The following is a 57671-nucleotide window of genomic DNA, read 5'->3' on the forward strand; positions in this document are numbered from 1 at the left end:
TCCAACGTCAGTGATAACGGCTACTGGAAGGGTACATAGGCATGCAGAAAGAAAAACTTTCCGCTTTAATGGATGGTGAGACCTTAGATAACGAGCTGTTTTCCGCCTTGTCTAAGGACGCAGAATTACAGAAAAGCTGGGCAAGCTATCATCTCATTCGCGACACCATGCGCGGTGATGTGGGCGATGTCCTGCATTTTGATATTTCTGCGCGCGTCGCTGCTGCCATCGAAAAAGAACCGTTGCGTACGGTTACAACGCTGATCCCTGAAGCTCAGCCAGAACCTTCCCGCTGGGAAAAAATGCCGTTCTGGAAAAAAGCGCGCCCGTGGGCTGCGCAACTGACCCAGGTCGGTGTCGCTGCCTGTGTTTCACTGGCCGTGATCGTAGGCGTTCAGCACTATAACCAGCCAGAGGGCAGCGCCACGCAGACCTCTGACTCTCCGGTGTTCAATACGATGCCGATGATGGGCAAAGCGTCTCCGGTGAGCCTGGGCGTGCCGTCTGATGCATTTGACACCAACAGTTCTAACCAGCAGGTTCAGGACCAGCGTCGTCGCGTAAATGCCATGCTGCAGGATTACGAACTGCAACGTCGCCTGCACGCTGACCAGCTGCAGTTTGAAACCACTGCGCCAAAACAGGCGCAGGTTGATGTTCCCGGAAATCAATCATTAGGACAGCAACAGCAGTAATGAAGCCGCTTTGGTATGCTGTTAGCCTGCTGACAGGCAGCCTGTTGTGGTCATCTGCCGCCCCGGCGCAACCTTCTGCGTCCGGGGCGCTATTGCAGCAGATGGAGCAGGCAAGTCAGAACCTCAACTACGAATTCGCCTATATCAACGTCTCCCGCATCGGCATCGAATCGCTGCGTTATCGTCATGCTGTAATCGATAACCGGATATTCGCGCAGCTGTTGCAGATGGACGGGCCACGTCGGGAAGTGATCCAGCGCGGCAACGATATCAGTTACTTCGAACCCGGCCTCGATCCCTTTTCGCTCCCCGGTAATCACATTATCGATGCTTTGCCGTCGGTGATTTTTGCTGACTTCACCAAGCTCGCTACAGCCTATGATTTTATTACCGTAGGCCGCTCGCGCATTGCCGATCAGATGTGTGATGTGTTGCGCATCGTTTCACGCGATGGCACTCGTTACAGCTATGTGGTCTGGCTGGATGTGGACACCAAGCTGCCGCTGCGCATCGACCTGCTCGATCGTGATGGCGAAACGCTGGAGCAGTTCCGCGTCATCAGCTTTGCGGTGGACGAAGGGGTGCGTAATCTGATGCAGGGGCTGGAGAAAGCCAATCTGCCTCCGTCGCTTTCGGTGCCGAAAGGGGATGCGGTTACGCTCACCTGGCAGCCAGGCTGGATACCTGCCGGTATGTCGCTGGTGTCGCAGAATCGCCGCACGCTACCCGGTTTGAATAAAAATATGGAATCGAAGCTCTACAGCGATGGCCTGTTTAGTTTCGCGATCAACGTGACGCCGGCCGATAAAACCAGCACAACGCAGACATTGCGCACTGGGCGTCGTACGGTCCAGACCGTTGTGCGCAATAATAACGAAATAGCGGTGATCGGCGAATTACCGCCCTCGACCGCAAAACGTATTGCGGACAGCATTGACCTGGGGTCACAAAAATGATGAGAGAATGGGCCACCGTGGTGGCATGGCAGGATGGCATCGCCACGCTGCACACCGAAGCAAAAACCTCCTGCAACAGCTGCCAGGCGCGTAAAGGCTGCGGCAGCCATATGCTGAATAAGCTCGGTCCGAAGAATGCCCACGTGATGCAAATCGCCAGCAGCAAGCCGCTGCAGCCGGGGCAGCGGATTGAACTTGGTATCAAAGAGAGCAGCCTGCTGGGTTCAGCGTTGCTGGTCTACATGACGCCGCTGTTTGGCCTGTTCCTGGTTTCCGGGCTGTTTCAGGCGCTGTTCAGCAGCGATCTGGCCGCCGCCTGCGGTGCGCTGCTGGGCGGCATCGGGGGTTTTATTGTCGCCAAAGGCGTTTCAATGAAATTCGGCGATCGAGAAGCCTTTCAGCCGGTCATTCTGAACATCGCCTTGCCTCCCGATGCGCTGCGTGTTGAAAGCGAAGCGTAACGCACGTCCAGGCCGCGCATCCCGCGGCCTTTGTCTGTTCTGCCTCGCGCAGATATCTGTTTCGCTTCCACCACGTTCCATTCTTTTATGCGCGGCGTTAACAGTGTAATATGCGTCGTCATTAATGAGGCTGACAGGATTGTGGGTAAAGAGCGATCTTCCTGAATGTGTCTGTGCTCAGGTTTTCAACTGAATTTTAAGCGAAGATATCCCAATAAATGAAGCACATAAGAAATTTCTCCATCATCGCTCATATCGACCATGGCAAATCTACGCTCTCTGACCGCCTGATTCAGATTTGCGGCGGCCTCACCGCTCGTGAAATGGCTGCGCAGGTTCTTGACTCTATGGATCTGGAGCGCGAGCGTGGCATCACCATCAAAGCACAGAGCGTCACACTCGATTACCACGCGAAAGACGGCCAAACTTACCAGCTCAATTTCATCGATACCCCAGGCCACGTAGACTTCTCCTATGAAGTTTCCCGCTCACTGGCCGCCTGCGAAGGCGCGCTGCTGGTGGTGGATGCCGGTCAGGGTGTTGAAGCGCAGACACTGGCGAACTGCTACACCGCGATGGAGATGGATCTGGAAGTGGTGCCGGTTCTGAACAAAATTGACCTGCCCGCTGCCGATCCCGATCGCGCCGCGCAGGAAATTGAAGATATCGTCGGCATTGATGCGACTGACGCGGTGCGCTGCTCAGCCAAAACCGGCGTCGGCGTTCCGGAAGTGCTGGAGCGCTTAGTGCGCGACATTCCGCCGCCAGAAGGCGATCCGGAAGCGCCGCTGCAGGCACTGATTATCGACTCCTGGTTCGATAACTACCTGGGTGTTGTTTCCCTGGTGCGCGTGAAAAACGGCACCATGCGCAAAGGCGACAAGATCAAAGTCCTGAGCACCGGCCAGGTTTATAACGCTGACCGCCTGGGTATCTTCACCCCAAAACGGGTTGATCGTAATGAGCTGAACTGCGGTGAAGTAGGCTGGCTGGTCTGCGCCATTAAAGATATCCTCGGCGCACCCGTGGGCGATACGCTGACTACCGCACGTAACCCGGCAGACAAAGCGCTGCCAGGCTTTAAAAAAGTGAAGCCACAGGTTTACGCCGGTCTGTTCCCAATCAGCTCTGACGACTATGAAGCGTTCCGTGATGCGCTCGGTAAGCTGAGCCTGAACGACGCCTCGCTGTTCTATGAGCCAGAAAGCTCAACGGCGCTGGGCTTTGGTTTCCGCTGCGGCTTCCTCGGTCTGCTGCACATGGAGATCATCCAGGAGCGTCTGGAGCGCGAATACGATCTCGATCTGATCACTACCGCACCGACGGTGGTGTATGAAGTCGTGACCACCAGCGGCGAAATCGTTCATGTCGACAGCCCATCCAAGCTGCCGGCACTGAACAATATCGAAGAGCTGCGTGAACCGATTGCCGAATGTCACATGCTGCTGCCGCAGGAGTATCTGGGCAACGTCATCACGCTCTGTATTGAGAAGCGTGGCGTGCAGACCAACATGGTTTACCACGGCAACCAGGTGGCACTGACTTACGAAATTCCGATGGCTGAAGTGGTACTCGACTTCTTTGACCGTCTGAAATCAACCTCGCGCGGTTATGCCTCGCTGGATTACAACTTTAAACGTTTCCAGCCTTCAGACATGGTACGCGTCGACGTACTGATTAACTCTGAGCGTGTGGATGCGCTGGCGCTGATTACCCACCGTGACAACGCGCCTTATCGCGGACGCGATCTGGTTGAGAAAATGAAAGAGCTCATCCCGCGTCAGCAGTTTGATATTGCGATTCAGGCTGCCATCGGCAACCACATTATCGCGCGTTCAACGGTGAAACAGCTGCGTAAAAACGTTCTCGCCAAGTGTTATGGCGGTGACGTCAGCCGTAAGAAGAAACTGTTGCAGAAGCAGAAAGATGGTAAGAAGCGAATGAAGCAGGTTGGTAACGTTGAGCTGCCACAGGAAGCGTTCCTCGCCATTCTGCATGTCGGTAAGGACAGCAAATAAGGATTTCCAATGGCTAATATGTTCGCCCTGATTCTGGCGATAGCGACGCTGATTACTGGCATCGTATGGGTAATTGATCGTTTTAAATGGGCACCCGCGCGTCGCGCGAAACAGGCTGAGGCTCAGGCCCAGACCGGTAACGCGCTCGACAGCAAAACGCTGGCGAAGGTCGCTGCAAAGCCAGGCTGGGTTGAAACCACCGCGTCTGTGTTCCCGGTGCTGGCTGTGGTTTTCATCGTGCGTTCGTTTATCTACGAACCGTTCCAGATTCCCTCTGGCTCGATGATGCCGACACTGCTGATTGGTGACTTTATCCTGGTGGAGAAGTTTGCTTACGGCATCAAGGATCCGATCACCCAGACGACGCTGATCCCAACCGGTCAGCCGAAGCGCGGCGATATCGCGGTATTTAAATACCCGAAAGATCCGAGCCTGGATTACATTAAGCGCGTTATCGGCCTGCCGGGCGACAAAGTCATTTATGATCCTTACAGCAAAACGCTGACGGTGAAACCGACCTGCTCCGATGATAAAGCCTGTGACACAGCGTTAGCGGTAACTTACACCGACGTTGAGCCAAGCAACTTTGTTCAGACCTTTAGCGGCTTTGATGGCAACGAAACCGGCAACGGTTTTTATCAGGTGCCGCAGGGCGATACCCTGCGCGGTGGTTTGCGCCTGGGAACCCGCAAAGAGACAATCGGTAACGTGACGCATGACATTCTGCTGGTAAACGAAGCGCAGAGTCAGGCAGGCATGTATTATCAGCAGCCGGGTCAGCCGCAGGCGAGCTGGGTCGTGCCGAAAGGGCAATACTTCATGATGGGCGACAACCGTGATAACAGCGCCGACAGCCGCTACTGGGGCTTTGTCCCGGAGCGTAATCTGGTCGGTAAAGCGGTCGCTATCTGGATGAGCTTTGAGAAACAAGAAGGCCAGTGGCCAACCGGCGTGCGATTCAGTCGCATCGGTGGTATCCACTAACATTATTGTCTGATTAACAGGCAAATCGGGTGGCCTCCTCAGGGAGGCCACTGCACACCAAACGGAACGTGTTGGATTACCAGCCCCGTTTGGTATGCAGAGTCACAGACGCAACAAAGAACTGGAATCGCATGAACCCCATCCTGATTAACAAGCTTCAGCGCAAACTGGGCTACACTTTTACTCATTCGGAACTGTTACAGCAGGCCCTGACTCACCGCAGCGCCAGCAGTAAGCACAACGAACGCCTGGAATTTCTTGGCGATTCTATTCTTAGCTATGTGATTGCTAATGCCCTTTATCACCGCTTCCCGCGGGTTGATGAAGGTGACATGAGCCGCATGCGCGCCACGCTGGTACGGGGCAACACGCTGGCTGAAATGGCTCGCGAATTTGATCTTGGCGAGTGCCTGCGCCTGGGACCCGGTGAGCTGAAAAGCGGCGGTTTCCGTCGTGAATCGATCCTGGCGGATACGGTGGAAGCGCTGATTGGCGGTATCTTCCTCGACAGCAGTATTGAGCGGGTAGAGCAGCTGATCCTCGACTGGTATCAGACCCGCCTCGACGAAATCAGTCCTGGCGACAAACAAAAAGATCCGAAAACGCGCCTGCAGGAGTATCTGCAGGGACGTCATCTGCCGCTGCCAAGTTATCTGGTGGTACAGGTACGTGGCGAAGCCCACGATCAGGAATTCACCATTCACTGTCAGGTGAGTGGCATGGCCGAGCCGGTTGTTGGCGTCGGCTCCAGCCGTCGTAAAGCCGAGCAGGCAGCGGCTGAACAGGCACTGATAAAATTAGGTCTTGAATAGATCTGTCGGGATGACAGTGCCGGAACCGGCACTGACCATTAACCTGACACTCTATCCCGGCGTCAGAAGACGCTGAATGACACATGACTCAAATAGCACTCTTTCGGCGCCGCATCAGGCGCTGAACAATTCAGGACTCGAATGAGCGAAAACGTTACTTATTGCGGCTTTGTCGCGATTGTTGGCCGACCAAACGTCGGTAAATCCACCTTACTGAACCAGTTGCTGGGGCAGAAGGTGTCGATCACCTCGCGTAAGCCGCAAACCACGCGCCACCGCATCATGGGCATTCATACCGAAGGCGAATATCAGGCGATCTACGTCGATACTCCCGGTCTGCACATGGAAGAGAAGCGCGCCATTAACCGTCTGATGAACCGCGCAGCCAGCAGTTCCATTGGCGACGTTGAACTGGTGATCTTCGTGGTTGAAGGCACCCGCTGGACGCCCGATGATGAGATGGTGTTGGGCAAACTGCGCGACAATAAAGTGCCGGTGGTACTGGCGATCAATAAGGTCGATAACATCCAGGATAAAAGCATTCTGCTGCCGCATCTGCAGTTCCTGAGCCAGCAGATGAACTTCCTCGATATCGTACCTATTTCTGCTGAGAGCGGCAAAAACGTCGATACCATTGCGGCGATTACCCGCAAGCATCTGCCGCAGGCCGATCATCACTTCCCGGAAGATTACATCACCGACCGCTCACAGCGTTTCATGGCGTCAGAGATGATCCGTGAAAAACTGATGCGCTTCCTGGGGGCTGAACTGCCTTACTCCGTTACGGTTGAGATTGAGCGCTTCGTGACTAACGAACGTGGCGGTTATGACATTCACGGTCTGATTCTGGTTGAGCGCGAAGGGCAGAAGAAGATGGTGATTGGCAACAAAGGCGCCAAAATCAAAGTCATCGGAACAGAGGCGCGCAGAGACATGGAAGAGATGTTCGAAGCGAAAGTGCATCTCGAACTGTGGGTGAAAGTGAAATCCGGCTGGGCAGATGACGAACGTGCGCTGCGCAGCCTGGGTTATACAGACGATCTCTGATTCAATGGAAGGCTGGCAACGCGCCTTTGTGCTGCATAGTCGCCCCTTCAGCGAAACCAGTCTGCTGCTCGACCTGTTCAGCGAAAGTGAAGGGCGGGTGCGGGTTCTGGCCAAGGGCGCACGTTCGCGGCGCTCGCAGCTGAAGGGGGCGTTACAGCCTTTTACCCCGCTGCTGGTTCGCTGGAGCGGGCGCGGGGAAGTCAAAACCCTGCGCAATGCCGAGGCGGTGTCGCTGGCTTTACCGCTCAGCGGCATCACGCTCTACTGCGGTCTCTACGTCAATGAGCTGGTCTCTCGCGTATTGCAGCAGGAATTCCCCTTCTCAGAACTCTTCTTCGACTATCTCAACTGCCTTCAGGCATTAGCCTCAACGCACGGCAAGCCCGAACCGGCACTGCGGCGTTTTGAACTGGCGCTGCTAGGTCACCTGGGTTATGGCGTCGACTTCCTGCACTGCGCCGGCAGCGGCGAGCCGGTCAGCGACAACATGACGTACAGCTACCGCGAAGAGCGCGGCTTTATTGCCAGCCTGGTGGTCAATCAGCGCAGCTTTACCGGCCGCGAATTGCGCGCCCTGTGCGAGCGAGAGTTTCCCGATGCCGACACTCTGCGCGCCGCGAAGCGGTTTACCCGCATCGCCCTGAAGCCCTATCTTGGTGGCAAGCCGCTGAAGAGTCAGGAGCTGTTCCGCCAGTTTATCCCGAAGAAAAAGCCTGAACAGGCAGAAGAATAGCGCTGGTCGTACCGCCTGTTTCACTTTGCGCGGTACACTCAACATCACGATGAAAAACAAGTGAGGACGGTCATGGCTGAGTTGCTGTTAGGCGTCAATATCGATCACGTTGCCACGGTGCGTAACGCCCGTGGGACAAACTATCCCGATCCGGTGCAGGCGGCGTTTATCGCCGAGCAGGCGGGCGCAGACGGCATTACCGTGCACCTGCGCGAAGATCGCCGTCACATCACTGACCGCGACGTGCGTATCCTGCGTGACACCATCCAGACGCGGATGAATCTGGAGATGGCGGTCACCGATGAGATGATCGGCATCGCCTGTGATATCCAGCCCCATTTCTGCTGCCTGGTGCCGGAAAAGCGTCAGGAAGTGACCACTGAAGGCGGGCTGGATGTGGCGGGGCAGCAGGAGAAGATGAACGCGGCCGTACGACTGCTGAGTGACGCGGGCATTCTGGTTTCGCTGTTTATCGATGCCGATCACCGTCAGATTGAAGCGGCCGTGGCCAGCGGCGCACCTTACATCGAAATTCATACCGGCGCTTACGCCGAAGCACCAGAGGGACTGGCGCGTGACGCTGAGCTGGCGCGTATCCGCCACGCCGCAACCTTTGCCGCCAGCCTGGGACTGAAGGTCAATGCCGGTCACGGTCTGACCTATCACAACGTGCTGCCGATTGCGGCGCTGCCGGAAATGCATGAGCTGAATATCGGCCATGCGATTATTGGCCGCGCGGTGATGAGTGGCCTGCCGGATGCGGTGAAAGAGATGAAGCTGCTGCTGCGTGAAGCCCGTCGCTGATGGCTATTCTGGGACTGGGTACGGACATCGTTGAGATTGAACGCATCGCCGGGGTAATAGAGCGCTCCGGCGACCGGCTGGCGCGGCGGGTGCTGAGCGAAGCCGAATGGCAGCAATATCAGGCGCACAAGCAGCCGGTGCGCTTTCTCTCTAAACGCTTTGCGGTAAAAGAGGCGGCAGCAAAAGCCTTTGGCACCGGTATTCGCGGTGGTCTGGCGTTTAATCAGTTTGAAGTTTACAACGATGCGCTGGGAAAACCGGGATTACGCTTCTTTCAGCATGCCGCTGAAGTGGCGGAGAGGCTGGGCGTCAAACACGTTCACGTGACGCTGGCCGATGAGCGTCACTACGCCTGCGCCACGGTGATCATTGAAAGCTAGCCGTGCAGCAGCACGAACTTCTCCCACAGCGCATCACGTGATTCGGTGTGCTGTGGGTCAATGATGATGGTGTTGTCGATGGGGCATACCTGCTGACAGGTTGGCGTCTCATAATGCCCGACACATTCCGTGCAGCGGCTGACATCAATCTCATAGATCGCATCGCCCAGTGAAATGGCCTGGTTCGGGCACTCCGGTTCACACATATCGCAGTTAATGCATCTGGACGTAATCAACAGCGCCATTTTACCCACCTGATAACAACATAAAAAGCGCGGGTATTATACGCGCTGCAGCTGATCAGACCAGCTTTTTCACCAGCGCTTCGCTGTGGCGAATATGACTGGACGCGCGTTCCGGATCGTTTTGCACCAGCGCCATAAACAGCAGATCGGTCAGGGCCAGCTGCGCCGTGGTCGAGGAGATGGCCGCGCTGCGGGTACTCTGCTCTTCCGCCACCGTATAGAGACAGTAACTGGCGCTCTGCTGCAGCGTATTCGGCGTAAAGCCGGTAAACGCCACCACATCGGCGCCTACCTGAACCGCCTCCTGCGCGGCCAGATTGATCTCCCGTCGTTCACCGGTGTAAGAGATGGCGAGCAGCACATCGCCGGGCCCCATCGCCTGCACGCTGGCCAGCAGGGCGTGCATATCCTGCTCCGCCACCGCATTAATGCCGATCTTCATCAGTTTCCAGGAGAAGTCCTTCGCCACCAGACCCGAAGCGCCGATGCCCACCAGTAAAATACGCCGGGCATTTTTCAGCAGCTGCAACACATCGTTGAGCTTCTCTTCACTGTTGATATCCAGCGTGGCGCGGATCGCCGAGAGTTTCTCCGTCAGCAGCTTCTCGCCCACCATTTTAAGGGGATCGTCGCTGAGGATATGGTTATGCACGGTAATGGCATCTTTGTCCGCCAGTGATTCACTCAGGGCCAGCTTAAGCGCCGGAAAACCTTTGTATCCCAGTTTCTGAGCAAACTTCACCACGCTCGACTGGCTGACGCCAGACTCTTCCGCCAGCTTTTGCGAACTCAGGTGGCGCGCCCGATCGGGTTGCGACAGTAGAAAATCAGCCAGCCGACGCTCGTTCAATGCCAGACGTGGATAAAGCTGGCGAATGCGCAGCAATGAACTCATGCCCAATCCTCGTAATTCAGGGATAATCTGTGAAGAATAAACTATTCATCAGGCATTGTAGTCATCGGAATTAAAAATGACAGTCATCGCCGTAGCGCCTGATGATGGCTACACTACTCTTTATCATTCCAGAATCAGCCTGAAGGAGAGTTGTTTGACCAGGGGAACACAACGTCGCGTCGTATTTTTTGACCTGGATGGCACTTTGCACCAGCAGGACATGTTCGGCACTTTTATGCGCTATCTGCTGCGTCGCCGCCCGCTTAATCTGCTGCTGGTGGTGCCGTTGTTGCCGGTAGTGGGTATCGGCTTGTTGTTTAAAGGCCGGGCGGCACGCTGGCCCATGAGCCTGCTGCTCTGGTCTATTACTTTTGGTCGTTCTGAGCGGACGCTGCTGCAACTCGAAGCCGAATTTGCGCAGTGGTTCCGCCTGCGCGTTAAAGCCTTTCCGGTGGTTCAGCAGCGCCTGACCGATTATCTCGGCAGTGATGATGCTGACGTCTGGCTCATCACCGGATCGCCACAGTCTCTGGTGGAGCAGGTCTATTACGACTCCGCGTTTCTGCCACGCGTGAAGCTGATTGCCAGTCAGATGCAGCGCGGCTGGGGCGGCCGGGTACTGGCAATGCGCTGCCTCGGCCATGAGAAAGTGGCACAGCTGGAAGAGAAAATCGGCACGCCGCTACAGCTCTACAGCGGCTATAGCGACAGCAAACAGGACAACCCGCTGCTGTTTTTCTGTCAGCATCGCTGGCGCGTAACACCCGCAGGTGAGCTGCAACAGCTGGAATAAGTTTCTAAAGGATCGGTGAGACCGCTATAATGCGCCGCTTTTCTGTCGCCCGGAGTGGTCAGCATGAAACAACAAGATGAATACTGGATGCGCCATGCGCTTGACCTGGCGCGCCGGGCGTGGGAGCAGGGCGAAGTGCCGGTGGGCGCGGTGCTGGTTCAGAATGACCGGGTGATCGGTGAAGGCTGGAACCGGCCCATCGGCCAGCACGATCCGACGGCGCATGCGGAGATTATGGCGTTGCGGCAGGGCGGTAAAGTACTGGAAAATTATCGTCTGCTGGACACCACGCTCTATGTGACGCTGGAGCCGTGCGTGATGTGCGCCGGCGCCATGGTACACAGCCGCATCAGCCGGCTGGTCTACGGTGCGCACGATATCAAAAGTGGAGCGGCGGGATCGCTGCTCGATGTGCTGGGGCACCCCGGCATGAATCATCAGGTTGAATTACAGAGCGGCGTGCTGGCTGAAGAGTGTGCCGCTATGCTGAGCGACTTCTTCCGTATGCGTCGCGAGCAGAAAAAAGCGCTGCGGCAGGCGCAACGCCAGGATTAATTCATGGCGATCTTCGGTTCGACCGCCGGATAGCCTTTGGCCAGTTCGGCCTGTGCTTGTTGTGCTTCAGCCTGCTGCGCCAGGCGTTTTTCCTGCTCCTGCAGATAACCCACCAGGCTTAACTGATATTTGCGGATGTTCTCCACATAGTTATAGGCTTCATGCCCACGGGCATAGCCATAAGCCGTCTGGGTGTAGTAACGCTTCTGACTCAGCATGGGCAGACGCAGCTTCACATCCGCCCAGCTATCCGGATTACCCCCCTGGCGGGCAGTGAGTTTACGGACATCCAGCATATGGGCATAGCCCATGTTATAGGCCGCCAGCGCAAACCAGATGCGCTCATCTTCCGGGATGGTCTGCGGCACCTTCGCCATCATATCCTGCAGATACTGACTGCCGCCGCGAATGCTCTGTTCGGGATCGGTCCGGTCGCCCACATCCAGGCTCTCAGCGGTGTTACGGGTCAGCATCATCATGCCGCGCACGCCGGTAGGGGAGGTGGCCTGCGGGTTCCAGTGCGACTCCTGATAGGAGATTGCCGCCAGCAGTCGCCAGTCAATGCTGGTGGCGTACTTCTCAAACAGCGGTTTGATGTCAGGCAGCGTGTTGTCGATGGCGCGCAGGAAAGTGCGGGTATCGACATAATCAAAGGTGCCGACGTGGCCGAGATATTTCTCCTCCAGTCGCGCCATCGCCCCTTCTTCACCCATACCGTTAAAGAAGTCGAGCATCGCGGCATTCAGGCTGTCGTCATCGCTGTGCCGCACATACCATGTGACCGGCTCTTCATCAGTGACGTCAAACGCCACCGCCAGCTGCGGATAGATGCGCTGCAGCAGAGCGATGGTCACGGAGTCGCCAATCGTATAGTCGAGCTTGCCGTCTGCCACCGCTTCCAGCAGGGCTTTAGGACTTTGATCGGTGGAGATCGCCCAGTCCAGATCGGGGTACTGATTTGACCGCGCGCTCTTCAGCGTTGACAGATACGCCGATCCTGACGCAACAGTCAGCCGCCCCTTTAAGTCACCGAGGTTTTTAGGGCGCGGCTTATCCACGCGATAGACCAGCTGCTGCGAAACGTTGTAGTAGCCTGGCCCGGTCTGATAGCGGGTCAGGCGTTCGCTGTTGTAGTTCAGACCCGCGGCCAGCAAATCGGCTTTGCCATCATCTAAATCGTCAAACAGATCGCTCAGGTTGGGACGTACTGTCACCTTGAGTTTGACGCCCAGATAATCGGCGAAGCGTTTTGCCAGCTCATAATCCATACCGGCCGGAGATTGGTTCACTGTGTAGTAAGTCAACGGGGAATTGATGGTACTGACACGCAGTACTCCCCGTGATTTAATCTGTGAAATCTGGTCCTGCCCACCCCCATACCAGGGAATGGATGGCCATAGCGCTAACGCTAACAGCACGGCAACCAGACCGATAAACAGATAATTAAATTTTAGGCGTTTCAAATAGTTATCTCTCGCTGGCTCTAAGGCCTCTGTCTTTTAAAGGCAGTATTTGTCTTCTTTGAACTCCCAGAGCGAGGGGCATTTTGCGCAACAAAATCACGCTGAGCAACTTTTATAGCAGCTTTTGCGCAAAATTCAGGCAAATCCGGGTCGCCAAAAATTGTGCGCAAACGGTTTCGTCGCGAGGTCGCTTTCTCTATAATACGCCCCGTTTTCCCTGTTGCGCCCAATGAAGCGTCGCCCGGCGCCCTGACGAGAGATTTATTAATGGAAATTCTGCGTGGTTCGCCCGCCCTGTCGGCATTTCGTGTAAACAAACTGCTGACCCGCTTTCAGGACGCTCATCTGCCGGTGAGTGATATTTACGCTGAGTACATCCATTTTGCTGATGTCAGCACGCCCTTAAGCGCTGACGAACAGAGCCGTCTGCAGCGCCTGCTGAAATATGGTCCCTCTCTCGCTGAACATGCCCCACAGGGGCGTCTGCTGCTGGTGACGCCTCGTCCCGGCACCATTTCGCCCTGGTCATCCAAAGCCACTGACATTGCCCACAACTGCGGCCTGCCGCAGGTACGTCGCCTGGAGCGCGGCCTGGCCTTTTATGTACAGGCCCCACAACTGACGGAAGCGCAGTGGCAAACGCTGGGCACACTGCTGCACGATCGGATGATGGAAACGGTCTTCGGCGATCTGGCGCAGGCTGAACAGCTGTTCGCGCATCACACGCCACAGCCGGTGAAAAGTGTCGATCTGCTGGGTGAGGGCCGTCAGGCGCTGGTTCAGGCGAATATCTCACTGGGTCTGGCGCTGGCCGACGATGAAATCGACTATCTGGTGGCGGCGTTTACCGCATTGGGCCGCAATCCCAACGACATTGAACTTTACATGTTTGCGCAGGCGAACTCTGAGCACTGTCGTCACAAGATCTTCAACGCCGACTGGATTATCGACGGCGAGAAACAGCCAAAGTCGCTGTTTAAGATGATCAAAAACACCATGGAGCAGACGCCGGACTACGTGCTCTCTGCTTACAAAGATAACGCCGCTGTGATGGAAGGCTCAGAGGTTGGCCGCTTCTTTGCTGACGCCGGAGAGAGCGAATACCGCTGGCATCAGGAAGCCGCACACATCCTGATGAAGGTGGAAACCCATAACCACCCAACGGCCATCTCGCCGTGGCCCGGTGCTGCGACCGGTTCCGGTGGTGAAATCCGTGATGAAGGCGCAACCGGAAGGGGTTCGAAGCCAAAAGCGGGCCTCGTCGGTTTCTCCGTATCGAACCTGCGTATCCCTGGCTTTGAACAGCCGTGGGAAGAGGACTTCGGCAAACCGGCCCGCATCGTCAGCGCGCTGGAAATCATGACCGATGGCCCGCTGGGCGGTGCTGCATTTAACAATGAATTTGGTCGTCCGGCTCTGAATGGTTACTTCCGTACCTATGAAGAGCAGGTCACCAGCCACAACGGCACTGAGCTGCGTGGCTACCATAAGCCGATTATGCTGGCGGGCGGCATCGGGAATATCCGTGCCGATCACGTGCAGAAAGGTGAAATCACCGTAGGCGCGAAGCTGGTGGTGCTGGGCGGTCCGGCAATGAACATCGGCCTGGGCGGCGGCGCGGCATCATCAATGGCCTCGGGTCAGTCTGATGCCGATCTCGACTTTGCCTCGGTACAGCGTGATAACCCGGAGATGGAGCGTCGTTGTCAGGAAGTGATCGACCGCTGCTGGCAGCTGGGCGATGAGAACCCGATTCTGTTTATCCACGACGTGGGCGCTGGCGGCCTCTCCAATGCGATGCCGGAGCTGGTCAGCGATGGCGGTCGTGGCGGCCGGTTTAACCTGCGTGACATCCTGAGTGATGAGCCAGGCATGAGTCCGCTGGAGGTCTGGTGTAACGAATCACAGGAACGTTATGTGATGGCAGTGGCACCCGATCAGCTGGCGCAGTTTGAGGCAATTTGCCAGCGTGAACGCGCACCGTTCGCGGTCATTGGTGAAGCCACCGAAGAGCTGCACCTGAGCCTGGAAGATAGTCATTTCGGTAATAAGCCGATCGATATGCCACTTGATGTCCTGCTGGGCAAAACGCCGAAGATGACGCGGGATGTGGTGACGCAGCAGACCCAGGGTACTGCCCTGCAGCGTGACGGCATTACGCTGGTCGATGCGGTGAACCGCGTGCTGCATCTGCCTGCCGTGGCGGAAAAAACCTTCCTGATCACCATCGGTGACCGCAGCGTGACCGGCATGGTTGCGCGCGACCAGATGGTGGGACCTTGGCAGATCCCGGTTGCCAACTGTGCGGTGACTACCGCCAGCCTCGACAGCTATCACGGCGAAGCGTTTGCCCTGGGCGAACGTTCACCGGTTGCACTGCTGGACTTCGCGGCGTCGGGTCGTCTGGCCGTCGGTGAAGCACTGACCAACCTGGCGGCTACCCATATTGGTTCGCTGAAGCGTGTGAAGCTTTCCGCAAACTGGATGTCCGCAGCCGGTCATCCGGGTGAAGATGCCGGTTTATATGCGGCGGTGAAAGCGGTCGGCGAAGAGCTTTGCCCGGCGCTGGGGATCACCATCCCGGTCGGTAAAGATTCGATGTCGATGAAAACACGCTGGCAGGAAGGCAGCGAACAGCGCGAAATGACCTCACCGCTGTCGCTGGTGATTACCGCTTTTGCCCGCGTCGAAGATGTCCGTCGCACCGTCACGCCACAACTGCAGGCCGATCAGGATAACCTGCTGCTGCTGATCGATCTGGGCAACGGCGCGAATACGCTGGGCGCAACGGCGCTGTCACAGGTTTATCGTCAGCTTGGCGACAAACCTGCCGACGTGCGCGATGCCTTACAGCTGGCGGGCTTCTTCAATGCCATCCAGGCGCTGGTGGCTGAGCAGAAACTGCTGGCTTATCACGATCGCTCCGACGGTGGTCTGCTGGTGACGCTGGCCGAGATGGCGTTTGCTGGTCACTGCGGCATCGACGTTGACATCGCCTCGCTGGGTAACGATGCGCTGGCTGCCCTGTTTACCGAAGAGCTGGGCGCGGTGATTCAGATCAACGCTGCCGATCGCGCCGTGGTTGAGCAGATCCTGGCGGATCACGGCCTTGCCGACTCGACGCATCTGCTGGGCAGCGCGCAGCCGGGCGATCGCTTTGTGATCCGTTCTGGTGACAGCGCGGTCTACAGTGAAAGCCGCAACACGTTGCGTACCTGGTGGGCGGAAACCACCTGGCAGATGCAGCGTCTGCGCGACAACCCGGCGTGTGCCGATCAGGAGCATGAAGCGAAGAAAAACGGCAGCGATCCTGGCCTGAACGTTAATCTGACCTTTAATCCGCAGGAAGATGTTGCTGCCCCGATGATCGCCACTGGCGCACGTCCAAGGGTCGCGGTGCTGCGTGAGCAGGGCGTGAACTCCCATGTAGAGATGGCCGCCGCCTTTGATCGGGCAGGTTTCACCGCCATTGACGTTCATATGAGCGATCTGCTGGCCGGACGTCGCGGTCTGGAAGAGTTCCAGGCGCTGGTCGCCTGTGGCGGCTTCTCCTACGGCGATGTGCTGGGTGCCGGTGAGGGCTGGGCGAAATCGATTCTGTTTAATCCGCGCGTGCGTGACGAGTTCGAAACCTTCTTCCATCGTCCGCAAACTCTGGCGCTGGGCGTCTGCAACGGCTGCCAGATGATGTCTAATCTGCGTGAACTGATCCCAGGCAGCGATCTCTGGCCGCGCTTTGTGCGTAACCAGTCTGAGCGCTTTGAAGCGCGCTTCAGTCTGGTAGAAGTGGCCGCCAGTCCATCGCTGTTGCTGGACGGCATGGCCGGTTCGCATATGCCTATCGCCGTTTCGCACGGTGAAGGCTTTGTTGAAGTGCGTGATGCTTCGCATCTGGCGGCGCTGGAGTCGAAAGGGCTGGTGGCACTGCGCTTTGTCGATAACTTCGGCAAGGTAACAGAAACCTATCCGGCTAACCCGAATGGCTCACCAAACGGCATCACTGCCGTGACCAACGAAAGTGGTCGCGTCACTATCATGATGCCGCATCCGGAGCGGGTGTTCCGCACCGTCAGCAACTCCTGGCATCCGGCAGAGTGGGGCGAAGACAGCCCGTGGATGCGTATTTTCCGCAATGCGCGCAGACAGCTGGGTTAATTTAATCTGCTGAAAAGAGCAGGAGGCCAGTGTGCCTCCTGCTCTTTTTTGTGGTTCTGTTGGCAAATGGCGACAATGAGTATGTCGTACTGTCTCTTTTTGGCGACATCTATCTCGTTGATTTTTAATGAACGCCCATCCGGCGCGATTTCATGTCGCTCAGCGGAGACAGTTTTCCCTTGCTGTAATCAGATTTTGCTCAGCAGTTGTCCGGTAAGCTTATTCAATCTGCTGAAAAATATAATGATTTATTTTCTGGCATGGAACTTGCTATACTCATGCAGCTGCTCATTCACCTGTTTATGATTGCCCCGCTTAGCGGAGAAGAGCTCATAAAGTCCGAATGACGCACCAAACGGAGCCTGCCGTCCAACTGACCGATAATCGCTTGCGTTATCAAACACCGGACGTAACGTTGAGTAAGGCTCCACCCATTTTTACGCGATGCATCACGCGTCGTGCCAGCGGCAGGCCATTGAGCCTGCCGTTTTCTTTTGTTCCCCTTTCTTCCGCCGACACCTTTCTTCCGCTGACAGAGTCCGTTAGCATCCAGACAGCAAATCTTAAGGAAGCGGCTGCGTGAAAAAATGGCGTTTATTTCCCCGTTCTCTGCGTCAGCTGGTGCTGATGGCATTTGTTCTGGTGCTGCTGCCGTTGCTGGTGCTGGCCTGGCAGGCGTGGGAAAGTCTCTCTGCGTTAAGCGAACAGGCAGCGGATACCAACCGCAATACCTTCACCGACGTACGCAGAAGTGAGGCGATGGCGCGAACGGCGGTTGAGCTGGAGCGCAGCTATCGCCAGTACTGCGTGCTGGATGATGCCTCGCTGGCGCGCCTTTATCAGACCCAGCACACCCGCTACAGCCAGATGCTGAGTTCGCACAGCGCCAGCCTGCCCGAGCTGCCCGCATTCCAGACTTTACAGGCGACGTTGCCGCTGCTGACACCGTTAAAGTGCGATAACGGTAATCCGGTTACGCCTGCCGCAGAGGCGCTGGATCGTTTTTCTGCCACCAATGCGCAGATGGTGCAGGACACGCGCGAAGTGGTGTTTTCGCGCGGCCTTCAGCTGCAGCGCGAAATTGCCGATCGCGGCCAGTTTTTTGGCTGGCAGGCGCTGATTCTGTTTATCATCAGTCTGGCGTTGATGACGCTGTTTACCGGCATGATTATCGGGCCGGTCAAGCGTATTGAGCGGATGATCAACCGGCTTGGCGAAGGCCGGGAACTGGGTAACAGCGTGACATTTCGCGGCCCGCGCGAGTTACGCTCGCTAGGACAGCGCATCGTCTGGCTCAGCGAACGGCTTCAGTGGCTGGAATCGCAGCGCCATGAATTCCTGCGCCATCTTTCTCACGAACTGAAAACGCCGCTGGCCAGCCTGCGTGAAGGCACCGAACTGCTGGCGGACGAGGTAGCCGGGTCGCTGAACGCCGATCAAAAAGAGGTGGTCACTATCCTCGACGGCAGCAGCCGTCATCTGCAGCGGCTGATTGAACAGCTGCTTGATTACAACCGTAAACTGGCAGATGGCCCGATCCAGCTGGAACCGGTCAGCGTGGCGGAAATTGTGGAGGGGGTGGTGAATGCACATGCACTCTCGGCGCGCGCCAAACTCATGCAGACGGTTGTCGATCTGGCGGTCAGTCACTGCCTTGCCGAACCGATGTTACTGATGCGGGTCATCGATAATCTCTATTCGAACGCCGTGAACTACGGCAGCGAATCCGGTACCATCTGGCTGCGCAGTCAGCAGCAGGGCGATCGGGTCTGGATTGATGTCGCGAACAGCGGTACGCCGATCCCGCCGGAAGAGCAGGCAATGATTTTCGAACCTTTTTTCCAGGGTAGCCAGCAGCGCAAAGGGCCGGTAAAAGGCAGCGGGCTGGGATTGAGTATTGCCAAAGATTGCCTGCGCCGGATGCATGGCGACCTGACGCTGGTCTCCTGCGAGCAGGCTGACGTCTGTTTTCGAATTGAACTGAACACCACAGCCGGGAATGTCTGACTGATGAAATATTTACCCGCTTTGCTGTTGAGCACACTGACCACGCTGCTGCTCAGCGGATGTACGACCTCCCCGGCCACCTCATCCCTGCCGTCAGGCCATCAGGTAGCGGAACCCGAGGTCAGCGTGGCTGATTACCTGGCGACCCGCTGCAGTGACCTGTGGACGATAGAGAATAGCGCGGCACTGAGTAATCCCCTCTACTGGATGCGGGCGATCGATTGTGCTGAACGCCTTTCCCCCGCCGAGGCCCGAGCCGAAGCTCACCGCTGGCCGGTTGAGAGCTGGTCGCGCGCCTTCAAGCAGGGCGTGCTGATGTCGAACGGCAACGTGACGCCAGTGGAGCGTCGTCGCTATGTTGAAACCCTGGATCGCTACAGCAGCGATTTCCCGCAGTCTGTGCGTCCGCTGTTCCAGTTGTGGCGCAGTAATCAGGCCGCGCAGCTCGACCTGAGTGAAGCGCGCACCCGTTATGTTCATCTGCAACAGAGCAGCGATACCCAGCTGGAGGCGATACGCCAGCAGATGGTTAAACAACAGCAGCAGCTCAGCGACACGCAGCATAAGCTGGAGCGGCTTACTGACATTGAGCGCCAGCTTTCATCGCGGAAAGCCCCGGATGTGTCTGACAGCGGCCACGGCACTGCGCTGCCGCAGGATGAGGAGCAATAATGGTCAGACAAGCGGCAAAACTGCTGCTGGTGGATGACGATCCCAGCCTGCTGAAGCTGCTGGGCATGCGTCTTCGCAGCGAAGGTTATCAGGTCACCACCGCGGCCAGCGGACCCGAAGCGTTGCGTCTGCTGCAGAAAGAAAAAATCGAGCTGGTGATCAGCGATCTGCGGATGGATGAGATGGATGGTCTGGCGCTGTTTGGCGAGATCCAGAAACGCCACACCGGTCTGCCAGTGATTATCCTGACGGCACACGGCTCAATCCCGGACGCGGTTTCCGCCACGCAGCAGGGCGTCTTCAGCTTCCTGACTAAACCGGTGGATAAAGATGCGCTTTACAAAGCGATCGATGAAGCACTGGCTCAGCAGGCGCCGGTCAGTGATGACCGCTGGCGGGAAGCGATCGTCACCCGCAGCCCGCTGATGTTACGGCTGCTGGAGCAGGCGCATATGGTGGCGCAGTCGGACGTCAGCGTGCTGATTAACGGGCAGAGCGGTACCGGTAAAGAGATGCTGGCACAGGCGATTCACGCCGCCAGCCCGCGAAACGGCAAGCCCTTTGTCGCCATTAACTGTGGCGCACTGCCGGAGCAGTTGCTGGAGTCAGAGCTGTTCGGGCATGCCAAAGGGGCCTTTACCGGCGCAGTCAGTGCCCGTGATGGTCTGTTTAAAACTGCAGGTGGTGGCACGCTGTTCCTGGATGAGATTGGCGATATGCCGCAACCGCTACAGGTTAAGTTGCTGCGGGTATTGCAGGAGCGTAAGGTCAGGCCGCTGGGCAGCGATCATGATATTGAGATCGACGTGCGCATTATTTCAGCCACGCATCGCGATCTGCCGAAGGCGATGGAGAAAAAGGAGTTTCGTGAGGATCTCTTCTATCGTCTTAATGTGGTGAACCTGAAGATTCCGGCGCTGCATCAGCGCACTGAAGATATTCCGCTGCTGGCTAATCATCTGCTGCGTCAGGCGGCGGAACGGCATAAACCGCAGATCCGCAGTTTTTCCGTTGATGCGATGAAGCGGTTGATGGCGGCCAGTTGGCCGGGCAACGTGCGTCAGCTGGTTAACGTGATTGAGCAGTGTGTGGCGCTGAGTTCATCGCCGGTGATCAGCGATGCGCTGGTGGAGCAGGCGTTGAGCGGTGAGAACAGCGCTTTGCCGACCTTTGCTGAGGCGCGCAATCAGTTTGAGCTGAACTATCTGCGTAAGCTGTTGCAGATGACTAAAGGCAATGTGACCAATGCCGCACGTCTGGCTGGACGCAACCGCACGGAGTTCTATAAGCTGCTGTCTCGTCATGAGCTGGATGCCAGTGATTTCAAAGAGTAGCGGAGGCTGCGGAGTGATACCGGCAGGTTGCCTGCTCAGGCCCGAATCAGAATGGGTGCGGTCAGCATAATCTGGCAGCGCTTGCGGCAACCTGAAGAATCCCGGATATTACCGCCCGACAGCGCCAGCAACATTTATACTTGATAAACCCTCTGACCATGGAGGGAGTGAAAAAGGGTCTGACATGAAAAAGATTGATGCGATTATCAAACCATTCAAACTCGATGATGTCCGTGAAGCCTTAGCGGAAGTCGGCATCACCGGGATGACCGTGAGTGAAGTAAAAGGTTTTGGCCGCCAGAAAGGGCACACCGAGCTTTACCGCGGCGCAGAGTATATGGTCGACTTTTTACCTAAAGTGAAAATCGAGATGGTGGTGGGCGACGATATCGTTGATACCTGCGTCGAGACCATTATGCGTACTGCGCAGACCGGCAAAATCGGTGACGGTAAAATCTTTGTCTTCGACGTGGCGCGCGTGGTGCGCATCCGTACTGGCGAAGAGGATGAAGAGGCGATCTGATTATATCTTTATCAGCTCTTTATCAGCATAAAGAAGCCCGCGCTGCGGGCTTTTTTTATTGCTCAATTACATCCCTTTGTGCGGTCCAAAAAGTTCGTAATGAATGCGTGTATCTGCCACGCTGGCATCGCGCAGTTGCGCCACCACATGCTGCATAAAGGGCAGCGGACCGCAGAGGTAGAAGTGGGTGTCGGGTGAGGCGAGACGTGCGGAGATCGCGGTGATATCCATCAGACCCTGCGCGTCATAGCGACCGGCATCTTCAGCTGCGGGATCGCGATACCAGACCTGACTGACGAAATCGGTGAGCTGCGCGCCCGTAGCTATCACTTCCGGGCCAAATGCATGCTGTTTGCCGTTCTCTGCTGCGTGCAGCCAGCTGACCGGCGCGCGGTGCTGGCGGGCCGCCAGTGCATGCAGCATGGCCAGCATCGGCGTCTGACCCACGCCCGCGGATATCAGCGCCACCGGGGTTGCAGCATCGACCTCAAGGAAGAAGTCGCCATGCGGTGCGGCCAGCATCAGCTCATCACCCACTTTGCCATTCTGATGCAGCCAGCCGGAGACGGTGCCCTGCGCTTCACGTTTCACCGCAATCCGATAATCTTTGCCATTACTGAGGTGAGTAAGCGAGTACTGGCGAATCTGGTGATGTTCGAAACTGGCGGGCTGCAGATGCACCGTCAGATACTGACCCGGTTTAAAGGCCGCTACCGGGCCGCCATCTGCCGGACTGAAGGTAAAGCTTTTAATCACCTCGCTCTGCTGCTCAACAGCACTGATGCGAAACGCACGAGTGCCGCGCCAGCCACCGGTTTGCTGCTCCGTCGCCTGATAAATCTCCTCTTCGCGATTAATGAACACATCTGCCAGTACGCCATAGGCCCGGCCCCAGGCTGCCAGCGCCTCTTCACCCGGATTCAGCAGCTCTTTAATGGTTGCCAGCAGATTTTCACCGACGATGGCGTATTGCGCAGGCTGAATATTCAGGCTGGTATGTTTCTGTGCAATCTTTTCCACCGCAGGCAGCAGCACGGCCAGGTTCTCCAGATTCGCGCCATAGGCGCAAATGGCGTTGAACAGCGCTTCACGCTGATCGCCATTGCGCTGGTTGTTCATATTGAAAACATTTTTGAGTTCAGGATGGTGCGACAGCATGCGGTCATAGAAGTGTGCGGTAAGCGCAGGACCACAGGCGGCGATGGCAGGCAGGGTCGATTTAACCGTGGCGATAGTGTGTGCATCAAGCATAAAAACGGCCTCTCATTTAAAGATGTATTTTAAATGCATCTTATAGCTGTCTCGCCTGTGGTGTAAATAACCCGATAAATTTCCCGGTTGTCAAAGTGGCAACTTTCTGGTGCATCCTGAGAAACCGCCGTCACATCCTGAAGAAAAATCGTGGCGTCTGAACAGGGTGAAAAGGTGTAAAAAAGCCCTGCCAGTAGCCAGCCAATCGTTTGCGTAAAAAGAGGAGGTTCACCCTACCTTCACCTGTTAAAACGGTTTACACTGTGGGCCTTCGCCCCTGAAGGGGGGTAAATACCGTCAGAAAGTTAGCTGAGTCAGGAGATCCGGATGTTAAAGCGTGATATGAACATTGCCGATTACGATGCCGAGTTGTGGCAGGCGATGGAGCAGGAGACAGTGCGTCAGGAAGAGCACATTGAACTGATTGCTTCTGAAAACTACACCAGCCCGCGTGTTATGCAGGCACAAGGTTCTCAGCTCACCAATAAATACGCTGAAGGCTATCCGGGCAAACGCTACTACGGCGGCTGTGAGTATGTTGATATCGTTGAGCAACTGGCGATCGATCGCGCAAAAGAACTGTTTGGTGCCGATTACGCTAACGTACAGCCACACTCAGGTTCACAGGCTAACTTTGCGGTTTACACCGCGCTGCTGCAGCCGGGCGATACTATTCTGGGGATGAACCTGGCGCACGGTGGGCACCTGACTCACGGCTCACCGGTTAACCTGTCGGGCAAACTCTATAACGTTGTGGCTTACGGTATCGATGAGACCGGTAAAATTGACTACGACGAACTGGCTGAACTGGCGAAAACCCACAAGCCAAAAATGATCGTTGGCGGATTCTCAGCTTACTCCGGCGTTTGCGACTGGGCGAAAATGCGCGAAATCGCGGATAGCGTAGGTGCATGGCTGTTTGTGGACATGGCACACGTTGCCGGCCTGATTGCTGCAGACGTTTACCCGAGTCCGATCCCGCATGCGCACATCGTGACCTCTACCACTCACAAAACGCTGGCGGGTCCGCGCGGTGGTATCATTCTGGCGAAAAACGGCGACGAAGATTTCTATAAGAAACTGAACTCTGCTGTCTTCCCCGGCGGTCAGGGCGGTCCTCTGATGCACGTTATCGCTGGTAAAGCGGTTGCGTTCAAAGAGGCGATGGAGCCGGAATTCAAAACCTACCAGCAGCAGGTGGCAAAAAATGCCAAAGCGATGGTTGAGGTGCTGATTGAGCGTGGCTATGACATCGTTTCTGGCGGCACGTATAACCATCTGTTCCTGATCGATCTGGTGAGCAAAAACCTGACTGGTAAAGAAGCGGATGCGGCATTGGGCCGTGCCAACATCACGGTTAACAAAAACAGCGTGCCTAACGATCCGAAAAGCCCGTTTGTGACTTCCGGTATCCGTATCGGCACACCAGCTGTTACCCGTCGTGGCTTCAATGAAGCGGACGTGCGTGAGCTGGCTGGCTGGATCGCGGATGTGCTGGATAACGTCAATGACGAAGCGACCATTGAGCGCACCAAAAAGAAAGTGCTGGAAATCTGCAGCCGTCTGCCGGTCTACGCTTAATCGTTAACCTGTTGTGAGACAGCATACAAAGGATGGCATCTGCCATCCTTTTTTATTGCCTGTCCTGCGGCGCTCTGCCAGAGTAGCGCCCACTCATGCTGCCAGGCAGCACTCTTGCTGGAGGGAATATGGCAATCGGCTCCGCCAGATGGCTCGGATTGGGCTACTTCACTTACTTCTTCTGTTACGGCATCTATCTGCCATTCTGGGGCGTGTGGCTGAAAGGCACCGGTCTCGATGCTGAAAAGATTGGCCTGCTGCTCGGCTGTGGCATGGTGGCACGCTTTGTCGGCAGTCTGCTTATCGCCTCTCAGGTCAAAAATCCCGCCCGACTGATTACAGCGCTGCGTCTGCTGGCGCTGATGACCTGCCTGTTCGCTGCCGGTTTCTGGGTGGGTGAGCAGTGGATGTGGCTGCTGACGGTCATGATCGGCTTTAACCTCTTTTTCTCGCCGCTGGTCCCGCTCAGCGATGCGCTGGCCGCCACCTGGACACAGCAGATAGGACTGGCGTATGGGCCGGTCAGGCTGTGGGGTTCGCTGGCCTTTGTGATCAGCTCGGCATTAACCGGCGTGCTGGTTAGTGCTTACTCTTCAAACGCCATTCTGCTGCTGCTTTCCGTCGGCGTCATCTCTATGCTGGCAGGCATGATGCTGTCACCCGCCACCCAGCCTCAGGGTAATGAACGGCAGGGCGCGGCGGGCGGCGGCTGGCAGGTGTGGCGTGAATTGCTGCGTGAGAATGCGGTATGGCGATTTATGCTCTGCGTAACGCTGCTGCAGGGTGCGCACGCCGCCTATTACGGCTTCAGTGCTATCTGGTGGCAGGAGAGTGGCTACTCCGCCTCCACGGTGGGTTATCTCTGGTCGCTGGGCGTGGTGGCCGAGATCGTCGTGTTTGCTTTGAGCAACCGGTTGTTCCGCCGCTGGAGCGCGCGCGATCTCCTGCTGCTTTCGGGCATTTGTGCGTTGATCCGCTGGAGTCTGATGGGTGCCACTACCGCGCTGCCGCTGCTGATTGTGGCGCAAATTCTTCACTGTGGCAGCTTCACCGTCTGTCATCTGGCGGCGATGCGTTTTATTGCGGCGCGTCAGGGAGCGGAAGTGATCCGTCTGCAGTCGCTCTATTCCGCGCTGGCGATGGGGGGTGGCATTGCGATAATGACCATGATCTGCGGCGTGCTGTTCGCTCATCTGCAGGGGCATCTGTTCTGGGTGATGGCACTGGTGGCGCTGCCCGCGCTGTTTCTGCGTCCCGGCTACGACTCTAGTAAATAACGAATCCGCTGCTGATGGTGTAGCGTCAGCGGCAGTTCCGCATGCACCAGCGGCGGAGAGAAGAGTGGCAGCGAGGTGGGGTAGGGCGAAATGATGATGTCCACATCCCGCGGTGCGCCATCCCGCTGAAACTGTTTCACGTCCTGATAGGTAATATTGATCGGCAGCAGCGTGATCTCCCGGATCTGCTGCTCCACATCCTGCTCCAGATCGGTATCGTCATCCGTCAGAATCAGCACCTGCTTCTCCTGCAACGCATTCTCCTGCATCAGCCAGGCACCAAAAATAACGGTAATTAAGCTCACCTCTTCCGGGCTGAACGCAATCCCGTATTGCTGCTCAAACGCCTGCAGCGCCTGCTGAGTGGTACGCAACAGGCGGGGATAGAGGCGGCTGACATCCAGCGCCACGCTGTTGTCGATGCCGATAGTGAAGTGGGTGCGATCCAGCGCCTGTGCCAGATGAGGATAGAGCTGGTTAAGCAGCTCGTCGCGATCAGCAAAAGTGATGTCGGCACACCGTTCAAAGTCATTAATTAACTGCTGGGTCGCAGCCATTAACTGCTGCTCAGCAGGATGTGCAATCGCATCCACGACAGGCGTATGTATCTGGCTGAACAGCAATGTCCAGAAGTCGGTTTCACTGACGGGCGGCGCAAGGTGGCAACGTTTGCGCCAGTGGTGAATCACATCCTCGGCGGCCTGCCGCTCAGCCTTCTGCTGCAGCCAGTGACACTGCGCTTCACTGAACAGCACCGGCTGGCGCTGGCACAATCCATACTTCATGAAAATCTGCAGAAAAAGCCGGTCGCGTTCGCTGAAATCGCGCTTCAGACGCAGGCTACAGTGCTGGACCAGCGCCTGTAAATTGGTCTCATCCCACAGCGCCTTCTCAATCTTCATCACCTTCAGGCGCTGACGCAGGGGGGCTGCAAAATGATCGCAGACGAAATCCTGCGATAAACGCAAACTGCGTCGCAGGTTGTGCAGCAGACAGAGGCGCCGATCCAACTCTGTGCCATGAAGACGAAAGCTGCCATCCACCATCTGATGCAATTCCAGCTGGTGATATCGCTGTATCTCAAGGCCCACATCCGCGATATCCTGTCGGGCAACGGCAGGATCGACGCCATTCAGCTGGCAGACTTTTTCAAGCGTAAGCACGGGTGTCGGCAGAAACAGCAGCAATAAAAGATGGCACTGACGCTGTGAGCGGGTGAAGAGTGGTGCCAAAGGGGTAGCAGAACTCATCAATCAGGTTTCCAGCAGGCTATTTTGAGCTAAGAATAGTCAACCCCGTCAGCGCCTGCGCGGTTTACGCGGTTTATTTGCCGGAGGTTTAAGGCGGGTCACAAAATTTTGTTACTTATAGATTCTTTTCATCGGGAACGTTACTTTATAACATTATGAAACGCACACTCTTTGCCCTCTTGATGGTATTAAGTCCGGCTGTAATGGCACATCCTCACAGCTTCATCGATATGAAAACCGAACTGGTGGCGCAGGATGACACCTTTACCGGATTAAAGATGACCTGGACCATGGATGAGATTACCTCCGCCGATCTGCTTTATGACGCGGGCGAGGCGAAACCAGGCAGCGTGGTGTGGAAGAAGCTGGCGGCAGGCGTGATGGCGAACGTGCTGGGCCAGCACTACTTTTCTGAAATCTGGCACAACCAACAGCGGGTAAAGTTTTTGAATCTGCCAACCGAATACAACCTGTCACGTAACGGCCATAAAGCGGTGCTGGAATTTATTCTGCCGCTGGCGGAACCCCCGAAGCTGACCGGGCAGCGCTTTGAGATCCTGACTTTTGATCCCACCTATTTCGTCGATATGTTCTATGACAATCCCGGTGCGTTAACGCTGCCGACGGCGCTGCAGGCGCGCTGCAAGTTCGCGCTGAACACGCCAAAGCCCAATGATTCACTGAAGCAGTATGCGCTGTCGCTGGATAAAGCCGACGCGCCTGCAGAGGAGATGGATTTAGGCCGCCAGTTTGCCCAGACGGTGATACTGACATGTCAGTAATCTCCACACCATTACGGGCTTCCCGCCTCTGGCCGCTGTGGCTGATGGCGGGCGTGCTGCTGAGCAGCGCATTGCTGGTCTGGCTCTGCTGGCCGCAGATTCTGATGCAGAGCGTATTGTGGCAGAAAGATCTGCATCGGCAGATGACTCAGCTGCTACAGCAGGTTGCGGAGCAGCCCCACCAGGCAGGCATTTCGCTGGTGATATTCAGCCTGCTGTATGGCGTACTGCACGCGCTGGGGCCGGGCCATGGCAAAGTGGTGATCGCGACCTTTCTGGCAACCCATCCCACCAGAGTGAAAACCAGTATCAGGCTGACGCTGCTCGCCTCACTGCTGCAGGGTTCGGTGGCGATTGCCCTGGTGACGGTGATGCTGGTGCTGCTGAAAACGTCATCGCGACAGCTGCATCTCAGCAGTTTCTGGCTGGAGAAGGGCAGTTATCTGCTGGTGATCGGGCTGGGTGTGATGATCGGTTATCGGGCGCTGCGTTCGCTGTGGCGGACATTGCGTCCGCGTCCGGCCCCGGTATTTCGCGCCTTCAAACCTCACCATCAGCATGACGATCAGTGCGGATGCGGACACGCGCATCTTCCGACACCGCAGCAGATGAGCGGCAATCTCAGCGTGAAAACCCAGCTGCTGGTGGTGGTGTCGATGGGATTACGTCCCTGTTCCGGCGCGATTATGATGCTGCTGTTTGCCAAAGTGATTGGTGTCTATGGCTGGGGGGTTATCTCTGCTGCGGTGATGGCGCTGGGCACGGCACTGACCATTTCGGCGATTGGCCTGCTGGTTCAGCAGGCGCGCACGGTGGCGCAACGGCTGGCACAGCCTGGCGTTACCGCAGGCATGACGCGACTGCTGATCCCCGCGCTGGCCTTAACCGGCAGTCTGATTTTAATCGTAGCGGGTATCGCGCTATGGCAGTCAGCGCAGATGACGCTGGGTGGCGGAATTCGACCTTTCTGAATAAAAGCGCAGCGGAAATAAAATTGCCGCTGCGCTCTTCTCTTCGTTAATTATCTCTGAATTCATCTCTTTATTTTTTTCTCTGGCTGGTTTAGTGGTGAAATGACTATTCCCTGTCTACGCTGATAATACCAAAACGGCATTCCGCCGTCGGGATGATAAAAGATCAAGACCGCTTTCTGTTTATTGCGAGGAGTATATTTCATGGCTGATACCCGTATTAATAATGGCTACACCGAAACGCTGGCGACCGGGCCGGCTGGATTGCCGTTAAAACGTATTTCCTGGAGCGCCGTCTTTGCCGGTGTCATTTGTGCGTTGATCGTTCACATTATTCTGACGCTGCTGGGAACCGCCATTGGTGCAACAACCATTGATCCGATGAAAGAACAGAATCCACTCGACGGCCTGGGCACAGGTGCGCTGGTCTGGACTGCCATTGAAATGCTGGTCGCGATGGCTGCAGGTAGTTATGTTGCAGGCCGACTGGCTCAGCGCGAAGGCGCACTGCACGGTTTACTGATGTTTGGCCTTAGCACAATTTTCACTATTTACCTGGCTATTGCGCTGGCGACCAGTGTATTAGGCGGCGCGATGAATATTGTGGGCTCAGGCTTCCAGGCGCTGGGTAGTGGTATTTCCGCCGCTGCGCCATCCGTTACCCAAATGGCAAAAGACAAACTGCAGGAGAGTAATATTAATTTAGATAACCTGCAGAACGAACTGGAAACGACTTTACGCCAGACCGGGAAACCGGAATTACAGCCAGAGAACTTAAAGCAGGATGCAAATAAAGAAGCGCAGAATGCTGAAAACCAGGCTAACAACACCGCAAACCATCCACAGACAGCGGATACTGACCTGGCTAACTGGTTAAAAGGGGTGATGGATCGTCATTCCGATACCCTGCAGGCAGCCGATCGTGATGCGCTGAAAAATATTATCAAAGCGCGCACCGGCAAAAGCGATCAGGAAGTGGATCAGATCGTGGCCAAAACCGAGCAGAGCTATCAGCAGGCGGTTCAGAAGTATCAGGAACTGAAACAGCAGGCTGAACAGAAAGCGCGTGAAGCCGGTGAAAAAGCCGCTGCCGCGACTGCGAAAGCGAGCTGGTATGCCCTGATTCTGCTGATCATCGAAGCGGTGCTGGCAGGCGTGATGGGTATGGTAGGTCGTCGTACTCAGCCTCGTCAGGTGCTGTCACACGAACGTCGTTAATCATCACTGAGTAACAGGCAATAAAAAAGGCGGCTGAGAAGCCGCCTTTTTCTGTACTGAAACTTAGCGTTTTAAGGCTTCGCTCAGCTCATCGCGCATGTTCGACAGCATCGATTTCACCACACGTGGGTTACCCGCGACCAGGTTACCTGACAGCAGATAGCCGTGGTTGCCAGTGAAATCAGTCACCAGACCGCCCGCTTCACGGACCAGCAGTTCACCCGCCGCAAAATCCCACGGCTTCAGGCCAATCTCAAAATAGCCATCTACGCGACCGGCAGCCACATAGGCCAGATCCAGCGCAGCAGAACCGGTGCGGCGGAAGTCAGCACACTGGGTAAAGAGTTTGGTCATGATATTCATGTAAGCCGGCGCGTGCTGCTTCATTTTGAACGGGAAGCCGGTCGCCAGAACGGTGCCATCCAGATCGCGGGCCGTGCTGCCACGCAGACGATAGCCATTCAGCTGAGCGCCCTGACCGCGTGAAGAGGTGAAGAGTTCATTGCGCATTGGATCGTAAACGACGGCGACTTCGGTGCGGCCTTTAATGCGCACAGCGATAGAAACAGCAAAGTGGGGTAAACGTTTGATGAAGTTTGAGGTGCCATCCAGCGGATCGATAACCCATTGAACATCCTGATCTTCGCCCGCCAGTTCACCGCTTTCTTCGCTGATGATGGTATGTTTCGGGTAAGATTTACGAATAATTTCGATAATCAGGCGTTCTGCTTCGCGGTCAACATTAGTTACGAAATCGTTGCTGCCTTTCTGGCTGGCTTCGACGGCGTCCGGGGTTTCATAATATTTGGCAATTAAATTTCCGGCCTTGCGCGCTGCGCGCACGGCAATGTTGAGCATTGGATGCATCGGTATCTCTCGCTGGATGTTAAAGAACGGGGAAAACGGCGCGGAGTATAGCAGCGTGTTCGGTAAATGTCCTGCTTTATGTTAATATTCTCTCTACTGATTTTACTGACCCGTTTCTGAGTATCCCTAATCATGTTGCAAAATATTCGTATCGTGCTGGTCGAGACTTCTCACACCGGTAACATGGGCTCCGTTGCGCGCGCCATGAAAACCATGGGCTTAACCAACCTCTATCTGGTTAATCCGCTGGTCAAGCCTGACTCACAGGCTATCTCACTCGCGGCCGGTGCCAGCGACGTTATCGGCGACGCCAAAATTGTCGACTCGCTGGATGAGGCGATTGCCGGATGCAGTCTGGTGGTCGGCACCAGTGCACGCTCCCGCTCGCTGCCCTGGCCGATGCTGGATGCGCGCGAATGCGGCGTGAAAAGCGTGGAAGAGGGCCAGCAGGCACCGGTTGCGCTGGTATTTGGTCGTGAACGTGTCGGCCTGACCAATGACGAGTTGCAGAAGTGCCACTATCACGTCGCGATTCAGGCAAACCCGGAATACAGCTCGCTGAACCTGGCGATGGCCGTACAGATTATCGCCTATGAAGTGCGCATGGCATGGTTACAGGCGCAGGAGCAGGCCAGCCCGCCGCCGCAGTATGAAGAGTCACCTTATCCGCTGGTGGATGACCTGGAGCGCTTCTATCAGCATATGGAACAGATGATGCTGAACAGCGGCTTTATCCGTGAAGCCAGTCCTGGCCAGGTGATGAGCAAACTGCGTCGACTTTACACCCGTGCCCGCCCGGAACGCGATGAACTGAACATCCTGCGCGGCATGCTTTCGTCGTTTGAAAAGCGAAAAAACGATAAAAAAGAAGCAGATAATAGTTGAGTGAATTACCAGGTTAAATACCTGACTAATTTACCAGGTTAAATAGTTGACCAATTTACTCGGGAATGGCAGACTTCAGAGCATCTGTTGCTAATCCTCCGATAACCGGACGCTATTGAGGTCGTACGCTATGAGACTGACATCCAAAGGACGTTATGCCGTTACTGCAATGCTGGACGTTGCCCTTCACTCCCATGAAGGTCCGGTCCCGCTGGCTGATATTTCAGAGCGTCAGGGCATTTCGCTCTCCTATCTGGAGCAGTTATTCTCCCGATTGCGTAAAAATGAGCTGGTGTCCAGCGTACGTGGTCCGGGCGGCGGTTATCTGTTGGGTAAAGCGTCTAATACCATCTCTGTCGGTGAAGTGATCACCGCCGTTGATGAGTCTGTTGATGCCACCAAATGTCAGGGTAAAGAAGGCTGCCAGGGCGGCGAGCGTTGCCTGACTCACGTGCTGTGGCGCGATCTGAGCGTGCGTATCAGTGACTTCCTGAACAATATTACACTGGCTGAGCTGGTGAATAATCAGGAGATCCTGGATGTAGCCGATCGTCAGAATGCGATTGATAATCGTCGCTTCCAGAGCCCGCGCACGCAGGAAATTAACGTCAACCAACGCGCCTCGTAATCCCCGCTGTTGCGGCCCTTACTGCTAACGCGGTCAGGGCCGAATCTGCTATAAAGACGTATGATTTTTTATACGGAGCTGTAGCGCAATGAAATTACCGATTTACCTGGATTACGCCGCCACCACGCCGGCCGATCCGCGTGTGGCCAGCAAAATGATGCAGTTTCTGACGCTGGATGGCACGTTCGGTAATCCGGCCTCGCGATCGCACCGTTTTGGCTGGCAGTCTGAAGAAGCGGTTGATGTTGCGCGTAATCAGATCGCCGAACTGGTCAATGCCGATCCGCGTGAAATCATCTTTACCTCTGGCGCCACTGAATCCGATAACCTCGCGATTAAAGGTGCAGCTCACGCCCATCAGGCGCGCGGCAAACATATCATCACCAGCCAGACAGAACATAAAGCGGTGCTTGATAGCTGCCAGCAGCTTGAGCGTGAAGGCTTTGCTGTCACTTATCTCACCCCGGCGGCTAACGGCATTATCTCGCCTGACCAGTTGCGTGCGGCGCTGCGCGACGACACGATTTTAGTCACCCTGATGCACGTTAATAATGAAACCGGGGTGATTCAGGATATCGCCGCCTTTGGCGAACTCTGCCGCGAACGTGAGATTCTGTTTCATGTGGATGCGACCCAGAGCGTCGGCAAGCTGCCTATCGATCTCAGCCAGTTACCGGTTGATTTGATGTCCTTTTCTGCCCACAAACTCTATGGCCCGAAAGGCATCGGCGCACTCTATGTACGGCGTAAACCGCGTGTGCAGATTGCTGCGCAGATCCACGGCGGCGGACATGAACGCGGTATGCGATCCGGGACATTGCCGGTGCATCAGATTGTCGGCATGGGCGAGGCGTATCGTATCGCAGCAGAAGAGCGCGAAACCGAGATGGCGCGACTGCAGACTCTGCGCAATCGCCTGTGGCAGGGCATCAGCACACTGCCCGACGTCACCCTCAATGGCGATCTGCAGCAGAGCGCACCGAACATTCTTAACCTCAGTTTTGCTGACGTTGAGGGTGAATCACTGATCATGGCGCTGAAAGATCTGGCGCTCTCTTCCGGCTCGGCCTGCACCTCCGCCAGCCTGGAGCCTTCCTATGTATTGCGGGCGCTGGGCCTGAGTGAAGAGCTGGCGCACAGTTCGCTGCGCTTCTCGCTGGGACGCTTCACTACCGAGGAAGAGATCGACTACGCCATTGCCCTGGTGCAGAAATCAGTGACCCGTCTGCGGGCCTTAATGAAATCCTGATATCCGGTCATAGTCCGGAAATTGCGCCTATATTTGCACTTCGCTGGCAACACCTGACGGAATCTGTTATCAGGTCTCTCTGCGAATTATATTTAACATCTTATTAAAGCCGTTATAACAATCAGGCTGGATGAAACAGATAACGATTATGGAGCTTTTCGATGACCACACAACCCATGAATATTACGCTTAGCAGCCAGCCCGCCGATGCGCGCTGGGGCGAAAAAGCGATTCTCAGCAGCAACGACAGCGGCATGACACTGCATCTGACCGGCGCGGATGCGCTGAATATCATTCAGCGTGCGGCTCACAAAATCGACAGCCAGGGGATCCGCCATGTGGCGCTGACCGGCGAAGGCTGGCACCTTGAGCAGTGCTGGGCATTCTGGCAGGGCTTCCGTGGTCCGAAAGGCCAGCGTCAGGTTGAGTGGCCGGCGCTGGGCGAACATGAGCAGGCGGAGTTTGATCGCCGTCTGAAAATTATCGACTGGGTTCGCAACGTTATTAACCTGCCCGCGGAAGATCTGGGGCCGGAACAGCTGGCGCACAATGCAGTCGATCTGATCAGTGAAGTGGGTGGCAGCGCCGTCAGCTATCGCATCACCAAAGGCGACGATCTGCGGGTACAGGGGTATATGGGCCTGCACACTGTTGGACGCGGTTCAAATCGTCCGCCGGTATTTCTGGCACTCGATTACAACCCGATCGGCGACGACGATGCCCCGGTCTACGCCTGTCTGGTCGGTAAAGGCATTACCTTTGATACCGGTGGCTACAGCCTGAAGCAGAGCAGCTTCATGGACTCAATGAAATCTGACATGGGCGGCGCGGCGACCGTCACCGGCGCGCTGGCCATGGCGATTTCGCGCGGTCTTAACAAGCGCGTGAAACTCTACCTCTGCTGTGCCGATAACATGGTCAGCAGCAACGCCTTTAAACTGGGCGACATCATTCGCTATCGCAACGGTAAATCGGTGGAAGTGATGAACACCGATGCGGAAGGGCGTCTGGTCCTGGCCGACGGTTTAATCGACGCCAGCGAGCAGAACCCGACGATGATCATCGATGCTGCGACGCTGACCGGTGCGGCCAAGACGGCGCTGGGCAACGATTACCATGCGCTGTTTACCTTTGATGATGTGATGGCACATTCGCTGATGGGCAGCGCGGTGAGTGAGAACGAACCTTTCTGGCGTCTGCCGCTGGCCGAATTCCATCGCAGCCATCTGCCGTCTAACTTCGCCGATCTCAATAACATCGCCAGCCCGTCACATGCGGCGGGTGCCAGTAGCGCGGCAGCGTTCCTGTCACACTTCGTCAGTAACTATCAGCAGGGCTGGCTGCACATCGACTGCTCCGCGACCTATCGCAAAGGCGCAGTTGACCAGTGGGCGGCGGGTGCAACAGGTCTTGGCGTGCGTACCCTCGCCAATCTGTTACTGAAATAAGCCGATCTCAGCGGTGGCTGATGCTGCCGCTGTTCAAAGGAAAACTATGAACCGTCTTGAAGAGGTGCTGAAGCTGGCGGCCACTGAGCCTGCCCATCGGCCCGAATTTTTTCAGCTGCTGCTGGAATCTGATGCGTGGGTGCCAGGTGAAAGCACCACGCAACAGCTTGATGCCAGCACGCCCGTTGATCTGCAGCACTGGGAAAAAGAGGATGGCAGCAGCATCATTCCTTTTTTCACGTCAGAAGAGGCGATGAGTGAAGCGGTGAGCGGTGAGCAGTCCTGGCTGCGTCTGCCGGTACGAACGCTGTTTGAGATTACACGTGGCGAGACGCTGTTTCTCAATCCCAAACTGCCTTCCGGTAAAGAGTTTACTGCGGCCGAGATCACCCATCTGCTGGCTGAAGAGGGCAGTGCACTAAGCCAGCAAACCGTGCTGGAAGGCGGACAGTCACTATTGCTGTCTGAGGTGGCTGAACCCCCTGCGCAGATGATCGACTCACTGACTCAGCTCTTCAGCAAGCATAAGCAGGTGCGTCGCGCGTTTATCGCCAGTATCCGTGAGCGGGCTGACGAAGCGCCCAATCTGCTGATTGGCATTGAAGCGGACAGCAATATTGAGACGATCATTCAGGCGGCGGGCAGCGTGGCAACCGATACGCTGCCGGACGATGCGCCGGTTGATATCTGTGAGGTGACGCTGAACGATCGCGGCATCAGCCACTTCTTTACCGCCCATATCACGCCATTCTATGAGCGTCGCTGGGGCAGTTTCCTGCGGGACTTCAAGGGCAGTGAGCGGATTATCTGAGACAACAAAGTAAACAGGCGGCTCATGGGCCGCCTGTTTTTTATTTCGCGATAGGTAAGTCGTCGCGACTGCCCCATTCGCCCCAGGATCCGTCATACAGCGTGACATCCCGTGCGCCCAGCGCCGTCAGCGCCAGAATCACCACCACCGCCGTCACGCCTGAGCCACAGCTGGCGACCACCGGTTGGGTAATATCGACGCCCGCATCGGCAAACAGCGTCTGAAGTTCCGCCTCCGGCTTGAGTTTTCCCTGTTCAACCAGGCTGTTCCACGGCACGTTCAGGCTGTTGGGAATGTGTCCGCGATGCAATCCGGGACGCGGCTCATCCACTTCGGCGTTAAAGCGATTGGCAGGACGCGCATCAATAATCTGTGCGCCGCCTTCATGGCTGATCAGCAGTACGTCCGTCAGGCGTTTCACCCGGCTTTCATCTGCGTGGGCCTCAAACTCACCTTCCGGCAGATTCACTTCGCCGGTTGCCAGCGCAAAACCAGCTTCTTTCCAGCCCTGCAAGCCCCCGGCCAGAATCGACACCTGAGCCACACCAAAGGTTTTCAGCATCCACCAGGCGCGTGGCGCAGAAAAGAGATTACCCTCGTCATACACCACCAGGTGCTTATCACTGCTGACACCCAGTTCACGCATCGCGACGGCAAAACTTTCGGCGCGGGGCAGCATATGGGGGTAAGGGCTGGTGTGATCGGAAAGCGCTTCAATATCGAAGTAAGGGGCGTCGGGTAAATGACCCGCCAGATATTCGGCCTGGATATCGCGAACCGCTTCCATACCGGGTGGCAACAACCGTGCATCCAGCACCTGAAGCCGCTCATCGTTGTAGTGCTCTTGTAACCAGTCGGCGGACACAAACAGTGGCGTCGTCATAACAACCTCATCTCAGCAATCTGTCATACCAGTGTCAGGGAATGTGCGCACCATCTCAAGAGAAGCGTTGATTAAATGCGAGCATTGATATGAAATTGCGCTGCGTAATCAAACGACACTCCCTGCGTCCCGGTGAAGGAACTACCATGAAGAAACGCAATACCCGGCTGCTGCTCAGCATGCTGATCGGTGGTTCGCTGCTGTCAGCGACCCTGTTACCTGTTTTGCCTCTCCAGGCGGCAGAAGCACCCGCAACCTCCCAGGTCAGCAAACCGCTGACGATTATCGATCTCTCGGAACTGCAGATCGATAATGCCGCTGCGCTGGTCTTAACCTTCAGTCAGCCGCTTGATGATAAACAGGATATCGCGCAAAAAGTCAGGCTGACCGACGATAAACAGGGCCGGGTGGATGGCGGCTGGGAGCTTTCCGCTAACCGCAAAACGTTGCGCTTCCGCCATCCCGAGCCGTCACGTCACTTCACCGTCACGGTGGATGCGGGACTGCGCGCGGCCAGCGGAGAGACGCTTGCCGCCGATTACAGTCAGAAAATCGCCACCCGTGATATCCAGCCGATGGTGGGCTTTGCCAGTCGCGGTTCACTGCTGCCGCTGCGTATCACCCAGGGACTGCCGGTGCTGGCGCTGAATGTTGACCAGGTCGATGTCGATTTCTTCCGGATAAAGAATGCCGGCCTGGCGGAATTTCTCTCGCAGTGGAATTACGGCAACAACCTCTCAAGCTGGCAGTCGCAGGAGCTGCTGAAAAGCAGCCAGCTGGTCTATAGCGGACGCTTTGAGCTCAACCCGGCGCGTAACACGCGTGAAAAACTGCAGCTACCGATGCGTGACATTACCGTACTTCAGCAGCCGGGCGTCTATCTGGCGGTGATGAAGCAGGCCGGTACTTATCGCTACAGCCAGCCCGCCACGCTTTTCACCCTCAGCGATATTGGCCTGTCACTGCATCGCTTCCCGACCCGGTTTGAACTGTTCGCCCAGAGTCTGGCAGACGGTCAGCCGCTTTCCGGGGTCAGCGTCAGGTTACTGGATGAGAAGGGGCAGGTGCTGCAAAGCGGTACCAGTGACAGCACCGGTCATCTGAGCCTCAAGGCGGATGAAAAAGGCAAGCTCCTGCTGGCAATTCAGGGAGAACAGACCTCAATGATCGACCTGGCGCGTCCGGCGCTGGATCTCGCTGAATTCCCGGTCGCGGGGCCGCAGGGCTATGACAAACAGCTGTTTGTTTTTGGTCCGCGCGATATCTATCGTCCTGGCGAAACGGTCATCGTGAATGCGCTGCTTCGCGATGCCGACGGACACCCCTTGCCCGCGCAGCCGATCAAAGCGGAGCTGGTGCAGCCCGATGGCCAGGTGATGCGGACTTTTGTCTGGCAGCCTGAAGCGGGATTCTACCAGCAGCGACTGGCGCTGTCCGCGTCGGCCATGACCGGCGACTGGATGTTGCGACTGAATACCGGCGATAACCTCAAGCGAGAGTGGAAGTTTCACGTCGAAGATTTTCTGCCGGAGCGTATGGCGTTAACCCTGAAAAATGACCCTCAGCCACAGGCCGCTGATGCCAGTGTTGAGTTCGGTATTGAGGGGCGCTATCTCTATGGCGCCCCAGCAGCAGGTAACACGCTACAGGGTCAACTCTATCTGCGACCGGCACGCGAGGCGGTGACTGCACTGCCAGGCTACCAGTTTGGTGACATCACCGAAGAGGGGTTAAAGCGCACGCTGGATGAGGTGGATCTCAAGCTCGATGCCAGCGGTAAAGCAGAACTCACGGTAGAAAATCAGTGGGATCAGCTCCACTCTCCGCTCAATCTGATCCTGCAGGCCAGCCTGCTGGAAACCGGCGGACGTCCGGTCACCCGTCGTGCCACCCAGGCCATCTGGCCCGCTGAAGCGCTGCCGGGTATCCGGCCGCTGTTTGGTAACAAGGCGGTTTATGACTACCGCAGTGACAGCTATCACGATGAGCCGACCGTGCCGGAACAGAGCCTGGCCGAATTCGACATTGTCTATGCCAACAGTCAGGGCAAAAAACTGGCGGCAGAGAAGCTGGATGTTCGCCTGATCCGTGAACGCCATGATTACTACTGGAGCTTCTCTGACAGCGAAGGCTGGCAGTCGCAGTATAGCGACAAGGATCTGCAGGAAGATGAACGCGCCATCTCTGTCCCGGCTGATGGCAGCACCAAAGTCAGCTTCCCGGTCGAGTGGGGCCACTACCGGCTGGAAGTGCAGGCGGGCGAGAAGATCGTCAGCAGCGTCCGATTCCAGGCGGGTTATGACTGGCAGGATAACACCAACGGCACGGGGGCATTGCGCCCGGATCAGGTCAGACTGAAGCTGGATAAAGCCGCTTACCAGCCGGGCGATACCGTGCATCTGCAGGTTGAGTCACCGGCGGCCGGTAAAGGTTACCTGATGGTGGAGTCGAGCAGCGGCACGCTCTGGTGGCAGCCACTGACCGTACCTAAGGGCGGCACAACGGTGGATGTCCCTGTTGCTGAGAGCTGGCAGCGTCACGATCTCTACTTCAGCGCCATCGTGGTGCGAGACGGCGATAAGGTCAGTGGCGCAACGCCAAAACGCGCGGTGGGGCTGTTGCATCTGCCGATGGCGACGGAGGCGCGCCGCTTAAATCTGACGCTGGATGCGCCCGATAAAATCCGTCCTGAGCAACGCCTGACGGTAAAAGTCCACGCCAGTCGTGATGGCGGCCCGCTGCCTGAAAAAGTGAATGTACTGCTGTCAGCAGTGGACAGCGGCGTTCTGAGCGTCACGGATTATAAAACCCCCGATCCGTGGCAGGCGTTCTTTGGCCGTAAACGCTATAACGTCGATCAGTACGACGTCTTTGGCCAGCTGATCGAAGGCGGTGGCCGGCTCGCGGCACTGCGTTTTGGTGGTGATGGCGAGGATGAATCGATGACGCGCGGCGGCAAAAAGCCGGTGACGCACGTCAATATCGTGGCGCAGCAGTTACAGGCGGTGACGCTGGATAAAGAGGGCAACGGATCGATTACGCTGCCGATCCCGGCCTTTAACGGTGAACTGCGGCTGATGACCCAGGCATGGAGCGACGACAGCTTCGGCGCGGCCGAACGTAAACTGGTGGTTGCGGCACCGCTGATCAGCGAACTGGCCACCCCGCGCTTCCTTGCCAGCGGCGATACAGCCTCACTGGCGCTGGATCTCACTAACCTGACCGATCTGCCGCAAACCCTGAACGTGGATCTGAGCAGCAGTGGCTTAGTGGATCTGGCCGGGGCTGCCAGCCAGAGCGTGACGCTGGCCAAAGGCGCACGTACCACACTTCAGATTCCGGTCACGGCGAAAGCCGGCTTTGGTGATGGCGAGGTCGCCGTACAGATTTCCGGTCTGAACCTGCCGGGCGAGCAGGTGAAGCCCAGCAAACAGCAGTGGAAAATCGGCGTCAGGCCACCTTATCCGGCCCGGACGCTGAATTTCGATGCCGTCATCAATCCCGATCAGCCCTGGCAGGTCGCGGCAGCCGCGTTTACCGGGTTGGATGCTCAGACCCTGAGTGGACAACTGACGCTGAGCAATCGTCCGCCGCTCAATATCGCCAGCTATATCAGTGCGCTTTATGCCTATCCCTACGGCTGTCTGGAACAGACCACCAGCGGCCTCTGGCCGTCGCTCTATACCAGCCATGCCGAGCTGACTGCGATGGGGATAAAAACCAGCAGTGATGAGTCGCGCCGGGCCGCCGTCGACACCGGCATTGCCCGTCTGGCGGGCATGCAGCGGGCCAACGGTAGCTTCGGGCTGTGGGACAAACAGAGTGAGGAGGAGTTCTGGCTGACGCCTTACGTGACCGATTTCCTGCTTCGCGCCAGCGAGGCGGGCTATGCGCTGCCGGATAATGTAGTTGACCGCGCTAACGCACGGCTGCTGCGCTATCTGCAGGATCCCGCGCAGATCAGCGGCGGCGGCAGTGATAACAACGCCGCGCTGCAGTTCAGCGTGCAGGCTTACGCCGGACTGGTGCTGGCGCGTCAGCAGCGTGCGCCGCTGGGTGCGCTGCGCGCCTTGTATGAAAAGCGTGAGAAGGCCCGCTCCGGTCTGGCGCTGATGCAGCTTGGCGTGGCGCTGAAGCTGATGGGTGACGGGCAGCGCGCATCGCTTGCGATCATGCAGGGTGCCAGTCTGACGCGCTCAGATAAAGAGTGGTATGGCGACTATGGCAGCACGGTGCGCGATGAGGGGATGATGATATCCCTGTTAGCAGAGAATAAGCTGCAGCCCGATCTACAGAATAGTCTGCTGCTGTCGCTGTCAAAAGAGGTCAACGGCAAGCGCTGGTTCTCGACTCAGGAGAATAACGCGCTCTATTTAGCGGCGCATACGCTGCAGCGTGCGCAGGGCGGAAGCTGGCAGGCGCAACTGTCGGGCAATGCACAGCCTCTGCAGGGTGATGCGCCACTGAATAAAGGGCTGGGGGCTGAACGACTGTTGCAGGGCTTAGCCATCAGTAATCCGGGCAGTGCGCCGCTGTATGGTCGTCTGGATGTCACCGGTTATCCGCTGGCCGCGCCACAGCCGGAGAGCAATGTGCTCGGGATAAAGCGTGAATACCTTACGCTGGATGGCAAAGCCGCCGATCTCAGCAATCTGCGCAGCGGCGAGTTGCTGGTGGTGCGTCTGACAGTTTCGTCGAAGCGCAGCATCACCGATGCGCTGGTGGTGGATCTGCTGCCTGCCGGTCTGGAGCTGGAAAACCAGAACCTGGCAGACAGCAGCGCCAGCCTCGGCGACAGTGCGGATGCGCTGAAGGAGAGCATGGGTGACATGCAGCAGGCTGACATCAGACACATTGAGTTCCGTGACGATCGCTTTGTGGCGGCACTGGCGGTAGATACTTATCGTCCCGCGACGCTGGTCTACCTGGCGCGGGCGGTCACACCGGGTCGCTATCTGATGCCACCACCGCAGGTCGAGTCGATGTATGTGCCGGAGTGGCGCGCCACCGGCAGCACGCCGTCACAGTTGCAAATTCAGTAAGTGACGCGACGCGTGGTAAACGTCAGCAGCATCAAAAAGCGGTGGCTCGCGCTGCCGCTTTTTTTTCTGGCGCTGTGGCTGGCGACATGGGGACTGGATCGGCTTTTCCCGTTGCCGCTTAAACAGGTGCAGCCTGCGCGGGTGGTTGTTGCCAGCGACGGTACACCATTGTGGCGCTTTGCTGACAGCAAGGGGATCTGGCGCTATCCGGTCACGCCAGAGGAGGTGGCTCCGGCCTATCTGCAGGCGCTGCTGACCTACGAAGATCGCTGGTTCTGGTATCACCCCGGCATCAATCCCCTGGCTCTGCTGCGCGCCGCCTGGCAGGATCTGCGCCATCAGAGCGTGATTTCCGGAGGCAGCACGCTGACCATGCAGGTGGCACGCCTTATCGACCCGCAACCCCGGACGCTGCGCGGCAAGCTGATTCAGGCGTGGCGGGCGCTGCAGCTGGAGTGGCATCTTTCCAAACGAGACATCCTGACGCTCTATCTTAACCGTGCGCCCTTTGGCGGCACGCTGGAAGGGGTGGGCGCGGCCAGCTGGAGCTGGCTGGGAAAAGCCCCGTCACAGCTGACGCCGGGCGAGGCGGCGCTGCTGGCCGTTTTGCCGCAGGCACCCAGCCGTCTGCGACCCGATCGCTGGCCGGAGCGGGCAGAAGCCGCACGCAACAAAGTGCTGGATCGGCTGGCGGAATACCGCATCTGGTCCGCTGAACAGGTGGCGGAAATCCGTCAGGAGCCGGTGTGGCTGCCGCCGCGCCAGATGCCACAGATGGCGCCGCTGCTGGCCCGGCGACTGCTGTCGATCAGCCACAGCGATAAGATTGTCTCTACGCTTGACCCCTCACTGCAGCGCGAACTGGAAAGCCTGGCGCTGAATGTTAAAAATCAGCTTCCTCCACGCACCTCGCTGGCGATGCTGGTGGTGGATCACACCACCATGGCGGTTCGCGGCTATGTCGGCTCGGCTGATTTTACCGATGACAGCCGTTTTGGCCATGTGGATATGATCGCCAGCGTGCGTTCGCCAGGCTCGGTGTTAAAACCCTTTATTTACGGCATGGCGCTGGATGAGGGGCTGATTCATGCTGAATCACTGCTGCAGGATGTGCCGCGTCGCTTTGGTGATTACCGGCCAGGCAACTTCGATACCGGATTTCACGGGCCGGTCAGCGCCAGTGACGCACTGGTGCGGTCGCTGAATCTGCCTGCGGTGCAGCTTCTGGAGGCGCTGGGACCGAAAAACGTTGCAGCGCGCCTGCGCAATGTCGGTCTGAACTTACGTTTCCCCCCCGGCGCTGAACCTAATCTTTCCCTGATTCTCGGCGGCACCGGAGCGCGCATGGATGAGATCGTGGCTGCCTACAGCGCCTTTGCCCGCCACGGCAACGCCGGCCAGCTGCGCTGGATGCCCGATCAACCTTTACAGCAGCGGCCGCTGCTTTCGCCTGAGTCGGCGTGGATCATCCGGCGTATCCTGGCCGGGGAAGCGCAGCCCGCGGGCAATGGCAGCGTACCCGATGTGGTGCCACTGGCCTGGAAAACCGGCACCAGTTATGGCTACCGCGACGCCTGGTCGGTGGGGATCAATCCCCGTTATCTGATTGGCGTCTGGGTCGGAAGACCGGATGCGACGCCGGTTGCCGGGCAGTTTGGTTTTGCCTCTGCCGTGCCCGTCATGAATCAGATCAACAGCCTGCTGATGAGTCGCCTCGGCAGACGTGACGTTCCGGGCGATCCGCGGCCGGCCTCGGTGACGGTGGCGACCATTTGCTGGCCTGGCGGTCAGCCGTTGCCCGCCGGAGACGAAAACTGTCGCCAGCGGCGGCAAAGCTGGGTTGCCGCCGACACGCTGCCGCCTACATTGCTGGCTCCCGGTCAGGAGAGCCTCAGCGGATTACGCCTGGGCTACTGGCAGAATGCGCAGGGACTGCGCGTCGCAGCAGACTGCCCCGACGCCACCCGCCATGAACGGCTGGTCTGGCCGCTGCCGCTGGAGGCCTGGCTGCCGCCTCAGGAGCGGCGGGCGCAACGTCTGCCCCCTGTCGATGCCCGGTGTCCGCCGTTACAGCAGGGCAGCAGCGCACCGCTGATCGTTACCGGCGTGATTGAGGGGCAAATTGTCAGACCGCTGCCGGGCAGGAGCGCGCTGACAATGCCGGTCGCGGTGCAGGGAGGGCAGGGCACACAGCGCTGGTGGTTCCTGAATGGTGAGCCTCTGATGACGCAGAACGCCGCAGACAGCCTGTCGCTGCAGCTCGATCATCCGGGCGAGTATCAGCTGGTGGTGATGGATGAAGAGGGGCAACTTGTCTCGGTCACCTTCAGCCGGGGCTGACGCTTTTTTGCGCTAAATCATAACTATGGCGCGTCTGCTTCGACTCAGATCAAGATTTTTCATCAAATTAGGGATCTCTGATAGGCAATGCCGGACTCAGCCCCTATAATCGGCGCCTTTTCTTAACCGGGGCGGACGCCACCGGTTTCTTCAGAACGTTAAGACAGAGGTCATCATGGCAATCGAACGTACTTTTTCTATCATCAAGCCAAACGCCGTCGCTAAAAATGTGATTGGTGCTATCTACAACCGTTTTGAAAGCGCTGGCTTCAAAATCGTTGGCGCAAAAATGCTGCAGCTGAGCAAAGAGCAGGCTGAAGGTTTTTACGCTGAGCACCAGGGCAAGCCATTCTTCGATGGTCTGGTTGAATTCATGACCTCTGGCCCGGTTGTTGTTTCCGTGCTGGAAGGTGAAAATGCCGTTCAGCGTCACCGTGACCTGATGGGTGCCACTAACCCGGCAAACGCACTGGCTGGCACACTGCGTGCTGACTACGCTGACAGCTTCACCGAAAACGCCACGCACGGTTCAGATTCTGCTGAATCCGCTGCCCGCGAAATCGCTTATTTCTTTGGCGAAAACGAGATCTGCCCACGTACCCGTTAATCGCCTGGCGATAAACGTTACGTCGGCTTTACAAAAATCTGCGTAGGGGAGGTCACTCCCGCCTGTTATCAGGCTGCAGATGTTGTACAATATTGCGCCTTCATTGACTCAGCTTAATGAAGGCGCAATTTTTTTCACCTATCCCTGAACAGCGCCATAACGTGTAACAACGAGGCCAGAGAATATTATGTCCGAACAGATTGTGACGTCCGCGTCCGCATCCCCTATTGTCGTCTCCCCCAAAAGCCAGAAAATAAACCTGCTGGATCTCAACCGTCAGCAGATGCGCGAATTCTTCCTGTCGCTGGGCGAAAAGCCTTTCCGCGCCGATCAGGTCATGAAGTGGATTTATCACTACTGCTGCGATGACTTCGAGCAGATGACCGACATCAACAAAAAGCTGCGTAACCGGCTGATGGAGCTGACGGAGATCCGTGCGCCAGAAGTGGCAGAAGAGATGCGCTCTACCGACGGCACCATCAAATGGGCCATTCGCGTGGGCGACCAGCTGGTGGAAACGGTCTATATCCCGGAAGGGGACCGCGCCACGCTCTGTGTCTCTTCACAGGTGGGTTGTGCGCTGGAGTGTAAATTCTGTTCGACCGCACAGCAGGGCTTTAACCGTAACCTGCGGGTGTCAGAAATTATTGGTCAGGTGTGGCGCGCGGCAAAAATTGTCGGCGCAGCCAAAATCACCGGCCAGCGTCCTATCACCAACGTGGTGATGATGGGCATGGGCGAGCCGCTGCTCAACCTCAATAACGTGGTCCCGGCGATGGAGATCATGCTGGATGACTTCGGTTTTGGTCTGTCGAAGCGTCGCGTGACCCTCTCCACCTCGGGTGTGGTGCCTGCGCTGGATAAACTGGGCGATATGATCGACGTCGCGCTGGCGATTTCCCTGCACGCGCCTAACGACAAGTTGCGTGATGATATTGTCCCGATCAACAAAAAGTACAATATCGAAACCTTCCTGGCGGCGGTGAAACGCTACATTGGCAAATCCAACGCCAATCAGGGACGCGTAACCATTGAGTATGTGTTGCTGGATCACGTCAATGACAGTACAGATGATGCGCATGAACTCGCCGCATTACTGAAAGAAACACCGTGTAAAATCAACCTGATCCCCTGGAACCCCTTCCCGGGCGCGCCTTATGGCCGTAGCTCCAACAGCCGCATCGATCGTTTCTCCAAAGTCCTGATGGACTATGGTTTTACGACCATCGTGCGTAAAACCCGTGGCGACGATATCGATGCCGCCTGTGGTCAGTTAGCCGGTGAGGTGATCGACCGTACCAAGCGTACGATGCGTAAAAAAATGGCGGGTGAAGCCATCTCTGTGAAGGCTCTCTAAAAGAGTGACTCAGAGCGTTTCCTGAAGTGATGACGCGTGGCAGGCTGCAGCCTGTCAACGTCAACCGGATGGAAACGATTATGCGTAACGGATTACCTGCCGTTTTACTGGCGCTGTTTGTTGTAAGCGGGTGTGTCAGCCAGCATCACGAACCCGGAGCAGAAGAGGTGCGTCTGCAGTTAGGGATGCACTATCTGGCGGGTGGCGACTATGCCGCAGCTGAGCGAAACTTTCTGCGGGCACAGGCCGCCGCGCCAGAGGATTACCGGGTCTCGCTTGCGCTGGCTCGACTGGCGCAGAAGCAGGGTAATCAGACAGCGGCGCAGGCACGGTTTATACTGGCACAGCAGCAGGCCCCGGATAATGGTTTTGTTGCTAACAATTACGGTGCGTTTCTCTGCGCTTTAAGGCAGTATGGCGAAGCGCATCAACAGTTTAGTCGGGCAAGCGCAGCACCGCAGTTTGATGCACGCAATGACGCGCTTGAACTGGCAGGGTTTTGTTATCTGCAGGCTGGCGATATTGCCGCTGCCCGCAGGACACTACGCCAGGCCATTGAGGCTGACAGACGCAAAGCTGATTCGCTGCTGTCGGAAGCTGAAAAGCAGATGGCAGATAACCATCTGGCGAAGGTGCAGGTTTTGCTTGATGTTTACCAGCAACAGCTGCCCGCAACGGCACGAAGTCTGGCGTTACACTTACGTTTCGCCGCGCTACAGGGAGATGCCGCTGACGTTTCACGTTATGGCGACCAGTTAGCGCGACGTTTTCCGCAATCGATACAGTACCAGCGTTATTTAGCTAATGAATACTGAAGCCACTCAAGAAAACTCTGCATTACATTCAACAGGTGAACGCCTGCGTCTGGCCCGTGAGCAGATGGGGCTGACGCAGCAGAACGTCGCTGAACGCCTGTGCCTGAAACTTTCTACCGTGCGTGATATCGAGGAAGACAAATCGCCTGCCGATCTGGCCTCCACGTTCCTGCGCGGATACATTCGCTCCTACGCGCGTCTGGTGCACATTCCTGAAGAGGAACTGCTGCCGATGATGGCGAAACAGACACCGATTCGGGCTTCAAAGATTGAGCCGATGCAAAGTTTCTCGCTGGGCAAACGCCGCAAGAAACGCGACGGCTGGTTGATGATTTTCACCTGGCTGGTGGTGTTTGTGGTGGTGGGTCTGACCGGTGCCTGGTGGTGGCAGAATCATAAAGAGTCGCAGGATGATCTGGTGCCGATGACCGATCAGAACAGCAGCAGCGGTGATAGCGGTCAGTCGATTCCGCTGGGTGAATCCAGCGGTGACAGCGCGGCACCTGCCGCGCCTGACGAAAGCAATACCACCAGTGACAACAGCGCAGCCAGTGCGCCAGCGAGTGCGGCTCCGGCCGCCACTGGCAGCAATAGCGCGACCACCGCACAGCCGGATACCACCAGCAATGCCGTGGTTTCACCGAGCCAGGCGCCCGTGGACAACTCAGCGGCTGCACCTGCGGCCGCGAACACGAATACCAATAACAGCACGGCACCTCAGATGCCAGTAGGTGCAGCGGCGGTCAGTGAACCGGCTGCTGACCCTAATGCGGTGGTGATGACCTTTAACGCCGACTGCTGGCTGGAAGTGAGCGATGCCACCGGCAAAAAACTGTTCAGCGGCATTCAGCGCAGTGGTGGTAAACTCAGCCTCGCAGGAACGCCTCCGTATCGTCTGAAAATTGGCGCGCCTTCCGCTGTTCAGGTGCAATATCAGAATCAGCCCGTTGATTTAAGTCGTTTTATCCGTAATAACCAGGTTGCTCGCCTGACGTTGGGTGCGCAATAACAGCGTATCGCGTACCGGGCAATTGTGGAGAAGAAATATGCATAACGAAGCACCCATTATCCGTCGTAAATCCAAACGCATTTACGTCGGCAAGGTGCCGGTCGGTGACGGCGCACCCATCGCTGTCCAGTCGATGACCAACACCCGCACCACTGACGTGGAGGCGACGGTAAATCAGATCAAAGCCCTTGAGCGAGTCGGTGTCGATATCGTTCGTATCTCGGTGCCTACCATGGATGCCGCAGAAGCATTCAGACTGATCAAACAGCAGGTAAACGTCCCGCTGGTTGCAGATATTCATTTTGACTACCGCATCGCCCTGAAAGTCGCCGAGTATGGCGTCGACTGCCTGCGCATCAATCCCGGTAATATCGGGAACAATGAGCGCATCCGTATGGTGGTCGACTGCGCGCGCGACAACAATATTCCGATTCGAATTGGCGTGAACGCCGGTTCGCTGGAGAAAGATCTGCAGGAAAAGTATGGCGAGCCGACGCCGCAGGCGTTGCTGGAATCTGCCATGCGCCATGTCGATCATCTCGACCGTCTTAACTTCGATCAATTCAAAGTCAGCGTTAAAGCCTCTGACGTTTTCCTCGCGGTTGAATCTTATCGTCTGCTGGCGAAACAGATTGAACAGCCACTGCATCTCGGTATCACCGAAGCGGGCGGCGCGCGGGCTGGCGCAGTGAAATCGGCGATTGGACTGGGTCTGCTGCTGTCAGAAGGGATCGGCGATACGCTGCGTATCTCGCTGGCCGCCGATCCGGTAGAAGAAGTCAAAGTCGGTTTCGATATCCTCAAGTCACTGCGCATCCGTTCTCGTGGCATCAACTTCATCGCCTGTCCGACCTGCTCACGTCAGGAGTTCGACGTTATCGGCACGGTCAACGCGCTGGAGCAGCGTCTGGAAGACCTCATTACCCCGATGGATGTCTCCATTATCGGCTGCGTGGTCAACGGACCTGGCGAGGCGACCCTCTCTACGCTGGGCGTGACCGGCGGCAGCAAGAAGAGTGGTTTCTACGAGGATGGTGTGCGTCAGCGCGATCGTCTCGACAACAATGACATGATCGATCAGCTGGAAGCGCGCATTCGTGCTAAAGCGTCGATGCTGGATGCCAGTCGCCGTATTGATGTGCAGCATCTGGAAAAATAATGGCGTACGCGGTTTGCGTGCGTGACTTTTTTGACTGAACCTGTGCGGTTTCATCCTCATAAGGTATGATGCCGGACAGGTTTTTTTGCATTAAGAGATTCTAACGTGGCGAAGAATATTCAGGCGATTCGCGGGATGAACGACTACCTGCCTGCGGATACTGCCCTCTGGCAACGGATTGAAGGCGTTCTCAAGCAGACGCTGGCGAGCTACGGTTACAGCGAAATTCGCTTACCGCTGGTGGAGCAAACCCCACTGTTTAAACGCGCCATCGGTGAAGTCACCGACGTGGTTGAAAAAGAGATGTATACCTTCGAAGATCGCAACGGTGAAAGCCTGACGCTGCGTCCGGAAGGCACTGCAGGTTGCGTGCGAGCCGGTATTGAACACGGTTTACTCTACAACCAGGAGCAGCGCCTGTGGTATATGGGCCCGATGTTCCGCTATGAGCGTCCGCAGAAAGGCCGCTATCGTCAGTTCTACCAGATTGGCGTGGAAGTGTTTGGTCTGCAGGGACCGGACATCGATGCTGAACTGATCATGCTGAACGCCCGCTGGTGGAAAGCCCTGGGTATCTCTGAGCACGTTCGTCTGGAACTCAACTCTATCGGTTCGCTGGAAGCACGCGCGCATTACCGCGACGCGCTGGTCGCCTTCCTTGAACAGCATAAAGAGGTGCTGGATGAGGATTGTAAACGCCGCATGTACACCAATCCGATGCGCGTTCTCGACACTAAAAATCCCGATATCCAGCAGTTACTGAATGATGCGCCACAGCTTGGCGACTATCTTGATGACGAATCACGTGAACATTTCAGCGGCCTGTGTGCTTTGCTGGATGACGCCGGGATCAGCTACACCGTCAATCAGCGTCTGGTACGTGGTCTTGATTATTACAATCGCACCGTGATTGAGTGGGTCACCGATAGCCTGGGTTCACAGGGCACGGTATGTGGCGGTGGTCGCTATGATGGCCTGGTTGAGCAGCTCGGTGGCCGCGCAACACCTGCCGTTGGCTTTGCCATGGGCATGGAGCGTCTGGTGCTGCTGGTTCAGGCGGTTAATCCTGAATTTGAACCGACGAGCAATGTGGATGTCTATGTTATCGCTTCAGGTCAGGGCGTGCAGTCTGCAGCAATGCAGCTGGCTGAGAAATTGCGTGATGAAGCGCCAGAACTGAGGCTGATGACCAATTTTGGCGGCGGCAACTTCAAGAAACAGTTTGCCCGTGCTGACAAGTGGGGCGCTCGCGTCGCACTGGTGTTAGGCGAGGACGAGGTCAAAGCCGGTCAGGTCGTGATTAAAGATCTGCGCCGTGGCGAGCAGCAAACGCTGGATCAGGCAGAGGCTGCTGCTGTCTTGCGCTCGCTGTTACAGTAAGCGTGACACAGCACCAACCATAGAAAGGAGAGGGATTGCGTGGAAGTGTATAGCAATGAGAACGAGCAGACCGACGCGCTGCGCAACTTTTTTGCCAACAATGGCAAAGCGTTAGCTATTGGCGTGGTGATCGGCATTGCTGCGCTGGGCGGCTGGCGTTACTGGAGCAGTCATCAGGACGATACGGCGAAGACAGTATCAGCGCAGTATCAGCAGCTCACCAGCGCCATGCAGGCGGGCAAACCGGAGACGCTGGAAGCGGTAAACCGTTTTGCCAGTGAAAACAGCAACACCTACGGTGCGCTGGCTGCGATGGATCTGGCGAAGCAGTATGTTGACGCCGGTCAGCTTGATAAAGCTGCGACGCTGCTGCAAAACGGACTGAAAGATACCAAAGATGCCAATCTGCAGGCGGTGATTAACCTGCGCCTGGCACGCATTCAACTGCAACAGAATCAAGCGGATGCGGCGCTTAAAACCCTTGACGGTGTGAAGGGTGATGGCTGGACAGCCATTGTGGCCGATATTCGCGGCGAAGCGCTGCTGACCAAAGGCGACAAGCAGGGCGCGCGCGATGCCTGGAGTAAAGGGGTTGAATCTGACGCCTCTCCGGCATTGAAGCAAATGATGCAGATGAAGATGAATAACTTAAGCTAAGCCAGTCAAGAGAGAGCGCATGGAATTACGTAAATACCTGCTGCCGGGACTGATTTCAGTCACTTTGCTCAGCGGTTGTTCGCTGTTTAGCGGCGAAGAAGATGTAGTAAAAATGGCCCCGTTGCCGAAGGTGGAAAATCAGTTCACGCCACAGAAAGTGTGGAGCACCTCGGTAGGCGATGGTGTCGGTGATTTCTACTCAAATCTGCATCCTGCCTGGCAGGATAATACGGTTTATGCTGCCGACCGCTTTGGTATCGTCAAAGCGCTCGATGCCGCAGACGGTAAAGAAAAATGGAAAGTCGATCTCTCTGAGAAAACCGGCTTCTTCTCTAAAAATCGCTCAGCCATGTTATCAGGTGGCCTGACGGCTGATGGCGATCGGGTCTATGTGGGCAGCGAGCGCGGCCAGGTTTATGCCCTCAACAGCAGTGATGGTAGCCTGGCGTGGCAGACGAAAGTCGCCGGTGAAGCCCTGTCACGTCCGGTAGTCAGCGATGGTCTGGTGCTGGTTCATACCAGCAACGGCATGTTGCAGGGCCTGGATCAGAGCAGCGGTGCCGTGAAGTGGAGCGTCAACCTGGATATGCCAGCGTTGTCTCTGCGCGGTGAATCTGCTCCGGCTGTCGCTTTTGGTGGCGCGATTGTCGGTGGCGACAATGGTCGTGTCAGTGCCGTGGTGCTGAACCAGGGACAACTGGTCTGGCAGCAGCGTATTTCCCAGGTCAGCGGTGCTACTGAGATCGATCGTCTTAACGATGTCGATACCACACCGGTTATCGTCAACGGCGTGGTTTACGCGCTGGCGTATAACGGCAATCTGACAGCACTGGATCTGCGTTCCGGCCAGATTTTGTGGAAACGCGAAATTGGCGGTGTGAAAGATCTGATTGTGGATGCCGGCCGCATCTATCTGGTCGATCAGGACGATCGTGTGATTGCGCTTAACGCTGACGGCGGTGTCGCCATCTGGCGTCAAAGCGATCTGTTGCATCGCAACCTGACTTCACCGGTGCTCTACAACGGCTATCTGGTTGTCGGCGACAGCGAAGGTTATCTGCACTGGCTGAACACCACGGATGGTCGTTTTGTTGCGCAGCAGGAACTGGATAGCTCAGGCTTCCAGACCGAGCCGGTGGTCGCCAGTGATAAGCTGCTGATCCAGTCGAAAGATGGTGAGGTTTATGCGATTACCCGTTAACGGGTACACGTCTGGCAGGTGAAATCCTCCGTTCCGACGGCTCCTGATTTAATCAGGGGCCGTTTCGTTTTTAGTCAGGCATGGTATTCTTTGCGCCTTAAGCCTGAACTTGACGGCCAGAGCCGTTATAATCACGCCATTCGGGCGATTAATTATTTATTGAGGCATTTTGTTATGGTACCTGTGGTCGCGCTGGTTGGGCGTCCCAATGTGGGAAAATCTACGCTATTTAACCGCTTAACCCGCACACGTGATGCGCTGGTAGCGGATTTTCCTGGACTGACTCGCGATCGCAAATATGGTCGCGCCGAAGTGGAAGGGCGCGAATTTATTGTTATTGATACCGGTGGTATCGACGGCACCGAAGAGGGTGTTGAAACGCGGATGGCCGAGCAGTCACTGCTGGCGATTGAAGAAGCGGATGTCGTGCTGTTTATGGTCGATGCGCGTGCGGGCATGATGGCCGCCGATCAGCAAATCGCTAAGCATCTCCGTTCCCGCCAGAAAGCGACTTTCCTGGTGGCCAACAAAACTGACGGGATGGATCCTGATCAGGCGGTTGTGGACTTCTATTCACTGGGCCTGGGCGAGATACACGCCATTGCGGCATCGCATGGTCGTGGTGTGAGCAGCCTGATAGAAGAGGCACTGCTGCCATGGATGGACAAAGTTGAGACGGTCGAGCTCACGGAAGAAGAAGAGAACCAGGCGTACTGGGCTGCGCTTGAAGCTGACGAGATTGCTGAGCAGGAAGCCGCCGAGGAAGAAGAAAACTTCGACCCGACGGGCCTGCCGATCAAACTGGCGATTGTTGGCCGTCCTAACGTAGGTAAGTCAACGCTTACCAACCGTATTCTCGGTGAAGACCGCGTGGTGGTCTACGATATGCCGGGCACCACCCGCGACAGCATCTATATTCCGATGGAGCGTGATGGACGTGAATACGTTCTGATCGACACGGCGGGTGTGCGTAAGCGTGCCAAAATCTCTGACACCGTAGAGAAATTCTCGGTGATCAAGACGCTGCAGGCGATTGAAGATGCCAACGTGGTGATGCTGGTGATTGATGCTCATGCCGGTATTTCCGACCAGGATCTGTCGCTGCTTGGCTTCATTCTCAACAGTGGTCGTTCGCTGGTGATTGTGGTCAACAAATGGGATGGCCTGTCGCAGGAAGTGCGTGATGAAGTGAAAGAGACACTGGACTACCGTCTGGGCTTTATCGATTTCGCCCGCATCCACTTTATCTCTGCGCTGCACGGCAGCGGCGTCGGCAATCTGTTTGAGTCGATCACTGAAGCCTATGACTGTTCGACGAAGCGTGTAAACACCTCGCTGCTGACCCGTATCATGAATATGGCGGCAGACGATCACCAGCCACCGCTGGTACGCAGTCGTCGCGTTAAGCTCAAATACGCGCACGCGGGGGGCTATAACCCGCCTATCGTGGTAATCCACGGTAATCAGGTTAAGGATCTGCCAGATTCTTACAAACGCTACCTGATGAACTATTTCCGTAAATCACTCAACGTGATGGGAACGCCAATTCGTATTCAGTTCAAAGAGGGTGATAACCCTTACGAAGGCAAACGTAACCTGCTGACACCAACGCAGCAGCGTAAACGTAAGCGTCTGCTGGCGCATATGAAAAAGAACAAGCGTTAAGAATAGAGGGCCATCTGGTCCTCTTTTTTTTGCTCTGAATAAACCGGAGCAGGGAGAAAATAATGACTATTATTTGCGAAAAATGTCAGCAACCGCTGTCGCTCAGTGACGGTGAATTTATCTGTAATACCTGCGGTACGCATTACCCCGCACAACCCTGCTGTCCGGCGTGTCATCAGCCGCTTGAGGTGCTCAAAGCCTGCGGCGCGGTGGACTATTTTTGCCGGAACGGACATGGCCTTATCTCCCGCAAGCGCGTCCTTTTCCAGCCACCAGGTCACTGACACCGCTTTCAGCTACGCTTAAAACGTCTGAGAATTCAGAGCGACGACTGGCTCATTTTGTAGCAAAAATGCTATTGCGCCGTAACAAATGAGTTGTAGATGTTCACTCTGTAATGTACCAGGTGGTACAATCCTGCCGCGTCGTGGGAGGGGCCAGCCACATCCGTGTTCTTCCGGCCCCTCGATCTCACGGACACGGGTCTGTTTATATTTGATTTGAAACCGAGCGGTGCCCGGCGCGGACTGACTTAACGCGCCGGCGTCCGGATGGCATCTGTCCGGGCGCTCTGTTTATTCAGGAGAGTAAGTATTATGGCTGAAACATCCTCCCGCTCCGGAAAGGGGCTGGGAATAGCATCCGTGCTGCTCGGACTGGTGCTGCTTGCCACCGGTCTGTTTTTTGCAATTGGCGGCGGCAAACTGGTTGCACTTGGTGGCAGCGGGTACTTTTTAATTGCGGGTATCGTCACTGTACTCTCCGCAATTCAGTTCTTCCGTCGCAAATCCTCGGCAGTGGTTCTGTTCCTGCTGGTCTTTGTCGGCACCCTGATCTGGTCGCTGTTCGACGCGGGCCTGGAATTCTGGCCGCTGGTATCACGCCTGATGGTGCCTGCCGGACTGATGCTGCTTGCCTTCCTGATCTGGCCTTCACTGCGTAAACATGAAGGTAAGCACTCACTGGCAAAACCCTCTTATGCGTTCTCTGCGCTGCTGGCGGCAGGCATGGTTGTTACGCTGGTGCAGATGTTCCAGCCACATCCTACCGTTGCAGGCACGGGCGAAGAGCTGCCGCTGATCCCGGTAGATAAAGCGAAACAGCAGAAAGACTGGGATAACTACGGTAATACCCCGCAGGGCAGCCGCTTTGTGGCGCTGGATCAAATCACCCGCGACAACGTGAAAGATCTGCAGGTGGCCTGGACTTTCCGTACCGGTGATACCCCTGTCAGCCCGACCGGCAACGGCGCAGAAGATCAGCAGACACCGTTGCAGATTGGCAATACCCTTTATCTCTGCACACCGCACAACAACGTTATCGCCGTTGAAGCCAACAGCGGTAAGCAGATCTGGAAACGTGAAATCAATGCCAAAGCGGAAGTCTGGCCGCGCTGCCGTGGTCTGGCTTACTTTGACGCCACGAAACCGCTGCAGCAGCCAGATAAGCCGGGGTCTTCACCTGTGACTGCCGCAGTGTTGCCAGCCGGTGACAGCTGTCAGCGTCGTATTCTGATGAACACCATCGACGCGCGTCTGATTGCGATCAATGCTAACAACGGTGAGTTCTGTGAAAACTTTGGCGATCACGGCATCGTTGATCTCAAAGCGGGCATGGGCAAGGCACCGGATCCGCAATATCAGCTGACCTCAGCGCCAACCCTGGCTGGCACCACTGTGGTGGTCGGCGGTCGCGTAGCGGATAACGTGCAGACGGATATGCCGGGTGGCGTGTTGCGTGGCTTTGACGTTATCACCGGCCAGATGCGCTGGGCGTTTGACCCAGGCAATGTTGACCCGAATGCGATATTGATGCCGGGTAAAGATTATACCCGCAGTACGCCGAACTCATGGGCGCCAATGTCTTACGACCCGGCAATGAACACCGTGTTCATTCCAATGGGCAGTTCGTCGGTTGACCTCTGGGGTGCGAACCGCACTGAGCTGGATCACAAATATGGCGCATCGGTTCTGGCGCTGGATGCCACGACCGGTAAAGAGAAGTGGGTTTATCAGACCGTGCATAACGATCTGTGGGACTTTGACTTGCCGATGCAGCCAAGCCTGATCGACTTCCCGCAAAAAGATGGCACTACCACACCTGCGGTAGTGATTGGCGGCAAAACCGGCATGATCTTCGTACTTGACCGTATGACCGGCAAGCCGCTGACCAAAGTCGAAGAACTGCCGATGCCGCAGGGTCATATCCCGAACGAGCAGTACACCAAAACGCAGCCACACTCGACCGGGATGCCGCAGATTGGCAACCAGACGCTGAAAGAGTCTGACATGTGGGGTGCCACGCCGTTTGATCAGCTGGCCTGCCGCATTGGCTTCAAATCTATGCGCTATGATGGCCTGTTCACCGTGCCGGACACCGACAAGTCTCTGAGCTTCCCGGGTTCGCTGGGCGGTATGAACTGGGGCAGCATGTCGGTCGATCCGAACAACCACCTGTTGTTCGTCAATGATATGCGTCTGGGTCTGTGGGTTCAGATGATCCCGGCTGATACCAGCAATATTGCGCGCGGCAGCAACGGCGGCGAAGCGATCAACACCGGTATGGGTGCCGTTCCGCTGAAAGGCACGCCATATGCTGTGAATAAAAATCGCTTTATGTCACCGCTGGGTATCCCATGTCAGAAACCGCCATTTGGTACGCTGTCGGCGATTGACATGAAAACGCAGAAAATCGTCTGGCAGGTGCCGGTCGGCACGGTGCAGGATACCGGACCATTCGGTATCAAGATGCGCGTGAAAATGCCGGTTGGCATGCCAACGCTGGGCGGTACGCTGGCCACGCAGGGCGGCCTGGTGTTCATCGCGGGTACGCAGGATTACTATCTGCGCGCCTTTGATTCTTCAACCGGTAAAGAGGTGTGGAAAGCACGTCTGCCGGTGGGCAGTCAGGGTGGCCCGATGAGCTACGTCTCACCGAAAGATGGAAAGCAGTACATCCTGATCTCGGCAGGTGGCGCACGTCAGTCACCGGACCGTGGTGATTATGTGATTGCTTACGCGCTGCCAGACAGCAAGTAACAACGCTTAAGGAAAAGGGCCGACATTGTCGGCCCTTTTTTTTGCTTATTTACCGTCGCGCCACAGCGCCTGCAACTCAGGTGGCGCCACCTGTTCCGGAATCAACAGTACTATCGTCCCAACCTCGCGGTGGGTTGCATACTGAATCTGGATGCGAAAATAGCGCTGGTCGCCACTGCCCACCTGCGCGGCTTTCTCCTCCGGTTCGCCCAGCGGCATCGCCTGCTGCAGCGCATGGCAGACGCGCTCTCTTTCTGGCGGCGGCAGATCGCCCAGCATAAAGCGTCGTTCGGCGCGTAGCCCCGGAATAAAGGCCATGCCGCCTTCACGCGCGACGATGATGGTGGCGTCATCAGTGAGTTCGGGCAGGTCACTCATAGCACGCCAACCTCCTTCCACGCCTGTTCAATGGCACTGCCGACCGATTCGTTGAACCGTTTTTTACCATGCTGAACGGTGAAGCGGGCAAAGGTCTTAAAGTCAGCATCCTGTGGCAGTTCGTCGTCACACACCGTGTCGTACCAGGCATATCCCGCCTGTTCCCACGCATAACCACCCAGCGCTGTTGCTGCCAGATAAAAAGCCCGGTTAGGGATGCCGGAGTTGATATGAACCCCGCCATTATCTTCGCGTGTTTTCACGTAGTGATCCATGTGTGCCGGTTGCGGATCTTTGCCCAGCATCGGGTCATCATAGGCCGAGCCAGGTTCAGACATCGATCGCAGACCACGCCCATTGATGCCGCTTGCCAGCAGGCCTTCGCCGATA

General features: G+C 56.6%; 50 protein-coding genes (2 of these 50 cut by a window edge). 41 read left to right on the forward strand and 9 right to left on the reverse strand.

All coding sequences use genetic code 11. The annotated features are described in order from the left end of the window. The 11 genes from rpoE to acpS all read left to right on the forward strand — a co-directional run. Positions 1-14 carry the end of an RNA polymerase sigma factor RpoE gene (gene rpoE, locus OK412_RS00275; RefSeq protein ID WP_010257669.1) on the forward strand. 565 nt of this gene lie to the left of the window's left edge, so the window shows 14 of its 579 coding nt (coding positions 566-579); its start codon lies beyond the left edge, outside the window; its stop codon occupies positions 12-14. 27 nt (positions 15-41) lie between these two features. After that, positions 42-695, forward strand: coding sequence for an anti-sigma-E factor RseA (gene rseA, locus OK412_RS00280; RefSeq protein WP_010257667.1), 654 nt, complete (start codon positions 42-44; stop codon positions 693-695). Next, entirely contained in the window at positions 695-1651 is a 957-nt protein-coding gene (gene rseB / locus OK412_RS00285) for a sigma-E factor regulatory protein RseB (protein ID WP_010257666.1), read from the forward strand. Before rseA ends, rseB begins: the two co-directional genes overlap by 1 nt. Then, complete coding sequence (rseC, locus tag OK412_RS00290; RefSeq protein WP_010257664.1) at positions 1648-2112, forward strand: SoxR-reducing system protein RseC; 465 nt, start codon at positions 1648-1650, stop codon at positions 2110-2112. The genes rseB and rseC overlap by 4 nt, the downstream gene beginning before the upstream one ends. Positions 2113-2330: 218 nt before the next feature. Continuing rightward, positions 2331-4130, forward strand: a complete 1800-nt coding sequence (lepA, locus tag OK412_RS00295; protein WP_010257661.1) for a translation elongation factor 4 — start codon at positions 2331-2333, stop codon at positions 4128-4130. Between the two features lie 9 nt (positions 4131-4139). Next, positions 4140-5114: a signal peptidase I gene (gene lepB / locus OK412_RS00300; protein ID WP_010257658.1), complete on the forward strand. Its 975-nt coding sequence runs from the start codon at positions 4140-4142 to the stop codon at positions 5112-5114. Positions 5115-5245: 131 nt separating this feature from the next. Beyond that, the gene (gene rnc / locus OK412_RS00305; RefSeq protein ID WP_010257656.1) at positions 5246-5926 is read left to right on the forward strand and encodes a ribonuclease III; all 681 of its coding nucleotides are present in this window, start codon (positions 5246-5248) and stop codon (positions 5924-5926) included. A gap of 141 nt (positions 5927-6067) precedes the next feature. After that, the gene (era, locus tag OK412_RS00310; RefSeq protein ID WP_010257653.1) at positions 6068-6973 is read left to right on the forward strand and encodes a GTPase Era; all 906 of its coding nucleotides are present in this window, start codon (positions 6068-6070) and stop codon (positions 6971-6973) included. A gap of 4 nt (positions 6974-6977) precedes the next feature. Continuing rightward, positions 6978-7706 (forward strand): DNA repair protein RecO, encoded by a 729-nt coding sequence (recO, locus tag OK412_RS00315; RefSeq protein ID WP_010257651.1) that lies wholly within the window; start codon positions 6978-6980, stop codon positions 7704-7706. A 72-nt stretch (positions 7707-7778) separates the two neighbouring features. Further along, positions 7779-8510: a pyridoxine 5'-phosphate synthase gene (pdxJ, locus tag OK412_RS00320; RefSeq protein WP_264352563.1), complete on the forward strand. Its 732-nt coding sequence runs from the start codon at positions 7779-7781 to the stop codon at positions 8508-8510. After that, on the forward strand, positions 8510-8890 hold the full coding sequence (gene acpS, locus OK412_RS00325; protein ID WP_010257645.1) for a holo-ACP synthase: 381 nt from the start codon (positions 8510-8512) through the stop codon (positions 8888-8890). Before pdxJ ends, acpS begins: the two co-directional genes overlap by 1 nt. Here the strand turns inward: acpS and OK412_RS00330 are convergent. Beyond that, a complete protein-coding gene (locus tag OK412_RS00330) occupies positions 8887-9135 on the reverse strand; it encodes a YfhL family 4Fe-4S dicluster ferredoxin (RefSeq protein WP_010671305.1) in 249 nt (82 codons plus the stop codon). The genes acpS and OK412_RS00330 overlap by 4 nt on opposite strands. A 55-nt stretch (positions 9136-9190) precedes the next feature. Continuing rightward, complete coding sequence (locus tag OK412_RS00335; RefSeq protein ID WP_010257643.1) at positions 9191-10030, reverse strand: MurR/RpiR family transcriptional regulator; 840 nt, start codon at positions 10028-10030, stop codon at positions 9191-9193. Positions 10031-10184: 154 nt separating this feature from the next. On the opposite strand from OK412_RS00335, the gene yfhb reads away from it, so the two are divergent. Further along, positions 10185-10823 (forward strand): phosphatidylglycerophosphatase C, encoded by a 639-nt coding sequence (yfhb, locus tag OK412_RS00340; protein WP_010257641.1) that lies wholly within the window; start codon positions 10185-10187, stop codon positions 10821-10823. A gap of 63 nt (positions 10824-10886) precedes the next feature. Further along, positions 10887-11378, forward strand: a complete 492-nt coding sequence (gene tadA, locus OK412_RS00345) for a tRNA adenosine(34) deaminase TadA (protein WP_010671307.1) — start codon at positions 10887-10889, stop codon at positions 11376-11378. Here tadA and mltF read toward each other — a convergent pair. Further along, the gene (mltF, locus tag OK412_RS00350; protein ID WP_033758659.1) at positions 11375-12841 is read right to left on the reverse strand and encodes a membrane-bound lytic murein transglycosylase MltF; all 1467 of its coding nucleotides are present in this window, start codon (positions 12839-12841) and stop codon (positions 11375-11377) included. The two genes, tadA and mltF, sit on opposite strands and share 4 nt — an antisense overlap. A 267-nt stretch (positions 12842-13108) precedes the next feature. Here mltF and purL point away from each other — a divergent pair, with 267 nt between their 5' ends. From purL to glnB, 5 genes are all read left to right on the forward strand, one after another. Then, positions 13109-16996 (forward strand): phosphoribosylformylglycinamidine synthase, encoded by a 3888-nt coding sequence (gene purL / locus OK412_RS00355; protein ID WP_264352564.1) that lies wholly within the window; start codon positions 13109-13111, stop codon positions 16994-16996. 579 nt (positions 16997-17575) lie between these two features. Beyond that, complete coding sequence (locus OK412_RS00360; RefSeq protein WP_064690323.1) at positions 17576-19003, forward strand: sensor histidine kinase; 1428 nt, start codon at positions 17576-17578, stop codon at positions 19001-19003. Positions 19004-19006: 3 nt separating this feature from the next. Continuing rightward, positions 19007-19675, forward strand: coding sequence for a two-component system QseEF-associated lipoprotein QseG (gene qseG, locus OK412_RS00365; protein WP_033788051.1), 669 nt, complete (start codon positions 19007-19009; stop codon positions 19673-19675). Then, positions 19675-21009: a two-component system response regulator GlrR gene (gene glrR / locus OK412_RS00370; protein WP_010257627.1), complete on the forward strand. Its 1335-nt coding sequence runs from the start codon at positions 19675-19677 to the stop codon at positions 21007-21009. Before qseG ends, glrR begins: the two co-directional genes overlap by 1 nt. 184 nt (positions 21010-21193) lie before the next feature. Then, a complete protein-coding gene (gene glnB, locus OK412_RS00375) occupies positions 21194-21532 on the forward strand; it encodes a nitrogen regulatory protein P-II (protein WP_003848647.1) in 339 nt (112 codons plus the stop codon). 66 nt (positions 21533-21598) lie between these two features. On the opposite strand, the gene hmpA is transcribed toward glnB, so the two are convergent. Then, complete coding sequence (gene hmpA / locus OK412_RS00380; RefSeq protein WP_264352565.1) at positions 21599-22783, reverse strand: NO-inducible flavohemoprotein; 1185 nt, start codon at positions 22781-22783, stop codon at positions 21599-21601. Between the two features lie 327 nt (positions 22784-23110). On the opposite strand from hmpA, the gene glyA reads away from it, so the two are divergent. Next, positions 23111-24364, forward strand: coding sequence for a serine hydroxymethyltransferase (gene glyA / locus OK412_RS00385; protein ID WP_010257616.1), 1254 nt, complete (start codon positions 23111-23113; stop codon positions 24362-24364). 128 nt (positions 24365-24492) lie between these two features. Then, entirely contained in the window at positions 24493-25641 is a 1149-nt protein-coding gene (locus OK412_RS00390; protein ID WP_182504411.1) for a 3-phenylpropionate MFS transporter, read from the forward strand. Here OK412_RS00390 and csiE read toward each other — a convergent pair. After that, complete coding sequence (csiE, locus tag OK412_RS00395; protein WP_264352566.1) at positions 25623-26891, reverse strand: stationary phase inducible protein CsiE; 1269 nt, start codon at positions 26889-26891, stop codon at positions 25623-25625. The two genes, OK412_RS00390 and csiE, sit on opposite strands and share 19 nt — an antisense overlap. Positions 26892-27046: 155 nt before the next feature. Here csiE and OK412_RS00400 point away from each other — a divergent pair, with 155 nt between their 5' ends. The 3 genes from OK412_RS00400 (at position 27047) to OK412_RS00410 (ending at position 29862) form a co-directional block, all read left to right on the forward strand. Beyond that, positions 27047-27673, forward strand: coding sequence for a DUF1007 family protein (locus tag OK412_RS00400; RefSeq protein ID WP_010257608.1), 627 nt, complete (start codon positions 27047-27049; stop codon positions 27671-27673). Next, complete coding sequence (locus OK412_RS00405) at positions 27664-28644, forward strand: nickel/cobalt transporter (RefSeq protein WP_264352567.1); 981 nt, start codon at positions 27664-27666, stop codon at positions 28642-28644. The genes OK412_RS00400 and OK412_RS00405 overlap by 10 nt, the downstream gene beginning before the upstream one ends. A 204-nt stretch (positions 28645-28848) precedes the next feature. Next, positions 28849-29862: a TIGR04086 family membrane protein gene (locus OK412_RS00410; RefSeq protein ID WP_010257601.1), complete on the forward strand. Its 1014-nt coding sequence runs from the start codon at positions 28849-28851 to the stop codon at positions 29860-29862. A 63-nt stretch (positions 29863-29925) separates the two neighbouring features. Here the strand turns inward: OK412_RS00410 and suhB are convergent, their stop codons facing one another. After that, a complete protein-coding gene (suhB, locus tag OK412_RS00415; RefSeq protein ID WP_115387264.1) occupies positions 29926-30729 on the reverse strand; it encodes an inositol-1-monophosphatase in 804 nt (267 codons plus the stop codon). Between the two features lie 132 nt (positions 30730-30861). Here suhB and trmJ point away from each other — a divergent pair, with 132 nt between their 5' ends. The 5 genes from trmJ (at position 30862) to sseB (ending at position 35750) form a co-directional block, all read left to right on the forward strand. Then, the gene (trmJ, locus tag OK412_RS00420) at positions 30862-31614 is read left to right on the forward strand and encodes a tRNA (cytosine(32)/uridine(32)-2'-O)-methyltransferase TrmJ (protein ID WP_039389621.1); all 753 of its coding nucleotides are present in this window, start codon (positions 30862-30864) and stop codon (positions 31612-31614) included. 130 nt (positions 31615-31744) lie between these two features. Then, complete coding sequence (gene iscR / locus OK412_RS00425; RefSeq protein WP_010257591.1) at positions 31745-32242, forward strand: Fe-S cluster assembly transcriptional regulator IscR; 498 nt, start codon at positions 31745-31747, stop codon at positions 32240-32242. Positions 32243-32330: 88 nt separating this feature from the next. Beyond that, the gene (locus tag OK412_RS00430) at positions 32331-33491 is read left to right on the forward strand and encodes an IscS subfamily cysteine desulfurase (protein ID WP_010671315.1); all 1161 of its coding nucleotides are present in this window, start codon (positions 32331-32333) and stop codon (positions 33489-33491) included. Positions 33492-33652: 161 nt separating this feature from the next. Beyond that, a complete protein-coding gene (gene pepB / locus OK412_RS00435) occupies positions 33653-34939 on the forward strand; it encodes an aminopeptidase PepB (RefSeq protein ID WP_264352568.1) in 1287 nt (428 codons plus the stop codon). 46 nt (positions 34940-34985) lie between these two features. Then, positions 34986-35750: an enhanced serine sensitivity protein SseB gene (gene sseB, locus OK412_RS00440; RefSeq protein ID WP_010257582.1), complete on the forward strand. Its 765-nt coding sequence runs from the start codon at positions 34986-34988 to the stop codon at positions 35748-35750. Positions 35751-35790: 40 nt separating this feature from the next. Here sseB and sseA read toward each other — a convergent pair whose 3' ends face one another. After that, a complete protein-coding gene (gene sseA / locus OK412_RS00445) occupies positions 35791-36633 on the reverse strand; it encodes a 3-mercaptopyruvate sulfurtransferase (protein ID WP_010257579.1) in 843 nt (280 codons plus the stop codon). Between the two features lie 146 nt (positions 36634-36779). Here sseA and OK412_RS00450 point away from each other — a divergent pair, with 146 nt between their 5' ends. The 13 genes from OK412_RS00450 to OK412_RS00510 all read left to right on the forward strand — a co-directional run bounded on the left by OK412_RS00450 (position 36780) and on the right by OK412_RS00510 (position 56903). Further along, positions 36780-41675 carry an alpha-2-macroglobulin family protein gene (locus OK412_RS00450; RefSeq protein ID WP_264352569.1) on the forward strand — a complete coding sequence of 1632 codons (4896 nt, stop codon included), beginning with the start codon at positions 36780-36782 and terminating at the stop codon, positions 41673-41675. Beyond that, a complete protein-coding gene (gene pbpC, locus OK412_RS00455) occupies positions 41676-44015 on the forward strand; it encodes a peptidoglycan glycosyltransferase PbpC (protein ID WP_264352570.1) in 2340 nt (779 codons plus the stop codon). It begins immediately after the preceding gene. A gap of 175 nt (positions 44016-44190) precedes the next feature. Next, positions 44191-44622 (forward strand): nucleoside-diphosphate kinase, encoded by a 432-nt coding sequence (gene ndk / locus OK412_RS00460; protein ID WP_003848684.1) that lies wholly within the window; start codon positions 44191-44193, stop codon positions 44620-44622. A gap of 187 nt (positions 44623-44809) precedes the next feature. Continuing rightward, entirely contained in the window at positions 44810-45979 is a 1170-nt protein-coding gene (locus OK412_RS00465; protein WP_010257560.1) for a bifunctional tRNA (adenosine(37)-C2)-methyltransferase TrmG/ribosomal RNA large subunit methyltransferase RlmN, read from the forward strand. A gap of 80 nt (positions 45980-46059) precedes the next feature. Further along, complete coding sequence (pilW, locus tag OK412_RS00470; protein ID WP_029519436.1) at positions 46060-46794, forward strand: type IV pilus biogenesis/stability protein PilW; 735 nt, start codon at positions 46060-46062, stop codon at positions 46792-46794. Beyond that, the gene (rodZ, locus tag OK412_RS00475) at positions 46784-47803 is read left to right on the forward strand and encodes a cytoskeleton protein RodZ (protein WP_033758630.1); all 1020 of its coding nucleotides are present in this window, start codon (positions 46784-46786) and stop codon (positions 47801-47803) included. The genes pilW and rodZ overlap by 11 nt, the downstream gene beginning before the upstream one ends. A gap of 37 nt (positions 47804-47840) precedes the next feature. Beyond that, a complete protein-coding gene (ispG, locus tag OK412_RS00480; protein ID WP_003848692.1) occupies positions 47841-48962 on the forward strand; it encodes a flavodoxin-dependent (E)-4-hydroxy-3-methylbut-2-enyl-diphosphate synthase in 1122 nt (373 codons plus the stop codon). A gap of 105 nt (positions 48963-49067) precedes the next feature. Beyond that, positions 49068-50342: a histidine--tRNA ligase gene (hisS, locus tag OK412_RS00485; RefSeq protein WP_010257545.1), complete on the forward strand. Its 1275-nt coding sequence runs from the start codon at positions 49068-49070 to the stop codon at positions 50340-50342. Between the two features lie 39 nt (positions 50343-50381). Continuing rightward, positions 50382-50999, forward strand: coding sequence for a YfgM family protein (locus OK412_RS00490; protein ID WP_010257542.1), 618 nt, complete (start codon positions 50382-50384; stop codon positions 50997-50999). A gap of 19 nt (positions 51000-51018) precedes the next feature. Beyond that, a complete protein-coding gene (gene bamB, locus OK412_RS00495; RefSeq protein ID WP_010257539.1) occupies positions 51019-52200 on the forward strand; it encodes an outer membrane protein assembly factor BamB in 1182 nt (393 codons plus the stop codon). Positions 52201-52374: 174 nt separating this feature from the next. Further along, entirely contained in the window at positions 52375-53865 is a 1491-nt protein-coding gene (gene der / locus OK412_RS00500; protein ID WP_010257536.1) for a ribosome biogenesis GTPase Der, read from the forward strand. A 62-nt stretch (positions 53866-53927) separates the two neighbouring features. Beyond that, the gene (locus OK412_RS00505) at positions 53928-54149 is read left to right on the forward strand and encodes a zinc ribbon domain-containing protein (protein WP_010257531.1); all 222 of its coding nucleotides are present in this window, start codon (positions 53928-53930) and stop codon (positions 54147-54149) included. Between the two features lie 312 nt (positions 54150-54461). Next, positions 54462-56903, forward strand: coding sequence for a glucose/quinate/shikimate family membrane-bound PQQ-dependent dehydrogenase (locus OK412_RS00510; RefSeq protein ID WP_264352571.1), 2442 nt, complete (start codon positions 54462-54464; stop codon positions 56901-56903). A 45-nt stretch (positions 56904-56948) separates the two neighbouring features. Here the strand turns inward: OK412_RS00510 and OK412_RS00515 are convergent, their stop codons facing one another. Both OK412_RS00515 and OK412_RS00520 read right to left on the reverse strand, forming a co-directional pair. After that, a complete protein-coding gene (locus tag OK412_RS00515; protein WP_010671321.1) occupies positions 56949-57281 on the reverse strand; it encodes a protealysin inhibitor emfourin in 333 nt (110 codons plus the stop codon). Beyond that, a protein-coding gene (locus OK412_RS00520) for a M4 family metallopeptidase (protein WP_010257519.1) crosses the window boundary here: on the reverse strand, positions 57278-57671 show its end. 620 nt of this gene lie beyond the right edge of the window; the window shows 394 of its 1014 coding nt (coding positions 621-1014); the start codon falls outside the window, past its right edge — the gene reads right to left on this strand; the stop codon is at positions 57278-57280. Before OK412_RS00520 ends, OK412_RS00515 begins: the two co-directional genes overlap by 4 nt.

The sequence above is a fragment of the Pantoea sp. JV6 genome, from assembly GCF_025910055.1.
Lineage (GTDB): Bacteria > Pseudomonadota > Gammaproteobacteria > Enterobacterales > Enterobacteriaceae > Pantoea > Pantoea agglomerans.

Bases quoted from the DNA above. Each gene is read 5' to 3' on its own strand.
- tadA (WP_010671307.1), top strand. From the start codon at position 10,887: ATGAAACAACAAGATGAATACTGGATGCGCCATGCGCTTGACCTGGCG.
- glnB (WP_003848647.1), top strand. From the start codon at position 21,194: ATGAAAAAGATTGATGCGATTATCAAACCATTCAAACTCGATGATGTC.
- pilW (WP_029519436.1), top strand. From the start codon at position 46,060: ATGCGTAACGGATTACCTGCCGTTTTACTGGCGCTGTTTGTTGTAAGC.
- glrR (WP_010257627.1), top strand. From the start codon at position 19,675: ATGGTCAGACAAGCGGCAAAACTGCTGCTGGTGGATGACGATCCCAGC.
- rseC (WP_010257664.1), top strand. From the start codon at position 1,648: ATGATGAGAGAATGGGCCACCGTGGTGGCATGGCAGGATGGCATCGCC.
- acpS (WP_010257645.1), top strand. From the start codon at position 8,510: ATGGCTATTCTGGGACTGGGTACGGACATCGTTGAGATTGAACGCATC.
- recO (WP_010257651.1), top strand. From the start codon at position 6,978: ATGGAAGGCTGGCAACGCGCCTTTGTGCTGCATAGTCGCCCCTTCAGC.
- glyA (WP_010257616.1), top strand. From the start codon at position 23,111: ATGTTAAAGCGTGATATGAACATTGCCGATTACGATGCCGAGTTGTGG.
- rseA (WP_010257667.1), top strand. From the start codon at position 42: ATGCAGAAAGAAAAACTTTCCGCTTTAATGGATGGTGAGACCTTAGAT.
- OK412_RS00465 (WP_010257560.1), top strand. From the start codon at position 44,810: ATGTCCGAACAGATTGTGACGTCCGCGTCCGCATCCCCTATTGTCGTC.
- der (WP_010257536.1), top strand. From the start codon at position 52,375: ATGGTACCTGTGGTCGCGCTGGTTGGGCGTCCCAATGTGGGAAAATCT.
- OK412_RS00405 (WP_264352567.1), top strand. From the start codon at position 27,664: ATGTCAGTAATCTCCACACCATTACGGGCTTCCCGCCTCTGGCCGCTG.
- OK412_RS00505 (WP_010257531.1), top strand. From the start codon at position 53,928: ATGACTATTATTTGCGAAAAATGTCAGCAACCGCTGTCGCTCAGTGAC.
- ndk (WP_003848684.1), top strand. From the start codon at position 44,191: ATGGCAATCGAACGTACTTTTTCTATCATCAAGCCAAACGCCGTCGCT.
- OK412_RS00515 (WP_010671321.1), bottom strand. From the start codon at position 57,281: ATGAGTGACCTGCCCGAACTCACTGATGACGCCACCATCATCGTCGCG.
- sseB (WP_010257582.1), top strand. From the start codon at position 34,986: ATGAACCGTCTTGAAGAGGTGCTGAAGCTGGCGGCCACTGAGCCTGCC.
- qseG (WP_033788051.1), top strand. From the start codon at position 19,007: ATGAAATATTTACCCGCTTTGCTGTTGAGCACACTGACCACGCTGCTG.
- bamB (WP_010257539.1), top strand. From the start codon at position 51,019: ATGGAATTACGTAAATACCTGCTGCCGGGACTGATTTCAGTCACTTTG.
- lepB (WP_010257658.1), top strand. From the start codon at position 4,140: ATGGCTAATATGTTCGCCCTGATTCTGGCGATAGCGACGCTGATTACT.
- lepA (WP_010257661.1), top strand. From the start codon at position 2,331: ATGAAGCACATAAGAAATTTCTCCATCATCGCTCATATCGACCATGGC.
- OK412_RS00430 (WP_010671315.1), top strand. From the start codon at position 32,331: ATGAAATTACCGATTTACCTGGATTACGCCGCCACCACGCCGGCCGAT.
- hmpA (WP_264352565.1), bottom strand. From the start codon at position 22,783: ATGCTTGATGCACACACTATCGCCACGGTTAAATCGACCCTGCCTGCC.
- OK412_RS00390 (WP_182504411.1), top strand. From the start codon at position 24,493: ATGGCAATCGGCTCCGCCAGATGGCTCGGATTGGGCTACTTCACTTAC.
- pepB (WP_264352568.1), top strand. From the start codon at position 33,653: ATGACCACACAACCCATGAATATTACGCTTAGCAGCCAGCCCGCCGAT.
- OK412_RS00450 (WP_264352569.1), top strand. From the start codon at position 36,780: ATGAAGAAACGCAATACCCGGCTGCTGCTCAGCATGCTGATCGGTGGT.
- ispG (WP_003848692.1), top strand. From the start codon at position 47,841: ATGCATAACGAAGCACCCATTATCCGTCGTAAATCCAAACGCATTTAC.
- OK412_RS00335 (WP_010257643.1), bottom strand. From the start codon at position 10,030: ATGAGTTCATTGCTGCGCATTCGCCAGCTTTATCCACGTCTGGCATTG.
- iscR (WP_010257591.1), top strand. From the start codon at position 31,745: ATGAGACTGACATCCAAAGGACGTTATGCCGTTACTGCAATGCTGGAC.
- OK412_RS00400 (WP_010257608.1), top strand. From the start codon at position 27,047: ATGAAACGCACACTCTTTGCCCTCTTGATGGTATTAAGTCCGGCTGTA.
- rseB (WP_010257666.1), top strand. From the start codon at position 695: ATGAAGCCGCTTTGGTATGCTGTTAGCCTGCTGACAGGCAGCCTGTTG.
- csiE (WP_264352566.1), bottom strand. From the start codon at position 26,891: ATGAGTTCTGCTACCCCTTTGGCACCACTCTTCACCCGCTCACAGCGT.
- OK412_RS00410 (WP_010257601.1), top strand. From the start codon at position 28,849: ATGGCTGATACCCGTATTAATAATGGCTACACCGAAACGCTGGCGACC.
- pdxJ (WP_264352563.1), top strand. From the start codon at position 7,779: ATGGCTGAGTTGCTGTTAGGCGTCAATATCGATCACGTTGCCACGGTG.
- era (WP_010257653.1), top strand. From the start codon at position 6,068: ATGAGCGAAAACGTTACTTATTGCGGCTTTGTCGCGATTGTTGGCCGA.
- sseA (WP_010257579.1), bottom strand. From the start codon at position 36,633: ATGACGACGCCACTGTTTGTGTCCGCCGACTGGTTACAAGAGCACTAC.
- purL (WP_264352564.1), top strand. From the start codon at position 13,109: ATGGAAATTCTGCGTGGTTCGCCCGCCCTGTCGGCATTTCGTGTAAAC.
- suhB (WP_115387264.1), bottom strand. From the start codon at position 30,729: ATGCATCCAATGCTCAACATTGCCGTGCGCGCAGCGCGCAAGGCCGGA.
- OK412_RS00330 (WP_010671305.1), bottom strand. From the start codon at position 9,135: ATGGCGCTGTTGATTACGTCCAGATGCATTAACTGCGATATGTGTGAA.
- rnc (WP_010257656.1), top strand. From the start codon at position 5,246: ATGAACCCCATCCTGATTAACAAGCTTCAGCGCAAACTGGGCTACACT.
- OK412_RS00510 (WP_264352571.1), top strand. From the start codon at position 54,462: ATGGCTGAAACATCCTCCCGCTCCGGAAAGGGGCTGGGAATAGCATCC.
- trmJ (WP_039389621.1), top strand. From the start codon at position 30,862: ATGTTGCAAAATATTCGTATCGTGCTGGTCGAGACTTCTCACACCGGT.
- rodZ (WP_033758630.1), top strand. From the start codon at position 46,784: ATGAATACTGAAGCCACTCAAGAAAACTCTGCATTACATTCAACAGGT.